The sequence below is a fragment of the Desulfovibrio sp. TomC genome, assembly GCF_000801335.2.
Lineage (GTDB): Bacteria > Desulfobacterota > Desulfovibrionia > Desulfovibrionales > Desulfovibrionaceae > Solidesulfovibrio.
In genome coordinates, this window is record NZ_JSEH01000002.1 from 57,672 (window position 1) to 115,342 (window position 57,671).

The 57,671-nt window shown below is 62.6% G+C and carries 45 protein-coding genes and 1 tRNA gene (1 of these 46 only partly in view); 24 read left to right on the top strand and 22 right to left on the bottom strand.

Annotated elements, in window-relative coordinates; all coding sequences use genetic code 11:
- Positions 1-130: the start of a nitrous oxide reductase accessory protein NosL gene (locus NY78_RS01945; protein ID WP_043630953.1), read on the bottom strand. It extends 359 nt beyond the left edge of the window; only the first 130 of its 489 coding nucleotides appear in the window; it begins with the start codon at positions 128-130; its stop codon lies off the left edge, out of view.
- Positions 131-1,166: 1,036 nt separating this feature from the next.
- On the opposite strand from NY78_RS01945, the gene NY78_RS25160 reads away from it, so the two are divergent.
- Together NY78_RS25160 and NY78_RS01955 are read left to right on the top strand one after the other, a co-directional pair.
- A complete protein-coding gene (locus NY78_RS25160; RefSeq protein WP_197084191.1) occupies positions 1,167-4,184 on the top strand; it encodes a multicopper oxidase domain-containing protein in 3,018 nt (1,005 codons plus the stop codon).
- A gap of 458 nt (positions 4,185-4,642) precedes the next feature.
- Positions 4,643-6,148 carry a hypothetical protein gene (locus tag NY78_RS01955; RefSeq protein ID WP_197084192.1) on the top strand — a complete coding sequence of 502 codons (1,506 nt, stop codon included), beginning with the start codon at positions 4,643-4,645 and terminating at the stop codon, positions 6,146-6,148.
- A gap of 223 nt (positions 6,149-6,371) precedes the next feature.
- Here the strand turns inward: NY78_RS01955 and NY78_RS01960 are convergent, their stop codons facing one another.
- The 11 genes from NY78_RS01960 to NY78_RS02010 form a co-directional block, all read right to left on the bottom strand.
- Positions 6,372-8,165: an ASKHA domain-containing protein gene (locus NY78_RS01960; protein WP_043630956.1), complete on the bottom strand. Its 1,794-nt coding sequence runs from the start codon at positions 8,163-8,165 to the stop codon at positions 6,372-6,374.
- Positions 8,143-9,198, bottom strand: coding sequence for a methylcobamide--CoM methyltransferase (locus tag NY78_RS01965; protein WP_043630958.1), 1,056 nt, complete (start codon positions 9,196-9,198; stop codon positions 8,143-8,145). Before NY78_RS01965 ends, NY78_RS01960 begins: the two co-directional genes overlap by 23 nt.
- Entirely contained in the window at positions 9,191-9,877 is a 687-nt protein-coding gene (locus tag NY78_RS01970) for a corrinoid protein (protein WP_043630960.1), read from the bottom strand. The genes NY78_RS01965 and NY78_RS01970 overlap by 8 nt, the downstream gene beginning before the upstream one ends.
- 51 nt (positions 9,878-9,928) lie before the next feature.
- On the bottom strand, positions 9,929-10,789 hold the full coding sequence (locus tag NY78_RS01975; RefSeq protein ID WP_043630961.1) for a uroporphyrinogen decarboxylase family protein: 861 nt from the start codon (positions 10,787-10,789) through the stop codon (positions 9,929-9,931).
- A 5-nt stretch (positions 10,790-10,794) separates the two neighbouring features.
- The gene (locus NY78_RS01980) at positions 10,795-11,604 is read right to left on the bottom strand and encodes an ABC transporter ATP-binding protein (protein ID WP_231583723.1); all 810 of its coding nucleotides are present in this window, start codon (positions 11,602-11,604) and stop codon (positions 10,795-10,797) included.
- 53 nt (positions 11,605-11,657) lie between these two features.
- Entirely contained in the window at positions 11,658-12,749 is a 1,092-nt protein-coding gene (locus NY78_RS01985) for a uroporphyrinogen decarboxylase family protein (protein WP_043630965.1), read from the bottom strand.
- Between the two features lie 56 nt (positions 12,750-12,805).
- Positions 12,806-13,564 (bottom strand): ABC transporter permease, encoded by a 759-nt coding sequence (locus tag NY78_RS01990; RefSeq protein ID WP_047959983.1) that lies wholly within the window; start codon positions 13,562-13,564, stop codon positions 12,806-12,808.
- Positions 13,565-13,646: 82 nt separating this feature from the next.
- Positions 13,647-14,702: an ABC transporter substrate-binding protein gene (locus NY78_RS01995; protein ID WP_043630967.1), complete on the bottom strand. Its 1,056-nt coding sequence runs from the start codon at positions 14,700-14,702 to the stop codon at positions 13,647-13,649.
- A gap of 125 nt (positions 14,703-14,827) precedes the next feature.
- Positions 14,828-15,967, bottom strand: coding sequence for a double-cubane-cluster-containing anaerobic reductase (locus NY78_RS02000; protein ID WP_043630968.1), 1,140 nt, complete (start codon positions 15,965-15,967; stop codon positions 14,828-14,830).
- A gap of 512 nt (positions 15,968-16,479) precedes the next feature.
- The gene (locus NY78_RS02005) at positions 16,480-17,898 is read right to left on the bottom strand and encodes a sigma-54-dependent transcriptional regulator (RefSeq protein ID WP_043630970.1); all 1,419 of its coding nucleotides are present in this window, start codon (positions 17,896-17,898) and stop codon (positions 16,480-16,482) included.
- Entirely contained in the window at positions 17,895-21,305 is a 3,411-nt protein-coding gene (locus tag NY78_RS02010) for a PAS domain S-box protein (RefSeq protein WP_043630972.1), read from the bottom strand. Before NY78_RS02010 ends, NY78_RS02005 begins: the two co-directional genes overlap by 4 nt.
- Positions 21,306-21,479: 174 nt before the next feature.
- Here NY78_RS02010 and NY78_RS02015 point away from each other — a divergent pair.
- The 6 genes from NY78_RS02015 (at position 21,480) to NY78_RS02040 (ending at position 25,507) form a co-directional block, all read left to right on the top strand.
- A tRNA-Sec gene (locus NY78_RS02015) sits at positions 21,480-21,573 on the top strand.
- A 135-nt stretch (positions 21,574-21,708) separates the two neighbouring features.
- Positions 21,709-22,059 carry an ArsR/SmtB family transcription factor gene (locus NY78_RS02020; RefSeq protein ID WP_043630974.1) on the top strand — a complete coding sequence of 117 codons (351 nt, stop codon included), beginning with the start codon at positions 21,709-21,711 and terminating at the stop codon, positions 22,057-22,059.
- Between the two features lie 129 nt (positions 22,060-22,188).
- The gene (locus tag NY78_RS02025) at positions 22,189-23,370 is read left to right on the top strand and encodes a putative sulfate/molybdate transporter (RefSeq protein WP_043630975.1); all 1,182 of its coding nucleotides are present in this window, start codon (positions 22,189-22,191) and stop codon (positions 23,368-23,370) included.
- 492 nt (positions 23,371-23,862) lie between these two features.
- Positions 23,863-24,924 (top strand): permease, encoded by a 1,062-nt coding sequence (locus NY78_RS02030; RefSeq protein ID WP_231583700.1) that lies wholly within the window; start codon positions 23,863-23,865, stop codon positions 24,922-24,924.
- A 10-nt stretch (positions 24,925-24,934) separates the two neighbouring features.
- Entirely contained in the window at positions 24,935-25,258 is a 324-nt protein-coding gene (locus NY78_RS02035) for a carboxymuconolactone decarboxylase family protein (protein WP_043630977.1), read from the top strand.
- Between the two features lie 18 nt (positions 25,259-25,276).
- Positions 25,277-25,507 carry a thioredoxin family protein gene (locus tag NY78_RS02040; protein ID WP_043630979.1) on the top strand — a complete coding sequence of 77 codons (231 nt, stop codon included), beginning with the start codon at positions 25,277-25,279 and terminating at the stop codon, positions 25,505-25,507.
- A gap of 190 nt (positions 25,508-25,697) precedes the next feature.
- Here the strand turns inward: NY78_RS02040 and ftsY are convergent, their stop codons facing one another.
- The gene (ftsY, locus tag NY78_RS02045; RefSeq protein WP_331428901.1) at positions 25,698-27,173 is read right to left on the bottom strand and encodes a signal recognition particle-docking protein FtsY; all 1,476 of its coding nucleotides are present in this window, start codon (positions 27,171-27,173) and stop codon (positions 25,698-25,700) included.
- A gap of 647 nt (positions 27,174-27,820) precedes the next feature.
- Between ftsY and NY78_RS02050 the strand changes: the two genes are divergently transcribed.
- Positions 27,821-28,327: an L-2-amino-thiazoline-4-carboxylic acid hydrolase gene (locus NY78_RS02050; protein ID WP_047959984.1), complete on the top strand. Its 507-nt coding sequence runs from the start codon at positions 27,821-27,823 to the stop codon at positions 28,325-28,327.
- A complete protein-coding gene (gene asnS, locus NY78_RS02055; protein WP_043630981.1) occupies positions 28,302-29,690 on the top strand; it encodes an asparagine--tRNA ligase in 1,389 nt (462 codons plus the stop codon). The genes NY78_RS02050 and asnS overlap by 26 nt, the downstream gene beginning before the upstream one ends.
- Positions 29,691-29,849: 159 nt before the next feature.
- Here the strand turns inward: asnS and NY78_RS02060 are convergent, their stop codons facing one another.
- The 3 genes from NY78_RS02060 to NY78_RS24475 all read right to left on the bottom strand — a co-directional run bounded on the left by NY78_RS02060 (position 29,850) and on the right by NY78_RS24475 (position 35,288).
- Positions 29,850-32,180, bottom strand: a complete 2,331-nt coding sequence (locus NY78_RS02060) for a PocR ligand-binding domain-containing protein (protein WP_082139858.1) — start codon at positions 32,178-32,180, stop codon at positions 29,850-29,852.
- A gap of 466 nt (positions 32,181-32,646) precedes the next feature.
- A complete protein-coding gene (locus NY78_RS02065) occupies positions 32,647-35,124 on the bottom strand; it encodes a glycosyltransferase (RefSeq protein ID WP_043630984.1) in 2,478 nt (825 codons plus the stop codon).
- Positions 35,121-35,288 carry a hypothetical protein gene (locus NY78_RS24475; RefSeq protein WP_156180848.1) on the bottom strand — a complete coding sequence of 56 codons (168 nt, stop codon included), beginning with the start codon at positions 35,286-35,288 and terminating at the stop codon, positions 35,121-35,123. Before NY78_RS24475 ends, NY78_RS02065 begins: the two co-directional genes overlap by 4 nt.
- On the opposite strand from NY78_RS24475, the gene NY78_RS02070 reads away from it, so the two are divergent.
- From NY78_RS02070 to NY78_RS02095, 6 genes are all read left to right on the top strand, one after another.
- On the top strand, positions 35,280-35,495 hold the full coding sequence (locus NY78_RS02070) for a hypothetical protein (RefSeq protein ID WP_231583701.1): 216 nt from the start codon (positions 35,280-35,282) through the stop codon (positions 35,493-35,495). The two genes, NY78_RS24475 and NY78_RS02070, sit on opposite strands and share 9 nt — an antisense overlap.
- A gap of 57 nt (positions 35,496-35,552) precedes the next feature.
- Positions 35,553-37,886 (top strand): GGDEF domain-containing protein, encoded by a 2,334-nt coding sequence (locus NY78_RS02075; RefSeq protein WP_043630986.1) that lies wholly within the window; start codon positions 35,553-35,555, stop codon positions 37,884-37,886.
- A 136-nt stretch (positions 37,887-38,022) separates the two neighbouring features.
- On the top strand, positions 38,023-38,784 hold the full coding sequence (gene pstB, locus NY78_RS02080) for a phosphate ABC transporter ATP-binding protein PstB (protein WP_043630988.1): 762 nt from the start codon (positions 38,023-38,025) through the stop codon (positions 38,782-38,784).
- 70 nt (positions 38,785-38,854) lie between these two features.
- Positions 38,855-39,520, top strand: coding sequence for a phosphate signaling complex protein PhoU (gene phoU / locus NY78_RS02085; protein ID WP_043630990.1), 666 nt, complete (start codon positions 38,855-38,857; stop codon positions 39,518-39,520).
- A complete protein-coding gene (locus NY78_RS02090) occupies positions 39,505-40,596 on the top strand; it encodes an HprK-related kinase B (RefSeq protein ID WP_053062113.1) in 1,092 nt (363 codons plus the stop codon). The genes phoU and NY78_RS02090 overlap by 16 nt, the downstream gene beginning before the upstream one ends.
- 43 nt (positions 40,597-40,639) lie before the next feature.
- The gene (locus NY78_RS02095) at positions 40,640-41,851 is read left to right on the top strand and encodes a GAK system CofD-like protein (RefSeq protein ID WP_043630991.1); all 1,212 of its coding nucleotides are present in this window, start codon (positions 40,640-40,642) and stop codon (positions 41,849-41,851) included.
- A gap of 194 nt (positions 41,852-42,045) precedes the next feature.
- Here NY78_RS02095 and NY78_RS02100 read toward each other — a convergent pair whose 3' ends face one another.
- Positions 42,046-42,453 carry a bacteriohemerythrin gene (locus NY78_RS02100; RefSeq protein ID WP_043630993.1) on the bottom strand — a complete coding sequence of 136 codons (408 nt, stop codon included), beginning with the start codon at positions 42,451-42,453 and terminating at the stop codon, positions 42,046-42,048.
- A gap of 255 nt (positions 42,454-42,708) precedes the next feature.
- Between NY78_RS02100 and NY78_RS02105 the strand changes: the two genes are divergently transcribed.
- Positions 42,709-43,545 carry a L,D-transpeptidase family protein gene (locus tag NY78_RS02105; protein ID WP_043630995.1) on the top strand — a complete coding sequence of 279 codons (837 nt, stop codon included), beginning with the start codon at positions 42,709-42,711 and terminating at the stop codon, positions 43,543-43,545.
- A gap of 74 nt (positions 43,546-43,619) precedes the next feature.
- On the opposite strand, the gene NY78_RS02110 is transcribed toward NY78_RS02105, so the two are convergent.
- The 4 genes from NY78_RS02110 to NY78_RS02125 form a co-directional block, all read right to left on the bottom strand.
- A complete protein-coding gene (locus NY78_RS02110; protein ID WP_043630996.1) occupies positions 43,620-44,438 on the bottom strand; it encodes a tetratricopeptide repeat protein in 819 nt (272 codons plus the stop codon).
- A gap of 27 nt (positions 44,439-44,465) precedes the next feature.
- Positions 44,466-45,593 (bottom strand): glutamine-hydrolyzing carbamoyl-phosphate synthase small subunit, encoded by a 1,128-nt coding sequence (gene carA / locus NY78_RS02115; RefSeq protein ID WP_043630998.1) that lies wholly within the window; start codon positions 45,591-45,593, stop codon positions 44,466-44,468.
- A gap of 107 nt (positions 45,594-45,700) precedes the next feature.
- Positions 45,701-46,615 carry a D-alanine--D-alanine ligase family protein gene (locus tag NY78_RS02120; protein ID WP_043631000.1) on the bottom strand — a complete coding sequence of 305 codons (915 nt, stop codon included), beginning with the start codon at positions 46,613-46,615 and terminating at the stop codon, positions 45,701-45,703.
- The gene (locus NY78_RS02125) at positions 46,578-47,234 is read right to left on the bottom strand and encodes an HDIG domain-containing metalloprotein (RefSeq protein WP_043631001.1); all 657 of its coding nucleotides are present in this window, start codon (positions 47,232-47,234) and stop codon (positions 46,578-46,580) included. Before NY78_RS02125 ends, NY78_RS02120 begins: the two co-directional genes overlap by 38 nt.
- A gap of 117 nt (positions 47,235-47,351) precedes the next feature.
- On the opposite strand from NY78_RS02125, the gene NY78_RS02130 reads away from it, so the two are divergent.
- From NY78_RS02130 to NY78_RS02160, 7 genes are all read left to right on the top strand, one after another.
- Complete coding sequence (locus NY78_RS02130) at positions 47,352-47,717, top strand: hypothetical protein (protein WP_043631003.1); 366 nt, start codon at positions 47,352-47,354, stop codon at positions 47,715-47,717.
- Positions 47,718-47,815: 98 nt separating this feature from the next.
- The gene (locus tag NY78_RS02135; RefSeq protein WP_043631006.1) at positions 47,816-48,043 is read left to right on the top strand and encodes a HypC/HybG/HupF family hydrogenase formation chaperone; all 228 of its coding nucleotides are present in this window, start codon (positions 47,816-47,818) and stop codon (positions 48,041-48,043) included.
- Positions 48,030-49,121 (top strand): hydrogenase formation protein HypD, encoded by a 1,092-nt coding sequence (gene hypD / locus NY78_RS02140; protein WP_043631008.1) that lies wholly within the window; start codon positions 48,030-48,032, stop codon positions 49,119-49,121. The genes NY78_RS02135 and hypD overlap by 14 nt, the downstream gene beginning before the upstream one ends.
- A gap of 351 nt (positions 49,122-49,472) precedes the next feature.
- On the top strand, positions 49,473-50,474 hold the full coding sequence (gene hypE, locus NY78_RS02145; RefSeq protein WP_043631011.1) for a hydrogenase expression/formation protein HypE: 1,002 nt from the start codon (positions 49,473-49,475) through the stop codon (positions 50,472-50,474).
- A gap of 40 nt (positions 50,475-50,514) precedes the next feature.
- Positions 50,515-51,303, top strand: a complete 789-nt coding sequence (gene dapB, locus NY78_RS02150) for a 4-hydroxy-tetrahydrodipicolinate reductase (RefSeq protein ID WP_043631014.1) — start codon at positions 50,515-50,517, stop codon at positions 51,301-51,303.
- Positions 51,304-51,563: 260 nt separating this feature from the next.
- Positions 51,564-51,857 (top strand): hypothetical protein, encoded by a 294-nt coding sequence (locus NY78_RS02155; RefSeq protein WP_047959986.1) that lies wholly within the window; start codon positions 51,564-51,566, stop codon positions 51,855-51,857.
- Between the two features lie 625 nt (positions 51,858-52,482).
- The gene (locus NY78_RS02160) at positions 52,483-56,967 is read left to right on the top strand and encodes a DEAD/DEAH box helicase (RefSeq protein ID WP_043631017.1); all 4,485 of its coding nucleotides are present in this window, start codon (positions 52,483-52,485) and stop codon (positions 56,965-56,967) included.
- Positions 56,968-57,147: 180 nt separating this feature from the next.
- On the opposite strand, the gene NY78_RS02165 is transcribed toward NY78_RS02160, so the two are convergent.
- A complete protein-coding gene (locus NY78_RS02165) occupies positions 57,148-57,540 on the bottom strand; it encodes a hypothetical protein (protein WP_043631019.1) in 393 nt (130 codons plus the stop codon).
- Positions 57,541-57,671: the final 131 nt, after the last annotated feature.

Sequence of the window (57,671 nt, forward strand, 5' to 3'; positions counted from 1 at the left end):
TGCCGCAGACCGGGCATTTGTCGCCCTTGCCCGGAGGGGCCAGCTTCGAGGCGGCGGGTTGGGCCAGGGCAGCGGCGGCCAGGAGCAACAGGCCAAGCACCAAGGGCAAGGGGCGCAAGAAGTGTTTCATAGTCCATCACCTTACACGTAAAAATTGGATTCAGGCAAGAAAAAAGCGGAAGGCGCTTCGTTGTGTTCAGCAGTTTTGCAATATGATTGCTCTTTCAGTTCGATTGATGTCCATGCCACGTTTGGGAGCGTCTGACCCTCCCGGCATACTCCCCCCTGGGCGACAGCGAGTTGTAAAGAACCTCAAGCCTCAAGCGCTGGCCGGACCTGCCTGCGGCCCTCAAGCCCGCGTCGTGAGCGGTAGCCTCCTTTCGCCGAATGCCGCCGGCGTTCGGTGCATCCCTTGTCCATCCCGCTTTCTATCATCCCTTGAGAGAGGCGTTTCTATATCTCTGCAAGGGGTAGGCACAATCCTGGCGGTTTGCTGCTTGCTCTGGTTCGTGTGGAGAATTTCCGGCCCGCAGTATCAAGTTCGAGCTGCATCCTGGGCGTCAAAGCCGAGCTCACTTGGGGGGGCTGTGCGGTCTGTTGCCCTGCGATTGGTGAATATTTTTGAACAATTGGCTCAAACATGATCCCTGTTGTGATTGTTTTAAATTTGGTTGATCGAGTAGGCGTTTTCCGCGTGCGAGCTTCAGGTTGTATGCAATAAAAGTGAATTATTGGCAAAAGGAAACATATTCACAATCTGTTGGAGACTATTACCGATCTGAAATAGGCATTTTTCCTTGTGAAAACGAGTATATTCTTCAGATAGCCACCGCCAAGGCAAGAATTTCAAGAGCACTGGTTGACATTTTATGTGCATGTGGTAATGTGTAAAAGACTGTGAGTAAAGTAGTGTTTTCTTTGTTTATTTAGTCGTTTTTTTATCTTAAACAGGAAGGTTGTCTGGGCATAGGACATGAAAAATGCAATTGGCCTGCATTGCTGTTGTAACGCCTTAATGTGCCTCCGGGAGGATTATTATGTACGAGGGTAAAAAAATTATAAGATTTCTTGGCAGTCTTGCATGTTGCACGGCTATTCTGTTCACCTCCGTCTCCGTATCAGCGCAGATGAGCGATGCAGGGATGCCTCGGGAGAAGATGCGGCAGATGGGCAAGACCAATGCTGCTGATCGGAAAAACGCGGCCATTGAGAAGCTCCGTCAACAAGCCACCGTGCCTCAGGCCACGAGTGACGGCCTCTCCACCTCCAGCGCCAAGGGAGTGGCCGCGCCCGGTCCGCTGGGCGTGCCGGACCTCTTCGGGCCCTACCCCAACTGGGCGTGGAGTCCCCTGCCCGAGTTTACCGATGCCGGTGCCTACATAACGGGAACAGGCATCCGCAAGTTCGTCAATCAGCTGCCCATCCCCTCCACCGTGACCACCGACGGCCTGAGCAAACAATTGCCTATCGCCAACCCGGACACCGTGACCTACCCGGGCAGCGACTACTACGAGATCTCCCTGGAAGAGGTTGCCTACAAGTTTCATACAGACTTGCCGGGCAACGGCACCAAGGTTCGCGGCTACCGCCAAACGAACCAAGGCACCACCGGCGTCACCAATACCAACTTCAACTATGCCGGACCGATTATCGTGGCCGACAAGAACCGCCCGGTCCGCGTCAAGTTCACCAACAACCTGCCGGTGACAGCCAACGGCGGCAATCTCTTTATTCCGACGGATACCTCTATGATGGGCGCCGGCAAAGGCCCCAATGGCACCGACTCCTACCCCCAGAACCGTGGAACCTTGCATCTCCACGGCGGCATGAACCCCTGGATCAGTGACGGCACGCCGCATCAGTGGGTTGCGCCAGGGGCCGAACCCGGTCCCTACACCCGCGGCGTCTCCACCCGGAACGTCCCGGACATGCCGCCGCCAGGCGGCGGCGTCATGACCTTCTATTATACCAACCAGCAAAGCGCCCGGCTCATGTTCTATCATGACCACGCCTTGGGCATCACGCGGCTCAACGTCTATGCCGGCGAGGCCGCCGGGTATCTGGTGCGCGACGACGTCGAGAAAAGTCTGGCCTCCCAGGGAATCATCCCGCCGCTGGCCGAGGACATCCCCCTGGTCATCCAGGACCGCACCTTTGTGGACAGCGCCGTGGCCAAGCCGGTCTATAGCGTCGCCCTGCTCTCTGGCGGCACGGGCTACTCCACCACCACCGCGCCCACGGTGGTCATCGATCCGCCGACCACCCCCGGCGGCGTCCAGGCCACGGCCACGGCCACCGTCGACAGCACCACCGGCGCCATCAGCGCTCTGACCCTGACCGCCAAAGGCTCCGGCTACACCGCTCCGCCCACGGTGACCATCACCGATGCACCCGGCGGCACTGGTTCCGGCGCCGGGGCCTATGCCTTTGTCAACTCCATCCTCGCCACCGATCCCACCTGGGACACCAACACCTGGGGCAAATCCAGCGACCTGTGGCTCCCCCACGTCTATATGCCGAACCAGACCGGCTCTGCCCTGGGCCTGGGCGCCAACGCCATGGGCCGTTGGGACTATGCCATGTGGTTCTGGCCGCCGTACACCGGCTTGCTGAATCATGGCCTGATGGCCAACCCCTACTACGATACCGTTAACGCCCCCTGGGAGCCGGCGCAGATGCCGAGCATCCCCAACCCGTCCGCCACTCCGGAGGCCTTTCACGACACGCCCGTCGTCAATGGCACGGCCTATCCCTACCTGGACGTGCAGCCCAAAGCCTACCGCTTCCGCATCCTCAACGCCTGTAATGACCGCATGCTGAACCTCCAGCTCTATAAGGGCGACCCGAATATCCCCGCCGTGGACAACGTCAACCGGACGGGCACCGAGGTCCGGATGATCCCCGTGCCCCAAGGCCAGTCGGTCTACGGCAAGCCCAGCGGCATCCCCGACCCGACCATGAGGGGTCCGAACATGATCCAGATCGGCAACGAGGGCGGTTTCCTGCCCGAGCCGGTGGTCCTCACCAACACTCCCATCGGCTACGAGACGAACCCCAAGAACATTGTCGTCGGCAACGTCTTGGAAAAGAATCTGTTCATGGGCCCGGCCGAACGCGCCGACGTCATCATCGACTTCTCGGGCATGCCGGCCGGCACCACCGTGATCCTCTATAACGACGCCCCGGCCCCGGTCCCGGCCTTCGAGACCCGGGTGGACTACTACTTGAACAACCCGGACCAGACCGGCACAGGCGGAGCCCCCACGACCCTCGCCGGCTTCGGTCCCAACACCCGGACCATCATGCAGTTCCGTGTTGGTGGTGGCACTCCTGTCCCCTTCAACCTGGCCAACCTTCAGAACGCCTTCAAGTCGACCGCCAACACGACGGGAGCTTTCGCCGCGAGCCAGCACCCCGTTCTGGTGCCCCAGGCCGCGTATAGCTCGGCCTACAACGCCAACTTCCCGACCACCAATATTGTGCCTATCCAGGCAAACTCGTTAACCTTCACGCCTAAGGGTTCTGCGATACCGGTCACCATCTACTTCAAGTCAAAGGCGATCCAGGAGCTCTTTGAAGTCAACTACGGCCGTTTGAACGCCACCCTCGGCGTCGAGCTGCCCTTCACCAACGGCCAGAACCAGACGACCATCCCTCTTGGTTACGCCGAACCGACCCCGGACCACGTCACTGGCGCCTGGACCGCCGCAGTGCCGACGCCCGGCGACAACACCCAGATATGGAAAATAACCCACAACGGCGTGGACACACACCCCGTCCACTTCCACCTCTTTGATGTACAGGTTCTCAACCGGGTCGGCTGGGACGGCGCAATCCGGCTGCCGGATGCCAACGAACTGGGTTGGAAGGATACGGTGCGCATGAACCCCCTGGAGGACTGCATCGTGGCCCTGCGACCGGTTGTGCCCAGGGTGCCCTTCGGCCTGCCCAGAAGTGTCCGGCTCATCGATCCGACCCAGCAACAGGGCGTGTCGATCTCGACCATCGACCCGACCACCGGCAATCCCACAACCGTTCTCAATAATCCCACTGACTACGGCTGGGAGTACGTCTGGCATTGTCATATTCTCAGTCACGAAGAGAATGACATGATGCATGCCATGACCCTGACGCCTACCTCCAGCATATGGGGGCAGACAGAATTGCTCCTTCTTAACAACTAGGCCACAAACGTTGATCTAATGCTTCGAAAAAGGCCGCCCGCCCGGGCGGCCTTTTTCCTTTTCAAGGGAAGTGTCCGCCTTCGGCTGCCATTTCAGCTGCAATCTCCTGCTATGTTTGTTCCAGTGCCGATTTATTGCCTCGTATACTCTGGGCATTCCTTTTGTTGTCACTAATGTTTATTCGATATTCGGCATGCAACTCAAGATAATAAGAGATTTAATGCCTATTTAGCAAGATATGGCATAGGTCGGGGTTGCCTACACAATGTGCAAGACTTATTGTCTAAAATGCGGCTTTGGTAGTAACGAAACAAAGAAACAGTTTGTAGATAATCAGTTTCAATTCAGGAGAACATATGGGGCGAAGGTCTGTTTGGCGCATCGTTTTATTCTCGGCAGCTTTACTCATAGGGATGTCCGGGACGCCATCCTGGGCGGCGTCCGATGACTGGCTGCTTATGAACGTAGCCCCGATCGTGGCTGGTCGCATGAAGTTGACTGGAAATCATGCCGCGCGAGTAGCCAACCTTGATCCCGCCAATCCCACGGCAACCTGTCTCGTTTGCCATCAGACGCAGGCCGCGACCATGGGGGCTTCAGCGCATTACCGCTGGCGAGGCGACGCCGGCGGAATGTCCAATCTCACGGGTGATGTAGGCAAGCTCGGGGGGATGAACGACTTTTGCATCTTCCCGGACTTTAACTGGCTTGCCAAGTTCACCAACCTTGACGGCAAGCCCGTTGACGGCGGCTGTGCAGCCTGCCACGCCGGTCTTGGCAAGAAACTCGACGCGACCGAATTGGCCACCCCCACCCTGACCAATATCGACTGTCTCATTTGCCACTCCAAAAGCTACAAGCGTACTGTGGACGCGACCAACGGCACCGCCCATTTCGTGTTCGACACCGCAACCATGAACTTGTCCGCACGGCAGGCCGCCGCCGATCTCTCCCGACCCGGTCGGGACGCCTGCTTGCGCTGCCACGTCAGTTCCGGAGGAGGCAACAATTTCAAGAGAGGCGACATTGAACCCATTTTGGCTGATCCTCCCCGCACCCATGACGTGCATATGTCTGCCGCCGGGGCCAACCGTGTGTGCGTGGACTGCCACAAGACCACCAATCACCGCATCGCCGGTCGGGGGATAGACCTGCGGGAAGTGGACAATCCCACCCAGACCGTGAGTTGCACGATGAGCGGCTGCCATGCCGCCAGCCCGCATGCCGACGCCAAACTCAACACGCACACGGCCAAGGTCGCCTGCCAGACCTGCCATATCCCCCGGTTCGCCAAGTCTTCGCCCACGGACATGTTCCGGGATTACTCCAACGCCGCCCAGGTCAACGCCAAGCGGCTCTATGAGCCCTGGATCGACTTTAAGTCCGACCAGACCCCGACCTACCGTTGGTCCAACGGCAAGAGCACCTTCTACGTCTTCGGTCAGCCTATCCAGGTTCAGTCCGACGGCTACGTGCTTATGGCCGGTCCCAATGGGGACATTAACGACACGGCAGCCAAGATCCTGCCCTTCAAACACCATGTGGCCAAACAGCCGCTGGATCCTGCCACCAACCGCCTGCTCCCCCTCAAAATGGGGGTGCTCTTTCAGACTGGTAACATTGATCAGGCCATCATTCAGGGGGCCGCAGCCATTGGCTGGCCCTATTCCGGCTACACCTTTGCCGATACCGAGCGTTTCCTCGGACTCTATCATGGCGTCGCTCCAAAAGAGCAGGCACTCACCTGCGCCGTCTGCCACGTCAGTAGCGGGCAAGGTCCCTTGGACTTCAATGCTCTGGGGTATGCGCGCAAATATGCCGATTTGCACGTCCTGTGCACCCAGTGCCATGAGGACAAGTCCAGTGAGTGGTCAGCTTCACAGTTGTTTACGGCTGTGCATAAAAAGCATGTGCAGGACAAGCGATACGATTGCTCACGTTGCCACAACTTTACCCGGGGCTAGTGCGACTTCCCTCGATGGGCTGGTAAGCGACGAGCAGTTGCCGATGCGGGCGGAGAGGTGAAAAGCAGGGGAGGGCGTTCGGACGATTTGGACTTGGCGACGTGTTTGTGATGGCGCAATCAGGCTTGAATTCAAGTCTGCCGGGGAGTCTCTTTGGCTACAAAGCACTGGTGCACAACGAGCCATAGCCAAATTGCGGCTCCGGAACAGGGAAACGCTTTGTTTACCCAGCACGCCGGGGAAAATCCAGACACGTCACGAAGAGGCGGTCAAAGCCTTCCAGAGTGCTCAGTTCCAGAAAGCGCACGTTTTGGGCCAGGGCTTCCATGTCGCCGCGCGCCGCTTGTGACAGCAGGGCCAGGCAGGCCCCGCTTTTCGAGGTGTTGCCCAGATAGGCGACCTTCTCGCCCAAGGTTCGGGGGATAATGCCGCAGCCGGTCAGGCTGGCCACCGGCAGATGCGCGCCGAACTGGCCGGCGATAAGCACCCGGTCGATGGCATCGAGAGTCAGGCCGGCCTGCTCGAGCAGGGCGTAAAGGCCCGAGAGCAGCGCCCCCTTGGCCAGTTGCACCTGCCGGATGTCTTTTTGGGTGACAACAACCGGCGAGTCCCCGGCCACCAGCCGCAGCGCCGGCTTGCCGTCCCAGGTGCAGAGGTGGGCGCGGCGGGGATCATCAGCGGCCAGAGTCTGCTCCTTGACCAGATTGCCGCGGGGCAAGATGAGTCCGATTTCCAGAAAGGTACGAATGGCGGCCAGGATGCCGCTGCCGCACAGCCCTGTCGGCGGGGCGTTTCCGATGGTCGTCAGGACCAGACCGGCTTGCGTGACGGCCACATCCTCGATGGCCCCTAACGAGGCGCGCATCCCGCAGGAAATGTTCATGCCCTCCAGGGCCGGCCCGGCGGCGCAGGAACAGGCGAGCAAACGTCCACCGTTGGCCAGGACCATCTCCCCGTTGGTGCCGATGTCGATAAAAAGCGTGGCGCCCGGGGCCTGGGCCAGCCCCGCGGCCTGCATCCCGGCCACGATGTCCGCGCTGATGTAGGCGGAAACCGAGGGCAGGCAGTAAAGCCTCGCCCCGGGTGCGGCCGTGAGGCCGATTTCAGCAGCCGGCAGGCTTATAGCGTCGGTAAAGACCGGGGTAAACGGTGCCCGGCCCAGGGAAGACGGGTCGATCCCCAGGAGAAGATGCAGCATGGTCGTGTTTGCGGCTACGGCCAGGGTGTCGATGGCCCCGGGCGGCAGGCCCGCCTCGGCGGCCAGCTCCCCGGCCAGGGTGTTGACGCAGGCAACCACGGCCTGCTGCAGGGTGCAGACCCGCTCTTCGGGCTGTTCCATGACAAAGCCCAGGCGGCTGAGCACATCAAAGCCCTGGCTCGTTTGGGGATTTATGGCCGAGCGCGCCGCCAGCTCCCGGCCGGTGTCCAGGTCAAGGAGGGCTGCGACCACGGTGGTCGTGCCAATGTCCACTGCCAGGCCGCAACGCCGGCCGGCCCTGTCCCCGGCCTGCACGGCGACCAGTCTGCCGTCGTCAAAGGTCGCGGTCAGACTGTCGTCATCCCAGTCCAACCCGCGCAGCAGCCGGGCGGGAATCCTTTTTTCCCCCAAGGCGGCCGCCAGACGCACGGCGTGGGAGGCGGCCGGTTGCGGCTCCAGCCTGACGGCCTTTTTGACCAGGGCCGGCTCCAGCCGAAAGGGCGGCAGATACCCGTCGGACAGGATGGCGCTTTCCGTGGCGGCCTGGGGCAGGGTTACGTCCAGATCGGCTTCGGGAAAAAGCGTGCAGGCCAGACGGCGGCCCAGGGCCAGTTCTTCTTCTGTGAAGAGAGCACATTCCTGTTCTGTTGGAGGGGGGACATTGGTCCCGGCCACAGCCACGGCGCATTTGCCGCACAGGCCGGCCGCGCCGCAGGGGCTTGGGAGCATCAGGCCGGCGGCGGCCAGGGTTTCAAGCAGCGACCGGCCGGGCCGGTTGTCTAGGACCCGGCTGCGCTTAAGGATCCGAATGGCGGGCATGGTTTTTCCCAGGGGTGTGGCCGGCCACGGTCGTCAGCATGGCCTGCAGGTTGGCCAGGGGCGAGGCGTTGCCCATGCCGCAGGCCGGGGAAACGATATCCACGCCGCATTCCAGGCAGTGTCGGGTCAGCGCGGCCACCTTGTCCGGGCTGCCGGATTCCAGGGCAAAGGTGCTGACATTACCCATAAGCGCGGTCTGCGGGAGGTGCTCCCGGGCTTTTTGGAGGCTAACCACGGCGTCAAAGCTCAGGGCGTCGCAGCCAAGGCCGGCCAGCAGATCGAAGACCTTGTGCATCTTGCCGCAAATATGGACGATAATCCCGGCCTGGGGATAGGCTTGGCGCAGACCCGTGCTGATCCTGACCAGGGCCGGAATCTCGTATTGGGCAAACAGGGCCGGGCCGAGAATCTCGCCCGTGCCACTGGGGTCGGACAGGGCGATGACGTCTGCCCCTGCTTCCAACTGGCCCAGGCCAAAAGCCAGGATAGAGTCGGTCAGGCGGTCCAGGAAGGCGTGGGCCTGCCCAGGGTTTCGGCGCAGTTCCTTGTACAAGGTGGTCGGTTCAAGCAGGCTGCCGGCCAGACTCATGGGACCGGTCAGGTTGCCGATGATCGGCACGCAGCCGCCCAGGGCCGCCAGAAGCCGGATGGCCTCAAGGACCACGGCCGGCCGGCCAGCGCCGGGATCAAACGGCGGCAGGCGCTCCCATTGGGAGGCGGAGTCGATGGCGTAGCCAACAACATGAGGCTCATAGGTCAGTGTGCCCAGGTCGACCTGTGCGCCCAACGCTTCGGCTTCCACGGTCATGCAAAAGGGCAGGCCGTAATTTTCAAAGCACCGGGCGTCATGGGCCGCTGTGGCCAGCCGGGCCATGCGCACCGGGTCGGTGTGGGCCTCGGGCAAAAACAGGCCGGAGACCTCCATCAGTTCTCGGGTCACCATGTTCATCATGCCGCCGGGGCAGATGCACGGGGGCCGATCCACGGGTTCCCGGGCCAGGGCCTTTAAAAGCCGCGTTTTTGCGTCAAGCATCTCGGCTGTCCCGGGCCAGTTGGTCGAGTTCGGCGGCCAGGAGCCGGCGGGCCACGGCGACCGCGCCCACGGCATTGTCGGCGTAGGCGTCGGCCCCGATTTTTTTGGCAAAGGCCGGGGACACCGGCGCGCCGCCGATGATGACCTTCACCGACTCGCGCAGGTTTTCTTTTTCCAGCAAGGCCACAATGCGGCCCATGTTGGCCATGGTGGTGGTCATGAGCGTGGACAGGCACAAAAGGGACGCACCCACCTCCTTGGCCTTGGCGATAAAGGCCTCGACCGGGACGTCGCGGCCCAGATCGTACATCTCAAAGCCGGCCGTCTCCAGCATGATCTTCACCAGATTCTTGCCGATATCGTGGGTGTCGCCCTCGACCACCCCGATCACAGCCCGGATCTTGCGGGCGCGCTTTTCCGATTCAGGCAGATGCGGCTTGAGTTCGGCCAGACCGGCATACATGGCGTCGGAGCACAGCAGCAGATCGGAGACGAAATACTCTTCTTCCTCATAGAGCGTCCCGGCCCGGTTCATGCCGTCAACGAGGCCATCCAGGATGCCTTCCAAGGCAGGATGCCCAGCGCCGACATAGGCCCGGGAAACGTCGATCACGCGCTCGTCTTCCATGTTGACCACGCAGTCCGACAGGTGATGCAAGAGTTCGTGCTTGTCATTCATGCCGTTCTCCCAAAGAGAGGTTCTCGCCGTCTTGTGTTTTGTCGTGCGGCATCAGGCCGGGACAAGCTGTTTGATGACGCCTTTTTTCAAGAAATGGCCGGTGTTTTTCAGGCAGGCTTCACCAAGGGGCAGGCCGCTTTTGCCGGCAGCCAGACACCCTTGGCCGTAGGCCATCGGACGCCCAAGGGGCAGGTCCTGCCACTGCGCCCGGCCTTCGCTGACCAGGGCGTGGGCTATCTTGGGGCAGACATGCACGGCGGCCTTGCCCCCAACGTCGGCTTGGAGCCGGCCCAACAGGGGCAGGACAAACCGGTCCGCCATAAAGGCAAAGCGTTTGGGACCCAGGATGGACAGGACACCGGTGGGATCGGCGTAGCCAAGCACCGAAACGCCCGCCTTGGCTGCCGCCAGGACGTAGCCAGCAAGGTCGTCTTGCAGCCGGGTGAGCACCTCGGCCATAAGCACAGCGTCTCTGCGCCACTCCCTGATGACCACCGCCAGCTCCATGAGCCAGTTGAGGATGGTCAGGGGGCCGCTTATTTCCAGGGCCACGGGTTGGCCGGCCCCAGCCAGCAGGGAGCAGGCCCGAAGCACCTGCCCCATGCGTCCGGCGGCGGTGTCCAGGGGCGGGAGTCGCAACACCTCGCCCAGGGAGGACCACACGAATGCTCCCGCCCTGGGGCCGGTCACGGCGTCTCCCAGCCGGATGAACGCCCCGAGGGCCTCGGCTTCTACGGTGCAGCAAAAGGGCAGTTGGCAAAGGGCAGCGCCTTTGTGTTCCTTGATCCCCTGGGACAGGCGGGCCATGGCTGCCCCGTCCGTGTGGATGTCGGGAAAGGTCAATCCCAGCCGGGCCAGGAGTCCGGCTTCGACCCCGGTTGCATCAAGGTGTCCGCAAGCTGGTTCGGGCATGCCGGTCAGGCTCCGGGTCCGTTGGCCCGGCCATTGCCGTTGGCGGCCTTCAACTGGATGATTTCCTCGTTGATGATCCGGATCAGATCATTTCGCAGCTCCACAATCTGCGGGTCCTTGTACATGGCGCCGCGATCGAGCCGCTTGTCCCGGGAAAAGGCGTGGCGGTAGATGATTCTGCTTGGCGACTGGCCGAGAATGGCAATGTCCGTGGCCAGATAGAGGGCCTCGTCCACATCGTGGGTGACGAAGAAAATGGTTTTGCGCTGGGCCGTCTCTTTTTGCCAGAGGTCGAGCACCAGTTCCTGAAGTCTGGCCCGGGTTACGGCGTCCAGGGCGGCAAATGGCTCGTCCATAAGCAGAATTGGCGGATCAATGCCAAAGGCCCGGGCAATGGCGCAGCGCTGGCGCATCCCGCCGGAAAGCTCCCTGGGGAACTTGTCGTAACAGGCGGCGTCCAATTCCACCTCGGCTAGGCGGCGCAGGGCTTTGGCCCGACGCTCGGCTGCGGACAAGGACGGAAACTTCTGTTTGAGGGCAATGGTGATATTGTCGCCAGCGCTCATCCAAGGGAACAGGCCGTAGTCCTGAAACACCACGCCGCGCTCCAGCCCCGGCCCGGTAACCGGCTCCCCATCGACCAGAATCTGTCCGGATTTGGGTTTTTCCAGTCCGGCCAGCAGACGCAGCAAGGTGCTCTTGCCGCAACCCGACTGGCCAAGCAGGCAAACGAAGGCTCCAGCCTCCACGTCCAGGTTGATGCCGCCCAGGATCTGGGCCGTGTCGTAGGCAAAACACAGCTCCTCAAGAGTCACATTCAACAAAACGTCCAGCCTCCAGCATTCGTTTTACTTCTCTTCGCGGCTCGTTAGGCTTCCGGCCCGTCGCTTGGGAGCCGATCCAACATATCCCTGACGGTGTCGGGCCTGACCGGGTAGCCCACTTCCCGCACCACCTGCAGCATGGCGTCGATGTTCCGAAGCGGCGTTTCCACCGGCAGGCTGCAGCCGGACATGACCACGTAGCCCTTGGGGCTGTCGTAGGCGTCCAGAATGCACTGCAAAGTCTTGCGGCGCACATCGACCACCGTCCCGCCGTACATGACGCTGGCCGGGTCGACATGGCCGAGAATTTTCGTTTTATGGCCGATGGTTAGGCAGCAGTCTTTGAGGTTGACCACATTGTCCACGCTAAACCCGCCAACGCCGAGATCCGCGATGTCGTGCCAGATGCGTTTGGTTGCGCCGCAGATGTGGATGACCGGGGATTTGCCGTGGCTTTTGATGTAATCGACCAGTTCCTTGAGATACGGCAGGGAGAACTCCCGGAAGGCGGCCGGGCTGACCACGGTGCACGAGGACATGGGTTCGGAGATGGTCGGCGACAGCCCTTTGCCAATGGCGGCCTCGGCGTAGGCCAGGCAGGTCTCCAGGGACACCCGGCACAGCTTGTGGAAGGCTTGCGGGTTCTTGCGCATGAGCCGGAAGGATTCGTCGACCCCATAGAGGAAAAAGGCGTTGGTGAACGGACCGACAATGCCGGCGGAACAGCCGACCTCGTGGCCGATGGCCGCAAGGAGGATGTCCATGGCTTCGAGGTAGACGGGCAACCGGCCGTCCTTGCGGGGATCGGCCGGCCGCAGACAGTCGATGGCCGCGACACTGGCAACGGCCGGGGCGGCCAGATCGACGGTATGGTCCTCGGGGCAGGTCACTTTGGCCCCCATGGCCTCGGCCCAGGCGAAAAGATCGGTAAAAATCCGCACGCCGTCATAGCCAAAGCGCCGGTAGGAGGCGATCTGGGCCTTAGCCAGCACCTCGGGATCGGTGTTGAACTGGGAAATCTTGCAGCCGTAGATCCTGGCCGCGCCGTTGGCCACGTTGGGGTTGCACGGCAGCCGGTCCGCTTCCCTACCCTGGGCAATGGCGGCCGCCCGCTCAACTGGAGTCATTTCGTGCATGGGTTCTTCTTCCTGGTGCCTGCGTTTGCGGGGCGCTGGCTCTTTCGTGAACTGGTTTAGCTGTTAAGGGTCCAGGCCAAGGCCCGACTTTTGATCAGGTCAAAGAGGATTATGATGCCGACCAGAATAAGAGCCATGAAGATGAAGCCGACAATGACCATGTCAAAGCGGGCAAAGTCCGAATAGTACTGGACGAAATAGCCCATGCCCGACGTGGCCCCGAACATTTCGGCCACGGTGAGCAAAATGAAGGAGAATTTGAGCGCAATGGAACACCCGGCAAAGATGGTGGGAGCGGCAGCGGGCAAGACCACGCGAAACATTTTTTCAACGCCCCGGATTTCCAGGGTGGCGGCGTTGTCCAGATAGCGTTTGTCGATGGTGACCACCCCGGCGATGGTGGTCCCGAGGATAGGCCAGAACGCCCCCAGGAAAATGACGAACACCGAGGCGGAGTAAAAGGTGGAGAAGGCGTGGATGGCAAAAGGGGTGATCAGGGTCACCGGCACGGCGCTTAAAGCGGTGATGTAGGGGGTGATTGTGCGGCGAAGCGGCACGACAAGGCCGATGACCACGCCAAGGCTCACGCCGAGGACCACGGCCAGGGCATAGGCGGGGACCAGGAGCCTAAGTGAACTCAGCAGTCCCTCAAACAGCTTGCCGACAGATTTTGCAAACGCCGGCAGCACCTTGCTGGGGCCGACAAAAAGAAACGGGTCCAGAACGCGAAACGCGTCAGTTAATAGCCAGTAGCCGAGAATGATGCCGATACCGATCAGGCAAATACCCCAATTCTGCTTGAACGCCTTTTTCACCCGATCCTCCAGGAATGCGGCGGCTGCGCCATGTCCGGTCGCAGCCGCCGCGTGTGCTCGCGCAAGCGACGTCGTTTTGCTGTTACAGGTTGTACTGGTTGTACATTTCGAGCTTTTTCTTGAAGAACGGATCATCCGGGTACTGGGCCAGCAGCGAATCCAGGGCGGATTTGTAAATGGCGGTATTTAAGTGGTCGTCGATGGCGACGGTTTGGTCCTTGATGTAGTCAAACGACTGCATCTTCTTCCACATGGTGACGACATTGTTCTTGTAAGGGTCGGTCTCGTAGATGAGGTGCGGGCTTTGCACAAAGCTGCGTACGAGCCCTTCGGGCATATCGAGCTCTTTCATCGTGAGCTTGACCACCGTGTCCATGCCGCCCGGCGACTGCATGTCGCGTTCGGCGCGCAGATAGGCGCGCAGCAGTTTTTTGAGGAGTTCGGGGTTGGCGCCCATCCATTCGGTCTGGGACAGCATCCGGCAGCAGGAGTGGTTGGGCCACAATTCGTCCGGCCAAAGGACAATCCGCATCCCGGATTCGTTGATCTGCGGCTCAAAGCCAGTAGACACCGCGCCAAATTCGCACTGGCCGCTGCGCACGGCTTCCATGACGTCCTGGTTCCGCTTGATCTCGACGAAGGTGACGTCCTTGTTGAGGTCAAACCCGGCGTCATGGAGGATGCCTTTGAGGACGATGTCCGGTGTTCCGCCGCGCATGATGGCGATTTTTTTGCCCCGAAACGACTCGATGCCCTTGTATTCCGTGCCCGGCAGCGCGAACACCGGGGTTGCGCCGATGATCATGTAGCCGCCGAAGATGGAAAATTTCTGTCCGTTGGCGATTTGGATGAGCGGACCGCCCGTACCATAGGTGGAGATGACGTCCACCTTGCCGGAACTGAGCGCTGAAAAGGCATCGGTGCCGTTATTGATGTAGACCATCTCGACGTCGATGCCTTCATCGTCCAGGTAGCCCTTATCCTTGGCCAGGAATTGGAAGACTTGGCCGGAAGTTGCCTGGGCCGCCACTTTGATCTTGGGCTTGTCGCCGGCCGCGTCGGCCGTGGCCGCAAACCAGCCGGCGCCAAGGCACAGGCCAATGACCAGGGCGGCAAGCGATCGTGCAGTCTTCGTCATGAAACGCTCCTTTGGGGGGATAGGGTGTTGCTTCCGTTCGGCAGCAGAAAAGTCTTCCGGGCACCAAGTCCGGGACTGTCGTCCGACTCCGGGCGTCCGCGATGCCTGGCCTCTCCCGCGCCTGCTCACAGCAGTTCCAGGAAGGCTTCGATGCGTGTGCGGAGTTGTTCCGTGTCGGATTCGGAGTAGTCCGTCTCAATGTGCAGCGTGGGCAGACCATGCGTCTCCAGCATGTGCGCCGTAACCAGCGGCGACTCCACGTTGTAGGTGTGGCAGCACTGCCAGGTGAGATCGATGATGCCATGGGGGCGAAATTCCTTGGTCAGCCGGTCGAGCAGGGCAAATCGGCCGGTATTGGGCGTCATCACCGAGCAGGGAATGCGCAGGTAGCGCCGGGCAATGGCGGTCAGCGGGTCGCCTGTCTCGTCAACGAGCAGGTCGAAATTTTTGACGCCCGAGCAGTTTTCAGCGGCTACGACCACGCCTCCGCTTTCCTCGACCAGCCGGACGACCTTTTCCGACCCGCGCCCGACCGGACAGCCGGTCAGGAGGATGCGCCGGGCATTAGCGGCCACGCAGGACTGGCCGGCGGCAACCAGGGCATTCAGTTCGGCCAGCAGTTCATGCAGCGTGGCGGCATAGGCGGAGGGATCGGCGCAAAAGCCCTTGGCTTCACTGACCAGCATCATGTCCAGACCGCTTATGGGAAGACAGGCGCCGGCGGCTGTGGACAACAGCCGAACCAGCAGCCGGCGCACCTCGTTTTGGATGCGGATTTCCTCGCAAAGGCCCTCAGGCGTGACGGAGTTGCCGGTGGCCGCCTCCAGGAACTCCTGGAAGCGTTGCACTTCGCCTCGCCAGTAGGCGTCCTGGGCAGGACCGATAGCGGCCGGGAGATGCATCAGATGCAGTGGCTTGATCTTGGAGAGGTGCTCGTACATCTTCTTTTTCCCGTCGCAGGTGGTCTCGCCCACGAGCAGGTCCGAGGCGGCAAAGTAGGGGCAGGCGCCGGTGACGGCGTAGCCATAGCTCGACTTGATCAGCGGACAGAGGTTGGCGGGCAACGTCCGCTCGGCCGCCGGGATGGGAGCCTGCTTCTTGCCGCAAAGGCCAACGGGTATGGCTCCGGCGGCGCGGACCAGTTCGACCGGGGCAAAGGTGCAGTAGATGCCGACGACCAGCGCCCCGGCGTCCTTCATGGGTTCGATGTCCGCCAGAAAGCGGTCGGCCAGTCCATCGAACCGTTCCAAAATCGCTGCTCGCATTATGCCTCCAGGCCATGTGTCCTATGCAAAAGGGCGGCGGCGGGTCAGGCCGCGTCAAGCGCGCCCGCACAGTCCAGATCGTCCGGAAGCCGGGGCTCCTCGCCCAAGACTTCGTCAAGGAGCCGCACAATGCAGGGGTCTCGGGCTAGGCCGCCGGTCACTTTTCCCTGGACGCTACGGCACTGGCGCAAGCCGTCGTACCTCGTCGGAACCCTGAGCGACCGTACGGATTCTTCCGTCGCAAAGCGTGACAGACCCTATCGTGCGCGAACAGATGTCGACGACGATGGCACGACTGCCTGGCGCCAGGCGCACGTCGTCCGTTGGCCTGTCCGCCCAGGGAGAAGAGTCGACCAGCGCGAGAGAGTGTTTGAGTCTAAGGCGAGAAACAGTGTCTGTAAAATCGATAGTTTTGATCGATTCGTGTCGCAGTAATCAGGAAAACCGCGCATCCATCTGTCAGTGGCCAGGGGCAAATGTGCGGCAGGGAAGGAGGGGGGTGGGGCGGTCCGTTAATCGGGGATGGCGAGAGCGCTTTTTTTGAGCAGGGCGTAGAAATGGGAGCGCGAGAGCCCGGAGATCTCCAGCATGGCCGCCACGTCGCGGCCGTGTTCGCGCAACAGTCCTTCCAGGTAGCGTCGTTCCATGGCTTCCTTGTATTCCTTAAGGGTGCGTCGGCCGACTGGACTTGTTTCCATGGGGAAAAACCCTGCCGAAGCCATGGAGCGCCGCTCGCCGCTCTGATTGCCCCGCTCCAAGGTCGATTTGGTCACCTTGATGCGGACATTTTGGGGCAGGTGCATACTGTAGAGGGTTTTTTCCCGTCCGGAAGCCAGAAAGGCGCGCTCCACCACGTTTCGCAACTCACGCACGTTGCCCGGCCAGTCATAGGCCTCCAACATGGCCAGGAATTCCGCGTCAAAGCCTTTTTGCGGCAGGGCGTATTCGGCCGCCAGGGCATCGGCAAAGGCCAGGGTGAGCGGCTTGATGTCTTCCACCCTGCTGCGAAGGGGAGGGAGGGACACTTCAATGGTCTTGAGCCGAAAATACAGGTCGCGGCGAAATTCTCCGGCCTCGACCATGGCTTCGAGGTCGCGGTTGGTGGCGGCAATGATTCGGAAATCGCTGCGGATTTCGGTGATGCCGCCCACCGGCCGGAAGGTTTTTTCGTGGAGTACGCGCAAGAAGGTCTTTTGCAGCGAGGTCGGCATCTCACCCACCTCGTCCAAGAAAAGCGTGCCCCCATCGGCCAGCTGGGCCAGCCCCACCCGGTCGGCGTCGGCCCCGGTGAAGGCCCCTTTCTTGTGGCCAAAGAGCGTGCTTTCCACCAGGGATTCGGTCAGCGAAGCGCAGTCCACGGTGACGAAGGCCTTGTTGGCCCGGGCGCTGTTGGCGTGAATGAGCCGGGCGAAAAGTTCCTTGCCGGCCCCGGTTTCGCCGGTCACCAGCACGGCGGCGTTGGATCCGGCGGCATGGGCCACCTGATCGAGGCACGGCTGCATCCGGGGGCTGGCCGTCACGCAGCCGGTCAGGGTCAGAGAGACCGGCGTATGGTCGCAACGGCGTTCCTCGCGGTACTTCAGCGCCCGCTTGAGGGTGAGCATCATCTCCTTTACCGGCGAGGGCTTGACCAGATAGTCCCAAACCCCTTCCTGAATGGCCAGTTCCGCGCCGTCCGGGTCGCCAATGCCGGTGAGGATGATGACCTCCGGGGCGTCAGGCAGGCGCTTGATGGCGGGCAGGGCGGCCAGTCCGTTGCCGTCGGGCAAACGCACGTCCAGAAATACGACGTCGAAACGCTCCCGGGCGAGCAGGTCCATGCCGGCCTCCAGGGTACCGGCGGCATCGCTGGTCAGGCGCATCTTGCGCGTGAGGCTCATAATGGTGTCGCGGACTTCGGAGTCGTCGTCGATGATGCACACGGATTTCATGCGGCTATCGTTTGGGGCTTGGCGTCGAGCACCTCGCGGATGGCTGCCGAGATGATCGCCTGATTGTAGGGTTTGAGCACGACTTTCTTGATGTTGCCGGCCAATTTTTTGTCCTCGATGTCGCCCATGCGCCCGGAAACCAGGATGATCGGCAGGTTCGGGGCCATCTCGGCGGCGCGTCGGGCCAGCTCCAGGCCGTTGACGTCGGGCATGTCGAAGTCGGTGATGCAGACGTCAAAAGCATCCGGTGCGGCCTGAAGAGCCGCCAGGGCCTCCAGGGCGTTACCGTGGGCGGTGACTTCGTGGCCGAGCTGGGCCAGCACCCGGGGGATGGTCAAGAGCTGGTCTTCATCGTCCTCGACAAAAAGGATGCGGTCGCGCCCCCGGTTGGGAGTGGGCCTTGTCTGGACGGCCGGGGCGTCGGCCGTGGCGAGGAGCGGCAGATAGATGTCAAAGCCGGTTCGCTCGCCTGGTTGGCTGGCCACCCGGATGCCGCCCCGGTGGCTCTTGACGATGCCGCGAACCACAGCCAGCCCGAGTCCCGTGCCTTCGCCCTTTTGCTTGGTGGAGAAAAACGGATCGAAGATCTTGTCCACAATGTCGCCGGCAATGCCCGGACCGGTATCCACCACCGACAGGCGGGCGTAGCGGCCGGCCCTGGTCCCGACCTGTCCGGCCTGGGTTTCGTCGAGTTCGTCCTCGGTCAGCGACAAGGTGAGCCGGCCGCCGGATTCGCGCATGGCTTGGAAGGCGTTGGTGCACAGGTTCATGACGATTTGGTGGAGTTGGGTGGGATCGGCCCGGCAGGTCACGGGGGTGGCCGGCATGTCCACGACGACTTTGATGTGGCGCGGTATGGAGGCTTTGAGCAGGCCGGCCACCTCGTGCATCACGTCGGCCACGTTTATCGGCGCAAACCCGGCCTGGGACGGTCGGGTAAAGGACAGGATCTGCTTGACCAGCCGGCTGCCCCGTTCGCCGGCCTTGAGCACCCGGCGCAGATCATCCTCCATGGCGTCGCCGGGAGGCAGGTCCATAAGCGCCAGTTCGGTGGAGTTGATGATTGAGGTCAGAATGTTGTTGAAATCGTGGGCAATGCCGCCGGCCAGGGTACCGATGGCTTCCATTTTCTGGGATTGGAGCAGCTGCCGTTCCAGGCTGACCTTTTGGGTCACGTCATCGGCGGTGGACAGGACGCCGACCACCGCCCCCCGGTCGTCATGGAGCGGGACCTTCTTGATTTCCAGGAGCACGTCGGCGCCCCGGACGTTACGGGCGGCCAGTTCACCGGCCACCGGGCGGTTGTGGTGCATGACATCGATGTCGGTGGCCCGCACTGCGTCCACATCCTCGGGACGCAGGGGCAGGGCGGTGTCGTCGTGGCCCATCAGGGCAGCGAGGTCGGTGAAGCCGAAAAATTCGGTAAAGGCCCGATTGGCTCCCATATAGCGCAAGGCCTTGTCTTTCCAGGACACCAGCTGGGGGATGTTGTCGAGAACGAGGCGCAGCATCTCCTGGGATTCGCGAAGTGCGCGTTCGGCCTCGTGGCGCATGGTCACGTCTTCGACCACGCCTTCGACATAAGCCAGATAGCCGTCGCGGTTGGCAATAAGGCGCATGTTGATGTTGGCTGTGACCTGCCGGGTATCGGGGCGCACAAACCGGGTTTCAAATTTGACAGTGGCGGCTTCGTCCACGGCTGATTCGAGCAGGGAGGCAAATCGGTCGCGACCGGAAAAGAGCACATCCATCATGTCGCCGCGCCGGCGCAGCAGGGTGTCGAGGTCATCGACCCCGAGCATGGCCAGCATGGCCGGATTGACATCGACGGCCCGGCCGTCCGGGGTCATACGGAAGATCCCCAGAGCGGAATTTTCAAAGATGCCGCGGTATTTTTCTTCGGCTTGACGCAGTTTTTCCGCCGCCCCCTTGAGTTCGGAAACATCGTAGAGCACGCCGACCAAGCCGGCGATTTCCTTTTTGGCGTTTTCGTAGACGGCCCGGTGCAGGATGACGGAATGGGGCGTGCCGTCGGCGGCCAGAATCTCGGTCTCGCCCACCCGAACCCCGGGCTGGCGCAGCAGGCCGGCGTCCTCGTCGTCGAGGGCGCGGGACAGCGGCGAGTCGGCCACGGCCTCACAGTCCCGGATGGACGCCGCGTCGTCGCCAGTGCCGCACCAGAAGCGGAAGGCCGGATTGCAGCCTCGGTAGCGTCCGGTCTCGTCCTTATAGTAGATCGGAATCGGGATGGTGTTGACCAGGGTTTCCAGGAACGACACCTGGTCCTTGATTTTTTCCTCCACCGAGCGGCGGCGCAGGATGTTGGTCACCAAGAGGACCATGACGTAACACAGAATGAGGACGCTTATGATGATGGTCCAGAAGACCGCAATATTAATGTGATAGAAGGGGTACGGTTCATTGATGAGGGTAAAGCCGGAGGGCAGCTTGTCCGTGGTGATGCCAAGGCGCAGCATCTCCCGGAAGTCGAAGATGAAGGTGTCGTCGGTGTTGGCGACAATGGGCAGTTGGGACAAGGGGACGCCGTGCAAAAGCTTGTCGGCCATGGCGGCGGCGATGCGGCCTTCCTCGAAGCCGCTATGCAGGCGGCCGCCGACGATGCCGTGGCCGAGCATGAACTGCCAGGCGCTGTATATGGGGACGTCGGAATTGGCCCGGATGGCGGCCAGGACCTCGTTGACCGAATAGACGTCTTTCTCGGTGTCCTTGTAAAACGGAATCAGAAAGATCATGGCGTCGTCGGGGAGCGAGCGGACCCGGTCCAGGATGCCTGAGAGAGTCAGGGCGTCTTCGTATTCGAATGTGAGCCGTCCGGCAAAATCGGGTTCCACAGCCCGCAACTGGTTGCCGATGGCCACGCCCGTGACCGAGCTATCGCCGAAAATGACCAGCCGGTCGCGGCCGGGATGGAAGCGCAGGGCCAGTTCCAGGGTGGCGCGGATGTCGGGATTTTCCAGGACGCCGGTAAAATTGGGGTGACCATCAAGCCAGGCGGTCTTGAAATCGTTGACCCCGCAAAAGACCACCGGCGTGCCGGGAAACAGCTCGTCATGGTACTGGCGCAGAAAGTCGAAGGCATAGTTGTCCGAGGCCAGGATGACCTCGAAGCGGGTATTGCGGTATTTGAGCTTGTAGAAATCGTGGAGCATCCCGCGCAGGATCGGGTCGGCGTATTTCTTCGAGTCCATGTACTCGATTTGCAGGTCCACGTTGAAGTCGGAATTGGCAAAAGCCTCACGCACCCCGGTCAGAATCTCGTCGGACCATTGATAGCCGTTCTGGTAGGAATTAAAAAAAAGGACGTTTTTGCGAATCTTTTCCGCCCGGGCCGCCAAGGGGTGGGCCAGGAGAAAAAGGGCGAGGCAGAACAAAAGCCTTCGGACCATGGGGACTCACGGGAAAGAGGTGCGGGGCTTGCCAGCCCGGGAGTGCTCTGTCCCATCAGTTTGTCACGACCGGCCCGGAAGTCAAGCATCTGGCCGGATCGTAGCGGCTGGCCGGGTGGGGCGGCTGGCGGATTGAAAAAAGGTGGGAAACAGGGTATGGTCCTTCTTTGCGAGGGAAGCGTTTCGTCACCGGTGTGGCGCCCGGACTTCAAATCCGGTGTGTGGTCGAGAGGTCACAGGTAGGTTCGACTCCTATACGCTTCCGCCATTCCAGGATATTTTTAAAATGTCGTCTACTTGTTCTCCCTGTTTGGACATACGTTCGAAACGATCCGTCCCTCGCTCTCTCCTTCGTATTTTTCGTTTCGTCCGTTGCGGTCCGCTGGCGGGTCCCAGGAGCCTCATGACCTCAATGCCTCCCGATCTGGCCCAGCGGGCCAAAGTCTTCAAAGCCTTGGGCCATCCCAGCCGCCTGCTCATGGTCGAGGCCCTGGGTCGAGGAGCGCTTTGCGTGTGTGAGCTGCGCGACCTTGTCGGCTCGGATATGTCCACGATCTCCAAGCACCTAAGCGTCCTCCGAGAAGCCGGCATCGTTGCCGACGAGCGTCGAGGCACGAGCGTCTACTATTCGTTGCGCATGGGCTGCGTCACAGCCTTTCTCAGTTGCGTGGGACGATTTCTGGATCAACAGCTGGAAGAACAAATCCTGTATCTTGAGGACTTGCGCAAACAGTCCGGCCGTCCGGCCTCCTGAGGGGGACTGTTTTTTTTCTTGCCTTACTGACACGAATTTTTTAAAATCCGTGTCATAGGTTTTGGCGTATTCTCCTGGCCGCCCGGTCAAGGCTGGCGGCTCCCAACCGTGCAACAAGGCAGCGGACCCATGCAAGACGGCGACAACGCATCCCAGGGCCTGTCGACGGCATCGGATCGCCTTCCCGGCGAAAAAACCCGCAACCGCTACGACCACATGGAATGGGCCGGCGCTTTTGGCGACATCGGCACGCTTATTCCCTTTGTCGTGGCCTATATCACCATCCTCGGCGTCGATCCGCTGGGGCTTCTCTTCATGTTCGGCATCAGCAAAATAGCGGCCGGACTGTTCTACAAAACCCCCATTCCCATCCAGCCCATGAAGGCCATCGGCGCGGCTGCCGTGGCCGGCGGCATAACGCCTGCCGCGCTTTTCGGCTCGGGCCTGACCACCGGGCTTTTCTGGCTCATCATTGGCCTGACCGGCACCATCGACCATGTGGCCAAACTGGCCACCAAGCCGGTCGTTCGCGGCATCATGCTCGGCCTTGGCATGTCCTTTGTGGTGGAGGGCATCCACCGCATGGTGGCCTCGCCGGTGTTGGCCGGCATCGCCTTGACCGTCACCTTCGTACTGCTGTCCAACCCCAAAATTCCAGCCATGTTCGTGCTGCTCCTGATCGGCGTCGTGGCGGCCGTCATTGGCAACCCGGCCCTCTGGAACGAATTGGCCCAGGTCAGCATCGGGTTTCGCCTGCCGGAGTTCGGCCTGCATCAGGTGCATTGGGACGACATCGTGACCGGCACGCTGCTGTTCACCCTGCCGCAGATTCCGCTGACCCTCGGCAACGCCGTGGTCGCCATTGCGGCCGAGAATAATGAACTGTTCCCGGATCGGCCCGTCACCGAGCGCACCATGTGTATCAGCCAGGGCATCATGAACCTGATTTCGCCGCTCTTTGGCGGGGTGCCCATGTGCCACGGAGCCGGCGGCATGGCCGGGCACGTGCGCTTCGGGGCGCGCACCGGCGGCTCCCTGGTCATTCTCGGGTCCATCGTCATCGTCATTGCGCTCTTTTTCAGCCAGTCGGTGGCCGTCATCTTCAAGATGTTCCCGCCGGCCATTCTCGGCGTTATCCTGTTTCTGGCCGGGGCCGAACTGGCCATCACGGTGCGCGACATCGGCAACAAGCGCGATGAGTTCTACACCATGATTGTGGTGGCCGGCTTTGCCATGTGGCACATGGGCGTGGCTTTTGTAGTCGGGGTCATTTTGGACAATGCGCTGCGACGCAAGTGGATTCGCCTCTAGGGCCCCCTCTGTCCCGGGACGCTTCGCCCGGGTTGCAAGACGTCTTGCCTGTTCGGGCCTGGGCGCTGGAGAAAACCTCCTGCGCCCAGGTTTTTTTTTGCCGTGCTGGCGGTCAGGGTTGCCCTGGCCGCTGCCGGCGCCCAGGGCAACCCCGCAAAAGCCGATCCACAGGGCCAGCCCAGGAGACTGCCGGCTGTCCCCGGACATTTCAGGCCGACAGCAGGCACGCCAGGGCTGTGCGTTTGGACGGCCTGTGTTCCCTCACGCCCTGCGCTCTGCAGACTTCGTTTTAGTCGCCAAACCGGAAGAACCCCCGTGCGACCCCTTGTCAAAGGAATTGATCCCGTATACTTTCCTTTTTGACCAAATAGCAAACAATGGCCGTCAGGGGGCCGGGGGAGAGACGTCGTGGAAAACAATGGCCAATCTGGGGGATGCGCCTGCGGGCAGGGACCTGTCATTGGCATTGCGCCACAGCCCGAGGACGGGACAGTGGCCGGGGTGGTTCTGGAGAGCGTGGAAACAGGCAGCCGGTGGCCGTCTTTTGGCCGGCTGGCCGTGGGCCTTTGCGGGCTGGCCGCCTGGTTTCTCGTCTACGGCCGGCTGCTCTCCGTTTCACAGTTTTTCACCTATTCGGTGTTGGGGCTGGAACACGGTTCGCACCTGGGGGATTCGGTCGAATTTTTCCTGTACGACACGCCCAAGGTGCTCATGCTCCTGACCTTGGTGGTCTTTGGTGTGGGCATCATCCGCTCGTTTTTCACCCCGGAACGCACCCGGCGTGTCCTGGCCGGCAAACGTGAATCCGCCGGCAACGTCATGGCGGCGCTCCTTGGCATTGTCACGCCTTTTTGCTCCTGCTCGGCTGTGCCGCTTTTTATCGGGTTTGTCTCGGCCGGCGTACCCCTTGGCGTGACTTTTTCGTTTCTCATCTCCGCGCCCATGGTCAATGAGATTGCCGTGGTGCTGCTTTATGGCCTGCTGGGGTGGAAGGTGGCTGCCCTTTATATGGGCATGGGGCTTGTCGTGGCCATTGTGGCCGGCTGGGTTCTGGGGAGGCTTAACCTCGAACGCCAGGTCGAGGACTGGGTGCTGGCCATCCGGGCCGGCGGCGGGGACGCCCCGGTTGCGGACATGACGGCCAACGATCGCATCAACTATGGTATTGAGGCGGTCAAAGAGATTCTGGGCCGTACCTGGAAATGGGTGATCCTCGGCATTGCCGTCGGGGCCGGCATCCACGGCTATGTGCCCGAGGGGTTCATGGCCGGCATCATGGGAGAGGCCAACTGGTGGTCCGTGCCCCTGGCCGTGGTCATCGGCATTCCCATGTATTCCAATGCGGCCGGCATCGTGCCGGTGGTGGAGGCGCTTTTGTCCAAGGGCGCGGCCCTGGGCACGGTGCTGGCCTTCATGATGGCGGTTATCGCCTTGTCGCTGCCTGAGATGGTTATTTTGCGCAAGGTCCTCAAGGTGCCCTTGCTGTTGATTTTTGCCGGCATTGTCGGTCTTGGCATCCTGCTTGTGGGGTATCTCTTCAACGCAATTCTGTAAGGAGGCTCGTATGCGCTTTTTAGCCCAACTGTTCCCGGAGTTCGCGACGAAGCTGGATGAAATGGACGCGCTGTACGCTGAGAAGCGTCTCATTGATGAAAAAACTTATCAGTTCATTTGCTTTGCTGTGTCCGTCAAAGCCCGGTCAAAACCGTGTGTGCTCAAGCATTTCAAGGGCGCACTCGACGCCGGAGCCAGCCTGCAGGAGTTGGCCTATATTCTGGCTCTGGTCATGCGTGAGGCGGCCGGGGCTGATGACTGCTGGACCCATGACGTTTTGGGCGACGTGGCCGACATCATTGCCGGAAAAATCGACTGCGGCTGCAAGAAATAGCGGCCGGGAGGGGGCTTCATGCTGATTCAGGTTCTTGGCACGGGCTGTGCCAAATGCAACGAGCTGGAGAAATTGGTGAAGGAGGTCGTGGCCGAGAAGGGCAGCGACGCAACGGTCGAGAAGGTGTCGGATTTACAGCAGATCGCCATGTTGGGCGTCTTTACGACCCCGGCCCTGGTGATCGACGGCGCGATCAAAGCCGTGGGCGGCATTCCGAACCGGAAGGATATTGCGACCTGGATCGGCTGATTGTTCTGACGGGCATCGCACGCCCGCGGATGGAGAGCGATTGCGAGTCCCCGGACAGCGTTTTGCAAGCGTTGTCCGGGGGCTTTTTTCGTGCGCCAGGGAGCTGCGGAAAGTGAAAAGCCGCTGGTGTGACGGCCAGTGGCTTTTGGGTCTGCTACAGCGGTTGTCAACCGGGAACTCTGGCGACAGGCTAGTCGTCCACCCCTAAAAGCGCCTTGGCGAAATCCTGGCCGTCAAAGGGGCGCAGGTCTTCCATCTTTTCGCCCAGCCCGATGTAGGTGATGGGCACGCCAAAGGACAGGGCGATGCCGACCACAACGCCGCCCTTGGCCGTGCCGTCGAGCTTGGTCAGGATGATCTCGTCCACGCCGGCCGCTTCCTTGAAGAGCTTGACCTGGGACAAGGCATTCTGGCCGGTGGTGGCGTCGAGCACCAGCACCGAGCGATGCGGCGCTCCTGGATGTTTCTTGCCCACCACCCGGTGGATTTTATGTAGTTCTTCCATGAGGTTGGTCTTGGTGTGCAGCCGGCCGGCCGTGTCCAGATAGAGCACGTCAAACCCTTCGGCCAGGGCCTTGTCCATGGCCTCGTAGGCCACAGCCGCCGGATCGGAATTGGCGCCCTTGCTGTAAAACTCCGCCCCCACCCGTTTGGCCCAGATTTGCAGCTGCTCGATGGCTGCGGCCCGGAAGGTGTCGCCAGCGGCGATGAGCACCTTTTTGCCGCGCATCATGTCCCGGTGGGCCAACTTGGCAATGGTGGTGGTCTTGCCCACGCCGTTGACGCCGATCATCATGACCACCTCGGGCGGATTGATGGCCCGGATGGTTTTGTTGGGCCGGAAAAGCTCGGAAAGCTCTTCGCGCAAGATTTCCTTGAACACGGCCGGATCGGTGGTGCCGCGCTTGCGGACCTTTTCACGCAGATTGCCCAGCAGTTTGGCTGCCGGTTCGAAGCCGACATCGGCCATGATGAGGATTTCCTCGAGTTCCTCCCAGAAGGCCTCGTCAATGACGCTGTGGCGGCCAAGCATCCCGTCGATGCGCTTGACGATCTGTTCCTTGGTCTTGGCCAGCCCTTCGGAGAGCTTGAGGAACAGCCGGTTGCGCTCGTCTTCCTCGTCTTCCAGATCAAGGGCCAGGGAGAGGCGGTACTGGAGTTCGGAGCGAAACAGCTCCACCTCGTCGTACTCCATAAGCGCCACCCAGTCGGCGAACTTGGCCACAAAGGCGTCGGCCTCGCCGGCCGGGGCTTCCAGACTCTCAAAGAGAAAGTGCAGGCGTTCCCACAAAACCGGACCGGCCGTGTCCACATCGGCCAGCAGGATGTCGAGCCACACGGACAGCTTGGGCTCGGCTTGGCGCAGGGCCAGAATCAGGGAATTGCGCCAGACGGTTTGTTCGGACTCGGCGATCGGCTGCGCGTTGGCGGTGGGCTTGGCGACCGGCGGCACTGCGGCTGCCGGCGTCGGCTGCGTTTGGGGAGCAGAGGCCGACGACGCGTCGGGGGCAGGTTGGGCCGCCGGTTGGGCCTCGGGAATGGAAGCCGGCTGGGAAGCGGGAACGGGCGGCGCTTGCGGCGTTGGTTCGGCGAATGGCTGTGTCGCGGGCTGAGGGGCGGATTGTCGGACCGGTTCCGGTTCGACAACCGATTCGGCCGGGGTCATCGGCTGGGCCACAGGCTGGGGTGTTGCCGCACTGGCCGGCTTCATCTCCGGTTTGGGCGCTGCAACGGCGGGATGCGCTTCGTCCGTGCGCGGTTCGGACCGGGGAGTAGTGGCTGGTTTGGCCTGCGCGGCCGGGCTGCCGGCAGCCTCGGCCGGCTCGGCCTCGGGAATTGCCGCTGCGAAAGGCTCCAGCGCGTCGTCCGCGACGGGTGCAGGGGCCTTTTCCGGTGCGATTGCCGATACGGCCTGTGATTCGGAGGACGGGGAGGCGGCCGGAGTCTCGGCCTCGGCAGCGGCGGCGGCAACCGGGGCCGGGGTTTGCGGCGGGGACGGCTGCTCGGCGGTCTGTTCCGGAGCGGCGGACTGGGCGGCGTCATCCGGGGCGTCGTCGGCCTTCCAGAATTTCTTCAGCTTGGAAAAAAAACCCATGGGGTGACATCCTTTTGGAGGGACAGGAGGTTTGTGCTATTGGAAGCGCTGTACGGCGCAGCCCAAAAGTATAGCCGCTGGGCGCATGGGAAGCAACCGCCGCGTCAGGCGTGAATTAGCCGTCTTCCGGCCGCCCTGGCGGTTGTGGTCGGGGCGGGCGTTGTGGCAAAAGATAGCGACGCCCGGAACGCACTGTGCGGGCGCAGGAGAACACCGCTATGGGCATTGCCCCCGGGACAGGCGTCGCGCTGCTGGAAAAGCGCTGCATCGAGGCCGCCATGCTGGCTGACGTCTATGCCGTTTTGCAAGAGCGCCAGGGCCGCGACGCCGCCCTGGCCGTTATTGAGGAAACCGTGGCCCGAGCCTCTTTTGCCGCCGGCAAAGCCTTTGCCGCCACGGCTCCGGATGGGCCAAACTTGGCTCATTTCGCCACGGTGACCAGCCTGTGGCAGCGCGGCGAGGCGCTTTGCATCGAAAACGTGCGCCAGACTCCGGACCGGCTGTCCTTTGAGGTGACCCGCTGCCGCTACGCCGAGAGCTACCGGGCCATGGGCCTGCCTGAAGAACTTGTCGTACGCATCTCCTGTCTGCGCGACGGGGACTTTGCCGCCGGCTACAGTCCCGCTTTGACCTTTGCCCGCCCGGCCACCATCGCCTCGGGCGCCCCTGCTGTCCCTTCACCTTCACCTGGAACGACGCATGAGCACACGACGCACCACCGTTAAGGCGGCTCTCAATAGCCCTGCCCCGTGTCCCGAAATCCGCGTCATGGGCTGGGTGCGCACCCGCCGCGACGCCAAAGGCTTTTCTTTCCTGGAAATAAACGACGGCTCCTGCCTGTCCAACCTACAGATCGTCATCGACGACGCGGTTGAAGGGGCGGCCCTGGTCAAAGAACTCGGCACCGGGGCGTCCGTGGCCGTCACCGGCGAACTGATCGCCTCGCCAGGCAAGGGGCAGCGCTACGAGGTCCGGGCCATGGCCCTGGAATTGCTGGGGCCAGCCGACCCGGAAACCTATCCGCTCCAGAAAAAACGCCATTCCGACGAGTTTTTGCGCACCATTGCCCATCTGCGCCCGCGCACCAACAAGTATGGGGCCATGCTGCGCATCCGTTCGGCCCTGGCCCACGGCATTCACGCCTATTTTGCCGAGCACGGTTTTGCCCTGGTCCACACCCCGGTTATTACCGGTTCGGACTGCGAAGGGGCCGGCGAGATGTTCCGGGTGACGTCTCTTGGACCGGAAGCGGCGGCACTGCCGGTTGCCGAGCGCATAAGCCAGGACTTTTTCGGCAAGGAAGCCATGCTCACCGTCTCGGGCCAGCTTTCGGCCGAGCCGCTGGCCTGCGCCCTGGGCCGGGTCTACACCTTCGGGCCGACTTTCCGGGCCGAACACTCCGATACCTCGCGCCACGCCGCCGAGTTCTGGATGCTCGAACCGGAAATGGCCTTTGCCGATCTTGAAGACAATATGGATCTGGCCGAATCCCTGGTCACCCATCTGGTGCGTCTGGTCATGGACGAGTGCGCCGAGGATTTTGGCCTGTTTGCCAAGTATGTGGACCCGACTCTGCCGGCCACGCTCGAAAACCTGCTGGCCAATCCCTTTGTGCGCCTGCCCTATGGCGAGGCTGTGGACATACTGGCCGCCAGTTCCAGGAAATTCCAATATCCCGTGTCCTTCGGACTTGATCTGCAAAGCGAGCACGAGCGCTATCTGGCTGAAGAGCATTTCAAACGTCCGGTCATCGTGTATGATTATCCCAAGGATATCAAAGCCTTTTACATGCGCCAAAACGATGATGGCTGCACGGTGGGGGCTATGGACGTGCTGGTCCCGGGGATTGGCGAGTTGGTTGGCGGCAGCGCCCGCGAAGAGCGCCTCGACCGGCTGGAAGCCCGCATCCGGGAGCTGGGTCTGCCTCTTGAGGCCTATTGGTGGTATCTCGACACGCGCCGGTTCGGCACGGTGCCCCACGCCGGCTTCGGCCTGGGGTTTGAGCGGCTTGTCATGCTCGTCACCGGCATCGGCAATATCCGCGACGTCATGGCCTTTCCGCGCACCTGGCGGCATCTGGAATTCTAGCGGCGCGTTCTCAACAACAGCTGGACGGTTTTTGAGAACAGACAGAAGACATTGCGCCTGTGGCTGCATACCCAGGCGCAATGGAAGCGTTCGGACGCAACACGAGCCAATCCAGACGAGGGCGGTGCGCCTTTTGGGGGAGCCGGGGCGTGGGGTGTTTTACGAACACGCCTCGCAAGACGTTTCCAGACAGGCTTCGGCCACCGGGAGGCGCACGTAAAAGCTGCTGCCTGCCCCGGGTTGCGACTCGGCCCAGATGTTTCCGCCGTAGTGACGAACAATCTGGCGGCAAATGGCCAGCCCCAGGCCCGTGCCCTTGATGGCCGGGCTGACAATGGTGTCGCCGCGTCCCACCTGATGAAACCGGTCGAAGATCGACTCCAGTTGATCCGACGGAATCCCGACGCCCTGGTCGCGAACCACAAGAAGCACGGACTTGCCGTCGCGCCGGACGTCTACGCTCACCTCGCCCTGTTCGGTAAACTTGATGGCGTTTTGCAGTAGATTCGAGACCACCTGCACCAGCTGGTCCGGGTCCATAAGGAGTTGTGGGGCCGTCTCGTCGGCAGTAAAGCGGAAATGAATTTCCGGACGCTGGGCGAGCTGCCCCTCAATGGTGTGGACGGCCTGGCGCGTCACGCTGACGGGATCAATGCACGCATCACGCCATTGCATGTTGCCGGACTCGATGCGATTGAGATCCAGAACGTCGTTAATAAGCCGCGTGAGACGCTCGGCTTCGCCGTAGACCACGCCCAGGTTGTGCCCAATGCGTTTGCCGCGGGCTGCCAACGCCTCGTCGTGACTGCACAACGGCTGGAAGTGTTCGGAAAATTCCCGGCCGATCAGCTTGGCAAAACCCAGTATCGAGGTAAGCGGGGTGCGCAGTTCATGGGAGACAGTGGACAGGAAGGCTGATTTGAGGCGGTCAAGCTCGCTCATGCGAATATTGGCCTCGGCCAGTTCCATGGCTTGCAGCCGCAGCTCCCGGGTACGTTCCTCCACCTCGGCTTCCAGCCGTTGCTGGTGGCGGCGCAATTCCTCTTCCACCGCCTTGCGGGCGGTCAGGTCGGAAAACATGCCCAGGGCTCCAAGAAATTGTCCCGAGGCGTCGTAGAGCGGACTGGCCGAAATGAGCACCCAAAGCGGTGTGCCGTCCTTGCGTTGCATCTGCTGCTCAAACACGTCGCTCAAGCCCTGGCGACGGCGATGCTGCTGGTGTTTGGCCTCGGCCAGACTTTCCTCGGGCAAGAAATCGACCAGTCGTCGGCCAGACATCTCTTCGGGACGATAGCCGAGCATGTCGGCCATGCGTTGGTTGACGAAGGTGGTGGCATAGTCGCCGTCAAAGACCCACACGCCTTCGTGGGCGGTCTCCACAATGCGGCGGAACATTGCCTCGCTCTCGCGCAACGCCGTTTCCGAGCGGTGACGCTCGGTCACGTCTCGGATGACCTCGATAGCGCCGGTGACCTTGCCGGCCTCGTCGTACAGGGCGACCGCCTTGGCCCAGACCTGCCGGATGCCGCCGGGCAGGGTCGAAAGGACCACCTCGGCAATAATCTCACCAGGAGCATGGTCGGCCACAGTATAGCGGGCATCGGGGTGGGGGACCACACCCCGGGCATAATCAATGAGCAGTGGGGTCGGGCGACCATAAAAGGCCTCGCCGTAGGCAAAATCGCCCTTGCCGAGCATGTCGGCGGCGGCGACGCCGGTCAGCTTTTCCAGGGCCTTGTTCCAGAAGGTGACCTTGCCGGCGCTGTCCACCACCAGGGTGGGGTCAGGGAGAAAGTCTATTATTTCTGCAAGTTTACGGTCACTTTGCTTGACTTGGCTCTGGGCTTGGCGCAGTTCGCCGATACGCCGCGACTGCTCGAAATTGGTGACGGCCAGGGCCGAAAGATGGTTGGCAAAATGGTACAGTGCCTGACAGATTTTTTCGAAACGGGCATGCGATATGCGCGGGACGGCAGCCAAGGCTTCCCGGAAAGCCGTCTCATCGGCTCCGATTTCCCGAGCATAGGCCATCATGGATTCGGTGTCGGCGGATTCGTCGACCACCTGCCCCACCAGCCAGTTGGCGATGTGCCGGTTCCCAACGAAGATGGGCGTACCGCCGTCAAGCAGCCCGCCGCTTAAGCAATGGCGGATAGTCGGACCATTGACGGAACCGTGGCCGAGGCAGGCGTCAGAGCGGGTGCAGTTGATCCGGCCCTTTTCAGTTCCCCGGATGATGGTGGCGCAAAGCGTGGTGAAGTTGCTGGGCTGGGTCAGGGGCAGGCCTTGCGGATCGGTGATAAGCGAGGCCACGCCGGCGGCTTCGGCAAAGGCATCCTGAATGCGTTGGATCTCTTCAAGGCAAAAGATGTCTTCAAAACGGACAGTTTCCGGGTCCCGGGGCCAGGGCGTCCCAGCAGAGGGAGCCCCGTTTAGGTCACAGCCAGACGGCGGGGGAGGTGCGTTCGACTCGGCTGGGTCCTTGGGCATGGCGTCCCTGGGGGTTCGTGTTGTGCTTACATCCCATTCATAAGCCATTTCTGAAGTTTCTTACAACGGTTAATTTCTCCGCAAGGAAACCGCACCCGTATGTGCAGTCACGACCAGCGTGGACGTGTCGACTTGGGCGGGCTGTGTCGACTTGGGCGGGGACAGCGCAGTACAGCGTGTGGTGGAATCCCGCAGCAACAAGCAACGGGGGGGGCGCCGGGGCAGCCGTGTTGCACGCTGAGGGCTTCCCGGCGACGGAAAACGGCTGATGAGGCACAGGTGCAGCCATGCCGTGCATGCGTGGGAAATCCAACAGACGCGTTGGTACCCGGCAGCCTCGGCACGTCCAAGCCGTGCACGCGAAGAGGGCAATCTCCTTCCCTGACTCCGGCGGCCAGTACCTGTCCCCATGCCGCGCACACGAAGGAGGCAATCCCGCGCGGCGCGGCATGGTCGCTGTGTCGGATCAGGCCGCATGGACCATGCGGGGCGCAGGCTTTTGAACCGTTTTCTCGGTAACAATCGTATGGGCTGTCTGCCCCGGAGTCGCTTCGTACATGTCCCAGTAGTCTTCAAAGGCCTGTTCGATGGTGCGTTTCTCGGCATAGGCCCGGCCGGCCCGGCCCATGGCCCGCATGAGTTCCGGATCGGCCAGCAAGCCCTCCATGGCTGCAAAAAGGGCCTCGGCGTCGCCGGCCGGGACGACCACGCCGGTTTCGCCTGGCAGGATGTTTTCCATGGGGCCGCCCTGGTTGGTGACGATGATGGGCAGGCCCGAAGCCTGGGCTTCGAGGACCACATTGCCAAAGGTGTCCGTGGCGCTGGGGAAAACGAACAGGTCGCTGGCCGCGAAAAGGGCCGCCAGTTCTTCGCCTTCGCGGTAGCCGGTAAAAACCGTGGGCGTTCCTTCAAGGAGGTTTCGCAAAGCATCCAGATACGGCCCGTCGCCCACAATGGTCAGGACTGCATCGGGATAGGTTGCGTTTAAGCGGCGAAAGGCCGCGGCCAGCAGGTGCAGGTCTTTTTCCCGGGAGACCCGGCCGGCGTAGAGGATGCGCGGCCCGTTGCCCAGGCCGAAGCGCTCGGCCACAGCCTCGGACCGTTTGTCCGGCGAAAAGCGGCCGACATCCACGCCCCGGGGAAAGAGCCGCAGCTTGGCCGGGTCCAGTCCCTTTTCCTCAAGCTCCCGGCCGGTCTCCTTGGAAGGGACGTAGACGAGGTCCATCTGGTTGTAATACCAGATGATAAATTTCCAGGTCAGATCTTCCATGGCCTCGTCGCCGGTGAGAATCTGGGCATACTGGGGCAGGGCCGTGTGGTAGGTGCCGTAGATGGGCAGACGCAGGGTCTTGGCGATGCCAAGCGCCGCCAGTCCGATGGGACCGGGCGTGGCGGAATGGATGCGGTTGAAATTGCCGGCGTAAACGAAGTGGAGCATTTCCAGCAGCGGCGGATAAAAGAGCGTCTGTTCCGGATATTCGTCAAGATGGTAGACGCCGATGGGTTTGAAGTTTTGCACGCCCGGCTCGAAAACGCGGGGGCCGTGGTCGCAGGTGACGATGCTCAGCGTCTTGCCGGTCTTGATGGCCAGTTCGGCTTGCTGACGCAGCGTCCCGGAGACGCCGTTTATTTCGTGGAAGGTGTCGGTGAAGTGGGCCACGCGCACGGCGTCGTCCTTGCCGTTTTTGCCGGTGAGCGCCCGTCTGGCCTCGCTGCTGAACTGGCGATCCTTGGTAAAGATGGAATAGGCCAGGAAGTAGGGAGCGAGCATGGTGTAAAGCGCTCCGGCCGAGCCCAGGGTGCCGAAGATGTCAAAGACATTGGCCCCGCTGACGTGGTCAAGCAGCGTGCCGGCGAAGTGGGAGGCCACCCGGTTGGTGGCCCGGTTGACGAAGGAGAACCAGCCGTTTTCCAGGTTTTCGCCGTTTAACACCCCGGCCTGGGCGAATTCCATCAGAGTGGAGTCGGCCCGGATGAGCGATTCCGTTTCCATGCGGATAAGATCGCGAAGCGGCGTGCTGGCGCTCGGCCGCCGCCGGGACAGCCCCCGGGCGATGCGGGTGCGCAGGCGGAAGGCCAGCCCGACATTGGCTTGGTCGCCGGGTTCGAGGAACCGGTCCACCACCTTGAGCGTTACGTCCTTGTCCAGGAAGCGGTCGATGCCGAAGCGGTGTTTATAGTACTGGTAGGCGATGCTGTAGAGATTGCGGGCCATGGTGCGCGGCGTGCTGGAGACTCCCCGGGCTGAGGCTGCGCCGTTTTCCAGGCCGTCCAGGAACTGGGCCAGATCGGTTGCGCCGTCCACCTCGGTGTAGGTGGAGGCGATGGTCAGCGCGCTGTGGTCGTCGGAGCCGCCGATGAGATTTTTGCGCCATGGCTGGGTGTAGCCCGGGTCGATGCCGTATTTCTCTGCCAACCGCCAGATGGTATCGGCGTCAACGTTGGGGATGATGTCGCGCAGGCACTCGTTTTGCCAGGCGTCGCGGGCTCCGTTGATCTCGAAGTTGCGAAACAGCAACAGCAGTTTCTCGAAATTGGGCACCGTAATCCGGTCGTTGACCCCGAACAGCGGGTGGGCCACGGCATGGTGGATGCCCTCCTGGCGCAGGTAATCCACCAGATCATAGATGTTTTCGCGCAGCCGCTGGAACTCGCGGTGCTTGGCCTCGTCGATGTCAAAGACCAGCACATGGACCTTGCAGCGGTCTTCCGGAAAATACGAGGTGATTTCCTCACTGACAAACGTCCCCGGCAGATGGGCGATGGACAGTGCGCCCTCGATGCGGTTGTGGTCGGAGATGGTCACCAGCCCCATGCCTTTGCGTCGGGCCTCTTCGTAAATACGCAGGGGTTCGGTGAAGCTCTCGGGGCAGTTGAGCTTTTGCAAGACCCACTGGGAGGGGCGGGTGGAAAATTTGGAGTGCACGTGCAGGTCGATTTTCATGACTGCTCCTTGGGACGGGCGGCGCTTGTCCGGGCAACGTCGTTGTTTTCGGCTTGTAGCGCCGCCAGCGTTTCGGTCGGATTGCGTTTGGCCGCAGTTTTGTTGACGCGGTTTCGCCAATTGTCACGGAAATGTCGCTTGCCCAGGAGCACGCCATGTTCCATGTGGTGGCCATGGAAGGCAGAAGGAAAACGGCCAGGTTGCCTGAATCCGAGCGGCGCGAACTGTTGCGGGAGGGCCGTGCGGTCTTGTTGTCGTTGGGGGAAGGGCGTCTGGCCAACGAGTATTGCCGGCTGGCTGAGACGAAATCCACCCGGGAAGAGATGGCCGAGCTTTTAGTGACCTGCATTGTCTCCCGCCATTCCCGCTGATCTGCTCCTGTTGTTCCGGGGACGGTCGTAAAGCTATCGTCCAAAAGAGATGTCTGCATGGAATGGACAAACGAAACAGGGCTCTACGTCAAAGGGGCGCTCCAGACGCGGCCAGCCCCCCGGAGCGGGCAGGCGGACGGGGAGTCGCACGGTCTGTCTGGCCCTGCCGGTCTGTGCCGCGACCTTGGCCCCCGGGCCGGCGCCGACATCGGGGTCGTCACGGTGGAGATTGCCGAGTTCTCCCGGATTCTCCCTGAGATCGATCTCCAGGTCGGCTACGAAATTCTGCGCCTGCTGGCCGAAGCGGTCCGTGATGGCTTTGCCCGTCATTTTGCGGGGTGTACGGTGCTGCGCCTCCAGGAGACAGGGGTCGCAGCCTATGCCTGTTTTTTCTCACCCCGGTCCTGTTCCTGTGACGGCGACGTGGTGCTGGCCTCCTTTGCCGCCTTTCGTACAGCCCTGTCAGAAACCCTGTCCCGCCGCTTTTCGCACATGGCCGGCCGCCAGCTGGCCGTGGACATCGGTTATGCCCGTCTGGACGCCAGTTCCGGCGGTCCGGACCCCCGGCATATCCTCAAGGCCCTGTGCCAGGCCCAGTGCATGGGCAAAGACAAATTCGACGCCGAGCGCCGCCAGCTTTACCAGATGTTCGAGCGTCTGCTTGTGACCCGGGAACTCGATGTTCGCTATCAGCCTGTGGTCGACTTGTCGGCTGGGGGCGTCCTTGGCTGGGAAGTCTCGTTGCGTGGCGGGGGAGCTGGTCCATTTGCCGATCCTTCGCATCTTTGGAGGTTTGCCGCACAGTGTGGCGAAGAGGCCTCGCTTGACCGGGTGTTCCGGGAGCTGGCCCTGGCCCATCTGGGCGCGATAGGCGTGCAGCAAAAGTTGTTTCTGCCCATCCGCCACGCCAGTCTTGACGCCCCGGCTTTCGCACCGTCGCACTTGGCTGGTGAATTGGAACGCCTGGGCCTTGGCCCGGCCAATCTGGTGCTATGCATTTCCGAAAAGACCGGTCCCGGGGAGTTGGCCTGTGTGTTCGAACGCCTTGAGGTCCACCGGGGGGCCGGATTCGAACTGGCCGCCGACGAGGTCGGCGGCGGGGCGTCCAATCTGCTGCTGCTGTCCCGGACCCGTCCCGATTGGATCAAGACCTGGCCGGGATTGACCGAAGCCGTGGAAGCCAATCCCTTCAAACGGGTGATGCTCGAAACCCTGGCCCTGTTGGCCGAGAAGATCGGGGCGCGCATGGTCGTTGGCGGCGTGGCTTCCGAGCTGGCCCTGTCCACGGTGACCTCCATGGGCGTCGCTGCCGCGCTTGGGCCGCATTTCGGCGCACCAGCCTGTCCCAAACCGGAGACCGTTGGGGAGCTGCCGCCCAAAGCCAGTTTCGACATCCTTGGCGGCGTGGCTTGGCACTGTTCGGCTCCCATTGGCAACCTGGCCGAGGAATGCCTGACTGTGGATGAGCAAACCACGGTGGATGAGGTCAAGGAGCTCTTGGACGAGCGACCGCCCATCACGAATGTCGTGGTGGCGTCCAACCGCCGCCCGATCGGCCTCGTCATGAATTACCATCTGGATCGGCGGCTTAGCACCCGCTATGGCAACTCCCTGTTCGCGCATAAGTCCGTTACCCGGATCATGAACCCGAGTCCGCTTTTGGCCGAGGCCTCCCAGGCTGTGGAGGCCGTGGCCCGACAGGCCATGAATCGCGAGGCCTCCATGGTCTATGACGACATCGTGGTGGTTGACGGCGAGGGACTGCTGGTCGGAACGGTGTCGGTGCAAAAGATGCTCGATTCTCTGGCCCAGGTGCAGGTGGAGTTGGCCAAGGGTTCAAATCCCCTGACCGGACTTCCCGGCAACATGGCCATTGAACAGGAAGTGAACAGACGGGCCAAAATCGCCCTGCCGATCAGCTGCGTGTATGTCGATCTGGACCATTTCAAGGTTTACAACGACGCCTACGGCTTCACCAATGGCGACAAGGTCATTTTGCTGACCGCCCGGGTTCTGGCCGAGGCCCTGCGCGGCCGGCCGGACTGTTTCCTGGGGCATGTCGGCGGCGACGATTTTGTCTGCATCACCCCCCGGGAGGAAGCCGAGTCGTTATGTCGACAGACTATAGAGGCCTTTGCCGGGGCCGTTCTTGCCCATTACTCCCCGGAGGATCAGGCCAGGGGAGCCATTTCCGGCAAGGCCAGGGACGGCACGCCGGGTATGTTCCCGCTGGTGTCGCTGTCCATGGGCATTGTGGACTGTGCCTTTGAGGTTCCTTTTAGTGCGGAGGAGTTCAGCCAGCGGGTGGCGGAGGTGAAGAAGTTCGCCAAAACCAGGCCCGGCAACTCCTGTGTGCGCGACCGGCGTGCGCCGCTTGGTGCGAAGATTTGATTTTTCAGGCTGTTGTCGATTGTCACCGATTTGCCACAAAGCCATGGCGCGATCGTCATGGGCAGGCTGCATATCGAGTACGGCCGGGACGGTCTGCGGACCGTACGGGCACATCGCGCAAGGATGGCTTGCCCCTATGCAGCATAGCGTCAAAATGGCCGCAGAGACTCTGGATTTCTATTACGGCCGGTTTCGGGCTCTGGAAGGCATCAATCTCGAAATCCCGGAACATCAGGTCACGGCCCTGATCGGTCCTTCGGGCTGCGGCAAATCCACTTTTTTGCGGTGCTTAAACCGCATGAACGACCTTATTCCCGGGACCCGCACCGAAGGGGCCGTGCTGCTCGACGGCGTCAAGGTCAACGTGCCAAGCCTTGATGTGGTCGAACTGCGGCGCAAGGTGGGCATGGTTTTTCAAAAACCCAATCCTTTCCCCAAGAGCATTTTTGAAAATGTGGCCTACGGACTGCGGGTGAGCGGGGTGAGCGATCGCAATTTCATTTCCGCCCAGGTGGAAAAAAGTCTGATCTCGGCCGGTCTTTTTACCGAGGTCAAGGACCGGTTGCACGATTCGGCCCTGGGCCTGTCCGGCGGCCAGCAACAGCGCCTGTGCATCGCCCGGGCGGTGGCCCTGGAGCCGGAAGTGCTCCTCATGGACGAACCGGCCTCGGCTCTGGATCCCATCGCCACCCAGAAGATTGAAGAACTCATCGCCGAACTCAAGCGCAACTACACCATCGTCATCGTCACCCACAGCATGCAGCAGGCAGCCCGGGTCTCAGACCTCACCGCCTTTTTCTACATGGGCAAACTCGTCGAAGTCGGCCCCACCGAAGCCATATTCACCCGTCCGGCCAACCAGCAGACCGAAGATTACGTGACCGGCCGTTTTGGCTAGACCGCGTCCGGCCGTCTTCAGCCCTGTCCGTGACGCCAAACGAGAGACGCCCAGACGTCGGGAGCGCATAATGGAAACCAGATCCCATTTTCATGCTGAATTGGAGGCCCTCAAGGGGCGTGTCGTGGCCTTGTGCGGCCTGGTCGAGGCTTCGCGCCAGGGCGCTGTGGCCGCCTATCTCGACCATGATCTGATCACGGCCAAGCAGGTTATCGAGGGGGACCGGGTCATCAACCAGCAGACCTGCGACATTGACGAGGCCTGCCTGAAGCTTCTGGCTCTGGAGCAGCCTGTGGCCCTGGATCTGCGCCGCATTGTCGGCTACGCCCGGGTCGTAATCAACTTGGAGCGGCTGGCTGACGAGGCGGTCAATATCGCCGAGGGCACCCTGGCCGGGGCCGGGCTGCCGGGGGATTGCGACGCCACGGTGCTGGAACTTTCCGGGCATGTGGCCCGCATGTTCGCCTTGGCGACCAAGGCCTTTGTCGACGACGACGTGGACGCGGCCATGGATGTCTGCCGTTTCGACGAACAGGCCAGAGAATTGGCCGTTTCCGCCATGCGCTGCATCACCGAGGCGCTATCCCAGTGCCATGCGTCGCCCGAAGCCGGGGTGCGGGCCATACTGGCCTGCCGCAGTTTCGAGCGCATGGCAGCCCACGCCGCCAATCTCGGCGAGATTCTGGTTTTTATCGTCAAAGGCGTCATACTCAGTCAGAAATGCCAACCCCGTTAATTGTGAACCCAACACCCACGTCGGATTCCAGGCTGACGACCTGTGCCGCCATTGTCGCTGCCAGCCGGATGGCTTTGCCCTATACCCTGGATCTGCTCCTGGCCGGGGTTCGTCTGGCCGTTGGCACCAACAGCCCGGCCCTGGCCGAGGCTCTGGCCCGCCACTATGCAGAATTCCCCGGCGACGGGGGCGAACCCGACGTGGCGGTGTGGGCCATCGACGGGGACTCTCCCCGGTTTGATCTGCCATTTGCGCTCTACGGCGAGAGCGGAGCCAAGGAAGAGTATGTTGATCTGCCCGACGGCCGGGTGGTGCGCAAGCGTCGCACCGGCCTGTGGCTGGTCTTCGGGCCGGCCGGCAACTACGTGCTTGGGCCGTGCGCCGAACAGCCGCAGCAGGTAGTCAACGCCATAAACGCCCGTCTGGCTGACTTTGAATTGTGTCGGGGAGCGCGCCTGCTCCACGCCGCCGGGGTGGCCACCGCCTCGGCCGGTCTGGCCATTTCCGGATTTGCCGGCGCCGGCAAATCCACTCTGGCCCTGGAGATCATGCGCCATGGCGCGGATTTTCTCACCAATGACCGGGTGCTCGTCAACGCGGACGCCTCGGGGCTGTATCTCACCGGCATCGCCCGGGCCCCCCGGGTCAACCCCGGTACGATCCTGGCCAACGACAGGCTGGAAAGCTTGCTGCCCGAGGATGAGCGCGCGGCCTATGCCGGGCTGCCCAAGCGGGAGTTGTGGGGCCTTGAGCGCAAATACGACGTGCCCATTGCCGCTTGTTTCGGCCCCGGACGGGTGCGGCTTCGGGCCCGGTTGACCGCCCTGGTGGTGCTGGCCTGGAAACCCGGCGGCGGGGCTCTTGAGGCGCAGTGGACCACGCTTGTCCAGCGCAGCGAGTTGTTGCCGGCCCTGGTCAAGGACCTGGGGGTGCTCTTCGGACACGGTCCCCTTCCGGCTGACGTCGACGGCTATCTGACCCTGCTTGGACAGTGTCCGGTCTTGGCTGTCTCCGGCGGGGTGGATTTCCCCCGGGCCGCCGCCTTGTGTCTGGATGTCCTTGGCCGGGGGGCATGAGCCGTTTCTCGTCCCGCATATACGCCGCCACAAAGGAACCGTTGTGCCAGAGAGCAAATCCTCCCCCCGGGTGACCATCGCCCGGACCGTCCGTTTACCTGATCCGTCGCGGGCGGCGCTTTTCCGTCGCGCGCCCGAACTCGGACCCAGGCTCCTCTTTTTCAGCGGCGGGACGGCGCTTCGCCATCTGAGCGAAACCCTGATTGAATATACCGCCAAATCCATTCACCTCATAACGCCCTTTGATTCCGGCGGCTCCTCGGCCGTTTTGCGCCGGGCCTTTGCCATGCCGGCCGTGGGCGACCTGCGCAATCGGATCATGGCCCTGGCCGACCGCTCCATCACCGGCAATCCGGCGGTCTTTGATCTCTTTGCCTTTCGTCTGCCCAAAGACGCCTCCCAGGACGAACTGGTCGCCCGTTTCGGACGCCTGATCAGCGGCGAGGACCCGCTTATCCGGCGCGTGCCCGATCCCTTGCGCAAGATCATCCGCACCCATCTGCGTTTTTTCGAGGCCCGTCGCCCCAAGGATTTTGATCTGCGTGGGGCCAGTATCGGCAACTGCATCCTGACCGGCGGCTATTTCAACTACAACCGGATGCTTGATCCGGTCATTTATCTCTTCATGCAGCTGGTGGAAGCCAGGGGCGTGGTGCGGCCCATCGTCAACGCCGACCTGCATCTGGCTTGCCAACTGGCCGACGGCCAGATCCTTATCGGGCAGCATCGCATGACCGGCAAGGAAGCCGCGCCCATCGCCTCGCCCATCACAAAGCTGTGGCTGACGGCCACCCTTGACGATCCGACGCCGGTCACCGTGCGCATTCGGGAAAAAACCGACAAACTCATCCGGCAGGCCGACGTGATCTGCTATCCCTACGGCAGCTTCTATTCGAGCCTTTTGGCCAATCTGCTGCCCCAGGGCGTCGGCGACGCCGTTGTCGCCACCAACTGTCCCAAGGTCTACATCCCAAACCTCGGCCACGACCCCGAACAACAGGGACTGACCGTGGCCGGGCAGACGGCGCGGCTCCTTGAAGCCCTCCAGACCGGTTGCGCCCGCTCCTGTCGCCGTGAGGACCTATTGCACTTCGTGGTGGTGGACAGCAAAGGCGCACGCTACGACGCGCCCCTGGATATTGCCGCCGTCAGGCGTCTTGGGGTGGAAGTCGTGGACGTGCCGCTGGCCAGGGACGACAATCCCGGCCAAGCCGACAGCCGCAAGGTGGCCGAGCTGTTGTTGTCGCTGGCCTGAAAAACCTTGTCCCGGGCTGCGGGTTCCATCCGCGGGCCGGCCAGATCCGGAACGCGCGGCGGCGAACAGTGGCGGAGTTGCTGGGCCCGGCCCTCGCCAGACAAGAGCCGGACTTTGGCGCAACACATCCGGCGCACCCCCTGTGTGGTAGGTGCGCCGGATGTATCGTTTGGATCTTCGGAGAAGGGTTGGCGTTAGCCGGAAAGCGCCTGAGACCGTACGAATTGCCCCAGCGCCTTGTCTTCGAGCTGGATGTGGCTGATGAACCATTCCTCGAGAAAAGCCAGGATGTCGGCCAGCATCTGCTCACTGACTACGCCGAATTCGTTCTCGATTTCAAAGAAAATGACGTGGTTGACAAACAGCTCGTGCTGCTGTCGGTGGGCTTCCAGGTCAGGGTAGGCCAAATCCAGCATGAGTTCCATCTCAAGCTCGAAATGATCATGCAGATAGCTGCGTAAAAATTGCAGGACCTGAGTGGCCGCGGCCTCGTCGGATCGGTTTTTATGGGTGGTCAGCTCATTTATGAGGGCAATGATGGATTTGTGCTGGGCATCGATTTCATCGACGCCAATGGCCAGGGAATCGTCCCATGCAATCATGTGATGCTCCATACGTCTTGGCGGATGCGTCCTTGCCTGATACAGACGAGTGATCTCAGGTATCCCCAAATCATGCCATAGCGCATAATGAAGTCAAGAGTGCTTCCAAAGATTGTCGTCCCCACTTGTGTTCCAGGCCGGACTGGCTCAGGAGAAAAGGACTTTTTCTCTTGTCAGACTTCCCAACGTCGGCAGGATGCGTGTAGGGTCAATTCCAGTGGGTTGTCCCGAGAGAATTATTTTTGGAGTAAAACCATGTTCGATGTCCGTATGCTTGCTGCACTTATTGCCGTTGCCACCCTGTTGTTGCCCGCTTGCCGGACCGGACAGACCACCGCCTCCGCGATGGCCCGACCCATGGCGCAACAGACGCCGGCTGTTGGTCCCTCGCCTCTGGCCGGTTCCAGCCAACTCGTCCTGGTGGTGGCCGAGGGATTTAACGACAACCAGGCCAGGTTGCGCCGTTTCGAGCGTAAGGGGGCCGGTGCGTGGCGGCCGATTGGCGACGACGTGGCCGTGACCCTGGGCAAAAACGGTCTGGCCTGGGGGCGGGGGCTGCTCAGTGCGGTTCCGGCGGATGGTCCGACCAAGGTGGAGGGCGATGGCCGGTCGCCGGCCGGGGTGTTCACCTTCAGCACGGCTTTTGCCTACAACCCGGCGGACACGTGGCAGCCGACCAAGATGCCCATGCACCGGGTCACGGACCAGACGGTGTGCGTGGAGACCATCAATTCCAAATGGTATAACCGCATCGTGGACGAGAACACGGTGCCGGATGTGGATTGGACCTCGCCTGACCGGATGTTGCGGCCTGACGGGCTGTACCGGTATGGCCTCATGGTCGACCACAATGCCCCGGATACCCGTCCTGGATCAGGATCGTGCATCTTTTTCCATTTGTGGCGTCGGCCCGGGGCGCCTACCGTTGGCTGTACGGCCATGAACGAACCGGCCATGCAGGCTGTGCTGGCCTGGATGGACGCTTCCAAGAAACCGCTCCTGGTGCAGTTGCCGCGCGCCGAGCTGGAGCGGCTGGCCCTGGTCTGGGGCACGCCGGAGCTGGTGGCCGAAAGGGCGGTCAAGGGCGATTAGGGGAATTGCACTGCGGGAATTGCGCCGCCTCTCACGCTCGGGGCGGCGAGCACCGAACGGTGTTGGGTGAAGGCTCAGGCCGCTTCGGGGTCTTTCCCCTGCTTTTTGAGGGAGTAGTTGAGGAGCTTGCGGGCTTCGACAAATTCCGGGGACAGGCGAAGGGCCAACCGCGAGGCCTTTTCGGCCTTGTCCCAGCGCTCCCAGTCCACGTAGAGCCGACCCAGGTTGAAATAGAGATTGGGGTCGGACTTGGCAAATTCCGCAGCCCGCATGAAATACTTCTCGGCGAGGTCGTATTTGCGCAGTTTGCGCAAGACAATGGCGATGCGGTTGTAGTGATGGATCTGGTCCGGGGAGAGTTCAATGGCCTCGTCAAGATAGGTGAAGGCCTCTTCAAACAGTTCGCCGCCAATAAAAAGCTCGGCGATGCGGGCACGCAGATCGGCGTCGCGGGGATATTCCCGGGCCAGCTTTTCAAGCAGGATCTTGGCTTCGTCGAAGCGCTTTTCCTCGATAAGGAGCTTGCCTTCGGCCAGCCCTTTCTCGATGCGTTGCTCCATGTCGGCCATCATGTCTTTGGCCTCTTCCACGGCCGAGGCCTGGAGTTCGGTCAAGACATTGAGCAGCTGTTCGGTCAGTTCTTTTTCGCTGCCGGGTTTGTAGTCGAGGATGAGCGGATAGATTTTTCGCAGGTTGCGGTCGCCGTTTAAGTGCAGCACCGCATCCAGGATGATCTTGGCGAACTCTTCTTTTTCAGAACGGATCAGCGGGGTGCGCATGACCGCGCCAACGGCTTCATACAAGGCCGAGACGGCCGGCAGGGGTTTACCCTGCTTCAGGAACGTCCCGACCTTGTTGATCTGCGACCGGGCTTTGGTCAGTTCAGCGGACATTGATCCCCGGTATGGCGGCGCTCGTGGTTACTTACCCGTCTCCCGGCGCACGAGGTTGCGGAAACGGTTAAAGAAGTAGCGGCTGTCATGCGGCCCCGGCGCGGCTTCCGGATGGTACTGAATGGCGATGACAGGCTTCGTCTTGTGGGCAAAACCCTCAAGAGTATTGTCGTTTAAGTTGACATGGGTCAACTCTACGTCGGACAGGCTTTCGATGTCCACGCAAAAACCATGGTTTTGCGAGGAAATTTCGATCCGTCCGGTCTCCAGGTCCTTGACCGGATGGTTGAGGCCATGGTGCCCGAATTTGAGTTTGAAGGTCCGCCCGCCAAGGGCCAGTCCCAGGAGCTGATGGCCCAGGCAGATGCCGGCCAGAGGATATTCATCGACCAGCAGCGAAGTGGTATGAACCAGATCGGTCAGGGCGGCCGGGTCGCCGGGGCCGGGGGAGAGAAACACGGCGTCCGGGTTGAGCTTGCGCACGGCCTCGGCCGAAGTGGTGTAGGGCACGACCAGCATGTCGAACCCCTGGGCGGTGAGTAACCGCAGGATGTTCCACTTGATGCCCATGTCGAAAACCACCAGCCGCGGTCCGGTTCCGGGCCAGGCATAAGCCCCGTCGACGATTGCGGCCGGGACCATGGCCGAACCCGTCCAGGTGAAAGGCGCGTCGCAGCACACCCGGTCGGCCAGTCCCAGACCCTCCATGGACGGCAGACCCTTGGCCGCGTCCACGATGCGTTGGGGATCGGACACGTCGGTCGAGATGTAGCCGCGCATGGCCCCGTGCAGGCGCAGATGGCGGGTGAGCGCCCGGGTGTCGATGCCTTCGATGCCGGTAATGCCCTGGCTGGTCAGATAGTCGGGCAGGGTCATGGTGGAGCGCCAGTTGGACGGCTCCTTGCAACATTCCTTGACGATGAACCCGGCCACGCGGATGTGGGCTGATTCCACGTCGTCGGGGTTGATGCCGTAGTTGCCGACATGGGGATAGGTCATGCAAACCATTTGTCCGGTATAGGACGGGTCGGTGAGCACTTCCTGATAACCGGTCATGCCGGTGTTGAAGATGACTTCACCGCCGGCGCGGCCCTCGCCGGTAAAAGTGTGGCCGTGAAACAAGGTGCCGTCTTCGAGGGCCAGGATGGCTTTCATGCGTGTCTCCGAGCGTATGCGCTATGTGCCGCTCTGTGCGGCCGGCGGCAGGGTATATCGGAACGGGGCCGGCGTAAAGGCCGGGAGTCCCCGGGGGCAGCGCTCACTTAAGGCCTCTTGGCCCGGTGCGCAAGGCCAAGTTCGATCAGTCGGGCAATGAGGTCGGGAAAAGACAGGCCGGCGGTCCTGGCCGAACGGGGCAGGAGGCTGGTCGGGGTCATACCCGGAAGCGTATTGACTTCCAGGAGTTTGAGACCATTTTCGGTCAAAATGAAGTCTGACCGGCTGTAGCCGGAAAGGCCCAGGGCGGCGTGGGCGGCCAGGCTGATGCGGCCAAGCGCCTCGGTGACGGCCGGGGCTACCGGGGCCGGGCAGATCTCCTCGGCCGCGTCCGGTTCGTATTTGCTGGCATAGTCGAAAAAATCTCCCGCCTTGGGACGGATCAGGATAGGGGGCAGGGCGACGTCGCCCAGTACCGCACAGGTCAGTTCCGGCCCGGCCAACCCTTCTTCAATGAGTGCGTCGTCGCCGGAATCGAAAATCCGGGTCAGAGCGGCCGGCAGTTCGTCGGCCGTCCGCACCAGGGTCATGAGGATACTTGAGCCGCCGAGGTTGGGTTTGACAAACCAGGGCAGCGGGAAGTCGGGCTTGCAATCCGTGGCGCTGTCGCGCGGCAAAAAAGCCCACCGAGGCGTGTCCAGGCCGGCCTCGGCGAAAAGCTGCTTGGAAGCGGCTTTGGAAAGCGCCAAAAAGGACCCGGCCGGGCCGCTGCCCTGGTAGGGGATGCCGGCGGCGTCGAGCAGGGCCTGGGGCAGCCCATCCTCGCCCGGCGCGCCGTGGAGATTTAAGAAGGCGAAATCGCAGGTCTTGGCCGTGCGGACAAAACCCGGGAAATCCCGGGACAGATCATGGGGGACGACCTCGTGGCCAAGGTTTGTCAGCGCCTTTTCGATTTGTGCGGCGCCGGACAGCGATACCGCTCGTTCACTCGACCAGCCGCCCGCAACCAAAAGTACTTTCATGGATGTCCATGCCCACTGTTTCGGCCAAGGCGCGTTCGATGGCCTCGGCCTGGGTGAAGGACTCGCGGATGCGGGTCCGGATGTATTCCGTCGTGCCGTAGCGTACGAGCAGATCGTCGAACCGGGACTCCAGAGGCACGATCTGGTTGTGCTTGACCCGCTTGTCGCTGTAAATAAGCGTGAGCGGCAGGAAATCGGCCCGCAAATCGATGGGATGGGGCCAGGAGACATGGCATAGCACCCCCTGGGCCAGGGCCGGATTGCCGGTCGCTTCCTGGACCCAGGCCGCGCCAAGCTGGCAGTGGTTGCCGCCGTGGCTGATGGTGTAGGTTTTGGCCAGATCGTGGAGCAGGGCCGCGGCGCGAACTTCGGCCACGTTGACCGCAAGACCGGCCTGCAGCGCCATTTCGGCCAGGGCCGTGGCCACGCAGGCCACCAGTTCGCTGTGGACCCGGATATTGGACAGCATGCCGTAGGCGTCCCACAACTCCCGGCACTGGGCATCGGTCGGGATGGTCGAGATGCGGGGCATCTCGGCCGGTATGGGGCCGAGGGCCGGCGAGTCGTTTGCTTGCGCCGCATTCGGCGCGGCAAGGTGTGTCTGGGTACGTTTGGGCATGGGAATGCCGGGCGTGTCTGAAAAAAACGGTTCGCTCCCGGCCTCGGTCCTGATACCAACCCCTGGGAAAAAAGCAAAGGCCGGCGTGGCCCATGGCCAAGCCGGCAGGGAAATCGCATGAAAAAGTTTCGCGTTCGCTACGAGACCAAGCTCCAGGAAACCCGGGAAGGCGTCGAGGTGGTGACGGCCTCGGGCAAGGGGCAGGCCATGTTCGCTGTCCAGGCCATGCTCCATCCCACCGCCCGCACCGATGAACCCTATTTTTACTATGAGCCGCTCTCCATCCGGCCGCTGGACACCCCGGAAACCTATGAGGTCAGCTACCGCACCAAGATCGAAAAAGCGGTGTCCGGCGACGTCGAAGTGGCGGCCGAGGATGCCGAAAAGGCCGTCAACAAGGCCCGGTTCGCCGTGCACCAGGAGTTGATCCCGCCCAAGTGCTTCAAGGCCCTGGACGTGGTCGAGATCGGCGAGGGCGCGTAACAGGCCCCGGGTTTTGACAAGTATTCGTTCCGTGCGCATATGTTCCGCACACGGCCTGCCTTGCAGAGTGCCGCCAACCGCCAGCCCCGGAGGTCCCCATGTGTCTTGCCGTTCCCATGGAAGTTACTGCCATCCATGACAAAATAGCCGATGTCGAGATCGGCGGCGTGACCCGCCAGGTCCGACTTGACCTCATTGATGCGGCCCCGGCCCTGGGCGATTTCGTCATTGTCCACGCCGGCTTCGCCATCCGTCGCCTGGACCGGGACGACGCCCTGGAGACCATCAAGCTCTTTCAGGAAGGGTTGGGCCTTGAACTCATTTGACGCCTTCAAGGACCCGGCCCTGTGCCGGGCGCTCCTGGATCGGCTGCGAGCCGAGGCCACCGAGCCGTTTCGGTTCATGGAAGTCTGCGGCACCCATACCGTATCCATCTTCCAGTCCGGGCTGCGCAGCCTGCTGCCGGCCACCATCACCCATGTGACCGGCCCGGGCTGTCCGGTCTGCGTTACCCACGAATCGGAAGTGGCCTGTTTCCTGGAACTGGCCGGCCGCGACGATGTCGTCATCGCCACTTTCGGCGATCTCATGCGCGTGCCCGGTCCCAAGGGCAAAAGCCTCAAGACCGCCCAGGCCGACGGGGCGCGCATCGAGGTGGTCTATTCGCCCATAGACGCCCTGGCCGTGGCTGCGGCCAATCCCGGGCGCACCGTGGTTTTCCTGGGCGTCGGCTTTGAGACCACGGCCCCGGCCGTAGCCGCCACCATCCGGCTGGCCCGGGAACAACAGCTGACAAACTTCCGGGTGCTGTGCTTCCACAAGCTGGTGCCGCCCGCCCTGGAGGCCCTGCTGGCCGACCCGGACATCAATATCGACGCCTTCATTTTGCCCGGCCATGTCTCGGCCATCATCGGCGCGGTCCCGTACGCTTTTTTGGCCGACCGCTATGAGATGCCGGCGGTCATCACCGGCTTTGAGCCGCTGGACATCCTCGCCGCACTCCTGGAAATCGTGGCCATGCGCCAAAGCGGCCAACCGGCCGTGGTCAACGCCTACACCCGGGTGGTGGCCGATGACGGCAATCCCGTGGCCCGGGCGGTGATGGACGAAGTCTTTATGCCGGTCGATGCCCTGTGGCGCGGCCTTGGGCTGCTGCCCGGCAGCGGGCTGGCCATTCGCCCGGAATTCGCCGCCTTCGACGCCCTGGGCCTGCCCGGCGTGGCCCTGCGCGAGACCCCACCCCTGGCCGGCTGCCGCTGCGGCGACGTGCTCAAAGGCAAAATGGCCCCCAATGAGTGCCCGCTGTTCGACAAGGCCTGCACCCCGGCCACGCCCGTTGGACCGTGCATGGTCTCCACCGAAGGCGGCTGCGCAGCCTTTCACAAGTACAAGCTTGATTTGTAAGTGGGCATAGATAGGATAAAGAATGCCTCCGGCGGCCGGGGGGATGATCCCCCCGGACCCCTGCAATGGGAGAAGTTTTAAAGGGGGTCTTGGCGCGCTCTGGCAATCCGGTATGGTGTGGGCCATGGCAGTTTGCGGCCGTGGTCGGAGGGGCAGGACGCTGATGGCCCGTGGTGCATCCAGTGCATTGCGAAACAGCTCGTTTTGCACACTCCGGCGATTTCGGGCAAAAGACCGCACAGACGCCCATAACACTGCAAACGCTGATCTGAGTGGGTTTCCAAAAGGGGTCCCCCCTTTGGCCGCCGGAGGCAAGCCTCCCTCACGAACCTCACTTGCAAAGGTTTATCCATGGACAAGGTTTTGCTCGATTACGGCAGCGGCGGCCGGGCTTCCCACCGGTTTGTGGCCGACCTTTTCTTCAAGTATCTCGGCAACGATATTCTGGCCCGCATGGATGACGCAGCCGTGTTGTCCCTGACCGGGCCGGTGGCCATGAGCACGGACAGTTTCGTGGTCGATCCCATCTTTTTTCCGGGCGGCAACATCGGCTCCCTGGCTGTGCATGGCACGGTCAACGATGTGGCCATGATGGGGGCGCGGCCCCTGTACCTGACCTGCGGCTTTATCCTGGAAGAAGGACTGCCCATGGACGATCTGGCCCGCATCGTGGCCTCCATGGGCGAGGCGGCGCGGCAGGCCGGGGTGCGGATCGTGGCCGGCGACACCAAGGTGGTGCCCCGCGGCGCGGCGGACAAGATTTTCATCAATACCACCGGCATCGGCGAGATCATGGTCGATCCGGCTCCCAGCGGGCATCGGGCGGCCCTGGGCGATGTGGTCATTGTGTCCGGCACCATGGGCGATCATGGGCTGGCCATCCTGTCCACCCGCGAGGGCCTGTCCTTTGATTCCCCGGTGGTCAGCGACAGCGCCGCCCTTGGCGGACTGGTCGGCAAGCTCCTGGCAGCTGTGCCTGGGGTGCATGTGTTGCGTGATCCGACCCGCGGAGGCCTGGCCACGACGCTCAATGAAATCGCCGGACAGTCGAACGTCGGCATCGAACTGATGCAGGCCGACATCCCGGTCGATCCGGCCGTGACCGGCGGTTGCGCCGTGCTTGGGCTGGACCCGCTGTATCTGGCCAATGAAGGCAAATTCCTGTGCATCCTGCCCGAAGCCGAGGCCCAGGCGGCCCTGGCCGTCTTGCGGGCCGATCCGCTCGGGACTGGAGCCGTGGTCATCGGCCGGGTGACGGGCGAACACGCCGGCAAGGTGGCCATGGTGACCCCCCTTGGCGGCAAACGGCTGCTCGGCATGCTTGAGGGCGAACAGTTGCCGCGCATCTGCTAGGCAGGCCGGCGACGTAATTTTTAACAGCAGGAGCGCAAACATGAGCGTATGCGATGTGGTGATCATGGGGGCCTTGGGCCGCATGGGCGCGACCCTGGTGCGGCTGGTCCAGGCCGATCCGGCGATCTTCCGGCTGGTCGGGGCCTTGGAGCGCAAGGGCTGTACGGCCGATCTGGCCAATCTGAACTGCGAAGTGGGCGACGATCTGACCACGGTGCTGGCCAAATGCCCGGGAGCGGTCATCATCGATTTCACGGCCCCGGAAAATTCGGTCAACGTGGCCAAAATCGCCGCCGCCTCGGGTAATCCCGTGGTTATCGGCACCACGGGCCTTACTGCGGAGCAGATAGCGTCCCTGGCCGTATCGGCCACAAAAACGTCCATCTTTTTCGCCCCCAACATGAGCGTGGGCTTAAACGTGCTGCTTGCCGTCCTGCCCGAGCTCGTGCGCAAACTTGGGCCGGCCTACAACCTTGAAGTGATGGAAATTCACCACAATAAGAAAGTCGACGCCCCCAGCGGCACGGCCATCAAGCTCGGCCAGTGTCTGGCCGAAGCTCGGGGTGCGGACTATGACGCGGTCAAGCGCCACACCCGCGACGGCATCATCGGGGCGCGCACCAGCGAAGAGATCGGCGTGGCCTCGATACGCGGCGGCGACGTCGTGGGCGACCACACCGTCTATTTCTTTGGACCGGGCGAACGCATTGAGGTGAAGCACCAGGTGCACACCCGTGACACCCTGGCCCAGGGGGCCTTGCGCGCCGTCCCCTGGATTGCTGCCCAGAAGCCCGGTCGGCTCTACGCCATGGCCGACATGCTGGCCTGATTTTTTTTGGAAAGGCGGTTGCACCAAGGGCACGGCTGTTCCTGCGGGAGCGGCCGTGCTTTTTTCATCAGTTGGGAGTGCCGGGACTGGCTGCGGGGGCTGCCCTCCCGGCCCGGGTGCTTGCTGTGTTTGCCAGAGCTTGCTGTTGACCGGAAACTACGGCGTTGGTCGCCAAGGAACGCGCGTCCTTGTTGGGCAGGTTGCAGTGCTGCCCGTGCTGTCGCAGCGGGTGTATCTTTATTTTGTAAAAGGGAGGGGGGATGACGGAAACCAACGCGGGCTGGTGGGTGCTGGCGGTTGGCGGCCCCTACGATGCAGACGATTTCGACCAGCGCGAGCGGGCACGCACCCGGTTGCGCCAAGAATTGCTGCTCCAGGCCATTGTGCCCGACGACTACGTCTGGGTCTGGGACGAGACCGACACGGCCCAGCTCGTGCTGCGAAGCTTTGGCAACCGCGCGGCAGCCGAGTCCTACGCCGCGTATTTGAGCGGTCGTGGCGTTGTTGCCCGGGTGACGCCGATTATGGACGAGCCCGGCGAGAATGTTGGCTGAGGCGGGAGGGCTGCATGGTGTGCGCACCAGAGGACGAATCGGCCTGAAGCTGCCGATCGCGGAGAAGGAGTGTACTTCATCGGTCCCTTGTCTGTCGCCACCCAAGACGGGCCAGGAGATGCGGGTGAGGAGCAGGAGTGTGCGTCATCGGTTCCTTGCCTGTCGCCTCCGTGTGCGTATTCTCCGGACAACCTGTCGCCGGCCTGGGTCAAACGTGTTCCCAACCTGACGTCGGTCTGTTCTCAACGTCCCCCCGCCTGTCGCCACTGTGTTCGTAACGCTCCCCGACCTGTCGCCTTAATGTGCAAAACTCCCCTCAGGCTGTTCGTTTCGTGTTCCTATCTGGTTCCTATCCGGCCGAGGCCTGTTCGAAAGGTGTCGCCAACGCGCCCTGAAATGTTCTTTTGTTGTTCCTTGTCTGTGCGTAACTAGAATAATAGCATAAAATAACACGCTAAAATTGTTTTATAGCCGGCTGGCAGCGATCTTCCGACCTGTGCCTCCTGTGTTCACAGGCTGTGCACAGTCTGTTCGAAAACATTCTAATAAACTAAAATAATTAACTATACTTAAGAGAGAAAAGGCAACCCTTGGAAAAAAAAACCAGGCCGGTCATACTCAGCCCATGCCATTGCCATTTCATCCGCTGGTCAGCGATTGGTTCACCCGCCAGGTCGGCCAACCCACCGACATCCAGACCCGGGCCTGGCCGCGCATCGCCGCCGGCGAACACGTCCTGGCCGTGGCTCCGACCGGGTCCGGCAAGACCCTGACCGCCTTCCTGGCCGCCCTGGACGCCCTGGCCACCGGCCGCTGGCCCACCGGCCAGACCAGCGTGGTCTATGTCTCGCCGCTCAAGGCTCTCGGCAGCGACGTGCGGGCCAATCTGGTGCGCCCGCTTACCGGCCTGCGCCAGACCTTTGCCGCTGCCGGCGTTGCCTTCCCCCACATCCGGGCCGAAATCCGCTCCGGCGACACCCCGGCCGATGCCCGACGGCGGATGCTGCGCCAGCCCCCGGAAATTCTCATCACCACCCCGGAATCGCTGAACCTGCTCCTGAGTTCCAAGGGCGGCCGGGGGATGCTTGGGGCGGTGCGGCTGGTCATTCTCGATGAAATCCATGCCGTGGCCGGGTCCAAACGCGGCGTGTTTCTTCTGGCCGGGGTGGAACGGTTGGCTTTGCTGGCTGGTGAATTCCAGCGCGTGGCCCTCTCGGCCACGGTGTCGCCGCTGGCAACCGTTGCCGCCATGGTCGGCGGCTTCCGGCCCGCTGGCGAAGCGGCCGATGGGGCACTTGTCCCGCGCCCGGTGGCGGTGGTGGCCAGCCCGGCCGAGAAGCGGCTGGAGTTGCGGGTGGAGTACGCCTCCTGGGACGAGCGGGAGACGCCGGAGGCCTCGTTTCTGACCCTGGTTGCGGCCAGGGTGCGCCGGCGCATTGCCGCCAATCGCACCACGCTCGTGTTCGTCAACAGCCGCAAACTCTGCGAAAAGCTCACCCGGCTGGTCAACGCCGATCTGGACGAGCCGCTGGCCCACGCCCACCACGGGTCCCTGGCCAAGGAGCTGCGCCAGGCCGTGGAAGCGCGCCTCAAGACCGGGGAGCTTCGGGCGGTGGTGGCCACCAATTCTTTGGAACTTGGCATCGACATCGGGTCCGTGGACGAGGTTCTGCTGGTTGAATGTCCTCCAACCGTGAGCGCGGCGGTCCAGCGCATTGGTCGCTCGGGCCATGGCGTGGGCGAGGTCAGCCGGGCGATTTTTCTCCCCACCTCGGAAAAGGACCTGCTTGAAGCGGCAGTCATGGCCAAGGCGGCGGCCGGACGCGACATCGAGCCGCTACGACCGGTGGAGGCCCCGCTCGATGTCCTGGCCCAGGTGTTGGTGGCCATGCTCGGGGTTGAGACCTGGGACGTGGACGGGCTGTATGTGGCCGTGCGCCGCTGCTGGTCCTACCGTGACCTGGGCCGCACGGCCTTTGACCTGACCCTTGGCATGTTGGCCGGGCGCTATGCCGCCACCCGCCTGCGCGAACTCTCGCCCCTGGTGGCCATCGACGCCCTTGACGGCACGGCCTCGGCCCGGGCCGGGGCGCTTTTGCGGCTTTACGCCTCGGGCGGGGTCATTGCCGACCGGGGCTACTACGCCCTGCGCCGCCAGGACCTGGGCACGCGCCTGGGCGAACTCGACGAGGTCTTTGTCTGGGAAGCGCGTCTGGGCCAGGTCTTCGCCTTTGGGGCGCACAACTGGCGCATCGAGCGCATCACCGACGCCGATGTCTTTGTTGCGCCAGCCCCGGCCGGGGCGGTGCCGGCTCCCTTCTGGCTGGGCGATCCCCGCTCCCGGGACCGTCATTTCTCCGCCCGCATCGGCGATTTTCTGGAAGAGGCCGACGCCCGGCTGGGTGATCCCGCCTATGTCCGAGAACTGGAGACAGACTATTGTTTGGAACCGGCCGCCGCCCAGGTCCTGGTCGGCTACCTGCGCCGCCAGCAGGAGGCCACTGGCGCGGCCCTGCCCCATGCCCGCCATCTGCTCATTGAAGTGACCGACACCGGCCCGGGTGGTGCGCCCGGCAATCAGGTCATCCTGCATGCGCCCCTGGGACTGGCCGTTACCGCGCCGCTTGGGCTGGCCCTGGAAACCGGCCTGGAGGCGCTGACCGGGCATCCGGTCCCGGTCTTTGCCGGCAACGACTGCGTGGCCGTCACCCTGCCCGGCGATATCGATCCCCTGGCTGTGTTGTCGGCGGTGCCGGCCCGGGACGTGGGCGAACTGGTGCGGGCGCGTCTGGAAGGCTCAGGCGCGTTTGGCGCGGCTTTCCGAGAGGCTGCCGGCCGGGCCTTGCTGTTGCCCCGCGACGGTTTTGGCAAACGCCAGCCGCTGTGGATCACCCGGCTGCGGGCGCGAAAGCTCCTGGCCGCCGTGGCCGACTATGGCGACTTTCCCATCGTGCTGGAGGCCTGGCGCACCTGTCTGGTCGATCTTTTCGATCCGGCCGGGCTGGCCGAATTCCTGGGGGCCGCCCAGTCCGGGGGGCTGGCCGTCACGGTGGCCAAAACCCGGGTGCAAAGCCCCTTTGCCGCCGATCTCGTCTGGCGGCACATCACCGAATACATGTACTTGACCGATGCCGGCACAGCCGCCGGCCCAACCGGGGCGCGGCCGGATCTGGTGGCCGAGGTGGCCCGCGGTCCGGATCGGCCGGCCGTGTCCGAAGCGGTTGCCGCCGCTTTTGAGCAAAGACGCCAGCGTCTCTATCCGGGCTATGCCCCGGGCAGTGCGGCCGAACTCCTGGAGCACGTCAAAGAACGCATCTGCCTGCCCCAGGCCGAGTGGCGGGCCATCCTGGACGCCATGGCCCGCGACCATGGCCTGACGGCGGATTCTCTGGAAACGGCTCTGGCCGCCAAACTGGCCTGCATTGAACCGATCCCCGGCGGAGAAGGGCTGGTGGTCGCCCTGGAGCGGGCCGTTGCCGTGGCCCAGGCCTTTTGGCGCGACGTTGCCCTGGTCCGGCCCATGGCTGCAACGGCCAAGTTGCCGCGTCGGCGCACCGGGGCAGAGGATGACGAACGAGCCGCCCGGGAAGGGCTTTTGGGGCAGTGGCTCTCCTTTTACGGTCCCCGCAGCCTGGACTCCCTGGTCGGGCTGCTGGGGCTTTCGCCGGCAATCCTTCAAGCGTTGCTTGAGGATTTGCAGGCGGCCGGCGAGGTGGTGGCAGGGCGGCTGCTCACCGGCCGGGAGGAGGTGCACTGGTGCGATGCAGCCAATTTCGAGACCTTGCTCCGTCTGGCCCGGGCGGCCAGGCGTCCGGTCCTGACCGCGCTGCCGGCCGGACATGTGCCCTATTTCCTGGCCATCTGGCAGGGGCTTGCCCGGCCGGCCGTCGATCCGTCCGGCCTGGCCGAACGGGTGGAGCGATTGAGCTGTCTGCCGCTGCCGGCCGGGCTGTGGGAGACCGAGGTGTTGCCGGCTCGTTGTCCGACCTATGACCCGGCCCGACTCGACGCTGCCCTGGAGGCGTCGGGCCTGCAGTGGTTCGGGGCAGGGAAACAGAAGGTGCTCTTTGCCCGGCCAGACGACCTCGATCTGGCCGGATTTACCCCTCGCACCGCCGAGAGCGGGCTTTTCCCGGATATTCGGGCCGGCTATGATTTTTCGAGTCTGCTGGAGATCACGGGCCTCTCGCCCAAGGCCCTGACCGAACGGCTGTGGCAGGCGGTCTGGAAGGGTGAGGCGGCCTGCGACGGCATGGCCGTGTTGCGCCGGGGCGTGGCCAATGGGTTTACGGCCGAGGAGGCGTTCACCCGGTCTGCCCGGGGCGGACGGCAGGCGTTTCGGCGCACGTCGCCCGGGCGGTTTGCCGGCTCGTTGCCCCTGGCCGGGGTATGGCGGGCGCTTCGGGTGCCGCCCTTGCCGGATTATCCCGTGGCCCTGGAAGCCCTGGCCATGGACCGGGCCCGGCTGCTCCTTGCCCGCTACGGCGTGGTCTGCCGCGACATGCTGGCCCGCGAGGTCCCGGCTCTGGGCTGGAGTGGGGTTTTTCGGGCCTTGCGGCGCATGGAATTATCCGGCGAAGTCGTGTCCGGCGAGTTCTTCGCCGGCCTGTCCGGGCCGCAATTTGCCGACGGCCGGGCTGTCCGCCTGCTTACGGCCGGGCTTTCGGGCGACGAGCCGTGGTGGATTGCCGGACGCGACCCGGCCGCTTTCTGGGGCGCGGTGGACCAGACTGGTTCTCATGCCCTGGCTGGCGTTGGCGGGCATACGGTCCCGGCGGACCTTGTTCTGCCGCGTCGCACCGCCGGGACCTGGGTCTCCTTTGCCGGGGCGCGTCCGGTCGCGGTTTTCGAGGCCGGCGGCGGACGCATGACCCTGGGGCTGTCCCCGGATGCAACCGGACTGCCGGCTGCCCTGGCTCCGCTTGTCCACGTGCTCACCCGGCGAACTGCACCCGAGTCGCGGCTGGTTGTCGCCACCATAAACGACGTCCCGGCCGGGGAGAGCCCGTACCGGGACGTCTTGCGGCTGCTTTTTGAGGTGGTGGGGGAGCGCCGGGGTCTGACGCTCTATCGCAGGCGCACCGACCCAGGTGTACCGGAGCCTGGGTGATTCCCGTCAAGTGCGAACACCAACGGTTAGGCCCCCGGCCCCCTCTCCTCTTTTCTTACGCAACTGTCGTTCCTCGACTTGGCAACGCGCCCAGTCAGATCAAAGAACCCCAGGTGGGATTCCAAAGGGGTCACCCCTTTGGCCGCCGGAGGCATTCCCCCAGCTTCTCTTCATCTCCCCCTAACGGGCCGCCCGGCCTGTGCCGTGGTACATCTTGGCTTCGGTCTTGGCCGGTTTTTTCTGCAGGTATGTGTAGCGTTTGCCGGCCACTTCGGCAAAGCGGGCCAGGATGGCCGGCAGATCGGACTCCTGAAGCTCCGCAGCCAGGGGCGCGTGGCGGCCAAGGCGCGGGGAGAGCGTATAGCCCGGGGCCTGTCCCGGGGTCAGGACAATGTCCTCGTAGAGAATTTCAAAGGCCTCGCTGTGTCCAGCCACGACGCCGTTTAAGAGCTCCAGCATGGTGTAGACAAAAAATTTCTGCACATCGGCCGTTGATTCGGCCAATCCCATGCTTTCGCGGAATTTTGGGGTCAATTCGTTCTCAAGTTTGGTAAACGAAGCCATTCTGGTCATAGAGCCTCCCTGTTTGGGGTTAGGATAGTCATAGCGCACAATAGGTGGACAGGGGAAGGGCGCTTGCCATTTTCTGCGCCTTTGGCCATGAGGTGGTTTCGTGGGGAAGGCCTGCCGCGTTTCGCCAACTT

Bases quoted from the DNA above. Each gene is read 5' to 3' on its own strand.
- hypE (WP_043631011.1), top strand. From the start codon at position 49,473: ATGGACAAGGTTTTGCTCGATTACGGCAGCGGCGGCCGGGCTTCCCAC.
- NY78_RS02070 (WP_231583701.1), top strand. From the start codon at position 35,280: ATGTTCCATGTGGTGGCCATGGAAGGCAGAAGGAAAACGGCCAGGTTG.
- NY78_RS02020 (WP_043630974.1), top strand. From the start codon at position 21,709: ATGACCTCAATGCCTCCCGATCTGGCCCAGCGGGCCAAAGTCTTCAAA.
- NY78_RS02050 (WP_047959984.1), top strand. From the start codon at position 27,821: ATGGGCATTGCCCCCGGGACAGGCGTCGCGCTGCTGGAAAAGCGCTGC.
- NY78_RS02155 (WP_047959986.1), top strand. From the start codon at position 51,564: ATGACGGAAACCAACGCGGGCTGGTGGGTGCTGGCGGTTGGCGGCCCC.
- NY78_RS02065 (WP_043630984.1), bottom strand. From the start codon at position 35,124: ATGAAAATCGACCTGCACGTGCACTCCAAATTTTCCACCCGCCCCTCC.
- NY78_RS02090 (WP_053062113.1), top strand. From the start codon at position 39,505: ATGCCAACCCCGTTAATTGTGAACCCAACACCCACGTCGGATTCCAGG.
- NY78_RS01965 (WP_043630958.1), bottom strand. From the start codon at position 9,198: ATGCTTGACGCAAAAACGCGGCTTTTAAAGGCCCTGGCCCGGGAACCC.
- NY78_RS01975 (WP_043630961.1), bottom strand. From the start codon at position 10,789: ATGCCCGAACCAGCTTGCGGACACCTTGATGCAACCGGGGTCGAAGCC.
- NY78_RS01995 (WP_043630967.1), bottom strand. From the start codon at position 14,702: ATGACGAAGACTGCACGATCGCTTGCCGCCCTGGTCATTGGCCTGTGC.
- NY78_RS02160 (WP_043631017.1), top strand. From the start codon at position 52,483: ATGCCATTGCCATTTCATCCGCTGGTCAGCGATTGGTTCACCCGCCAG.
- asnS (WP_043630981.1), top strand. From the start codon at position 28,302: ATGAGCACACGACGCACCACCGTTAAGGCGGCTCTCAATAGCCCTGCC.
- NY78_RS02110 (WP_043630996.1), bottom strand. From the start codon at position 44,438: ATGTCCGCTGAACTGACCAAAGCCCGGTCGCAGATCAACAAGGTCGGG.
- carA (WP_043630998.1), bottom strand. From the start codon at position 45,593: ATGAAAGCCATCCTGGCCCTCGAAGACGGCACCTTGTTTCACGGCCAC.
- NY78_RS02120 (WP_043631000.1), bottom strand. From the start codon at position 46,615: ATGAAAGTACTTTTGGTTGCGGGCGGCTGGTCGAGTGAACGAGCGGTA.
- NY78_RS01985 (WP_043630965.1), bottom strand. From the start codon at position 12,749: ATGCACGAAATGACTCCAGTTGAGCGGGCGGCCGCCATTGCCCAGGGT.
- NY78_RS01970 (WP_043630960.1), bottom strand. From the start codon at position 9,877: ATGAATGACAAGCACGAACTCTTGCATCACCTGTCGGACTGCGTGGTC.
- pstB (WP_043630988.1), top strand. From the start codon at position 38,023: ATGCAGCATAGCGTCAAAATGGCCGCAGAGACTCTGGATTTCTATTAC.
- NY78_RS01960 (WP_043630956.1), bottom strand. From the start codon at position 8,165: ATGCCCGCCATTCGGATCCTTAAGCGCAGCCGGGTCCTAGACAACCGG.
- NY78_RS02130 (WP_043631003.1), top strand. From the start codon at position 47,352: ATGAAAAAGTTTCGCGTTCGCTACGAGACCAAGCTCCAGGAAACCCGG.
- NY78_RS02060 (WP_082139858.1), bottom strand. From the start codon at position 32,180: ATGCCCAAGGACCCAGCCGAGTCGAACGCACCTCCCCCGCCGTCTGGC.
- dapB (WP_043631014.1), top strand. From the start codon at position 50,515: ATGAGCGTATGCGATGTGGTGATCATGGGGGCCTTGGGCCGCATGGGC.
- NY78_RS02100 (WP_043630993.1), bottom strand. From the start codon at position 42,453: ATGATTGCATGGGACGATTCCCTGGCCATTGGCGTCGATGAAATCGAT.
- NY78_RS02005 (WP_043630970.1), bottom strand. From the start codon at position 17,898: ATGAAATCCGTGTGCATCATCGACGACGACTCCGAAGTCCGCGACACC.
- NY78_RS02010 (WP_043630972.1), bottom strand. From the start codon at position 21,305: ATGGTCCGAAGGCTTTTGTTCTGCCTCGCCCTTTTTCTCCTGGCCCAC.
- NY78_RS24475 (WP_156180848.1), bottom strand. From the start codon at position 35,288: ATGGAACATGGCGTGCTCCTGGGCAAGCGACATTTCCGTGACAATTGG.
- NY78_RS02105 (WP_043630995.1), top strand. From the start codon at position 42,709: ATGTTCGATGTCCGTATGCTTGCTGCACTTATTGCCGTTGCCACCCTG.
- NY78_RS02135 (WP_043631006.1), top strand. From the start codon at position 47,816: ATGTGTCTTGCCGTTCCCATGGAAGTTACTGCCATCCATGACAAAATA.
- NY78_RS02165 (WP_043631019.1), bottom strand. From the start codon at position 57,540: ATGACCAGAATGGCTTCGTTTACCAAACTTGAGAACGAATTGACCCCA.
- NY78_RS02040 (WP_043630979.1), top strand. From the start codon at position 25,277: ATGCTGATTCAGGTTCTTGGCACGGGCTGTGCCAAATGCAACGAGCTG.
- NY78_RS02025 (WP_043630975.1), top strand. From the start codon at position 22,189: ATGCAAGACGGCGACAACGCATCCCAGGGCCTGTCGACGGCATCGGAT.
- NY78_RS02125 (WP_043631001.1), bottom strand. From the start codon at position 47,234: ATGCCCAAACGTACCCAGACACACCTTGCCGCGCCGAATGCGGCGCAA.
- NY78_RS02075 (WP_043630986.1), top strand. From the start codon at position 35,553: ATGGAATGGACAAACGAAACAGGGCTCTACGTCAAAGGGGCGCTCCAG.
- NY78_RS01955 (WP_197084192.1), top strand. From the start codon at position 4,643: ATGAACGTAGCCCCGATCGTGGCTGGTCGCATGAAGTTGACTGGAAAT.
- NY78_RS02000 (WP_043630968.1), bottom strand. From the start codon at position 15,967: ATGCGAGCAGCGATTTTGGAACGGTTCGATGGACTGGCCGACCGCTTT.
- NY78_RS25160 (WP_197084191.1), top strand. From the start codon at position 1,167: ATGGGCAAGACCAATGCTGCTGATCGGAAAAACGCGGCCATTGAGAAG.
- phoU (WP_043630990.1), top strand. From the start codon at position 38,855: ATGGAAACCAGATCCCATTTTCATGCTGAATTGGAGGCCCTCAAGGGG.
- ftsY (WP_331428901.1), bottom strand. From the start codon at position 27,173: ATGACCCCGGCCGAATCGGTTGTCGAACCGGAACCGGTCCGACAATCC.
- NY78_RS02035 (WP_043630977.1), top strand. From the start codon at position 24,935: ATGCGCTTTTTAGCCCAACTGTTCCCGGAGTTCGCGACGAAGCTGGAT.